At 67.2% G+C, this 56,033-nt stretch carries 53 protein-coding genes and 1 riboswitch (2 of these 54 cut by a window edge); of the genes, 27 read left to right on the forward strand and 26 right to left on the reverse strand.

What is annotated here, in order from left to right:
- On the forward strand, positions 1-1,151 hold the 3' portion of the coding sequence (locus tag J5T34_RS21170; RefSeq protein ID WP_208582846.1) for an alpha-D-ribose 1-methylphosphonate 5-triphosphate diphosphatase. The gene continues 64 nt to the left of window position 1, outside the view; 1,151 of the gene's 1,215 nt are visible here — the last part of the coding sequence; the start codon falls outside the window, past its left edge; it ends in the stop codon at positions 1,149-1,151.
- A gap of 36 nt (positions 1,152-1,187) precedes the next feature.
- Here the strand turns inward: J5T34_RS21170 and J5T34_RS21175 are convergent, their stop codons facing one another.
- The 4 genes from J5T34_RS21175 to J5T34_RS21190 all read right to left on the reverse strand — a co-directional run bounded on the left by J5T34_RS21175 (position 1,188) and on the right by J5T34_RS21190 (position 5,168).
- Entirely contained in the window at positions 1,188-2,189 is a 1,002-nt protein-coding gene (locus tag J5T34_RS21175; protein ID WP_208582855.1) for an acyl-CoA dehydrogenase, read from the reverse strand.
- 16 nt (positions 2,190-2,205) lie between these two features.
- Positions 2,206-3,363: an acyl-CoA dehydrogenase family protein gene (locus tag J5T34_RS21180; protein ID WP_208582865.1), complete on the reverse strand. Its 1,158-nt coding sequence runs from the start codon at positions 3,361-3,363 to the stop codon at positions 2,206-2,208.
- Positions 3,364-3,440: 77 nt separating this feature from the next.
- Positions 3,441-3,899, reverse strand: coding sequence for a MaoC family dehydratase (locus J5T34_RS21185; RefSeq protein WP_208582867.1), 459 nt, complete (start codon positions 3,897-3,899; stop codon positions 3,441-3,443).
- Between the two features lie 45 nt (positions 3,900-3,944).
- Positions 3,945-5,168, reverse strand: a complete 1,224-nt coding sequence (locus J5T34_RS21190; RefSeq protein WP_208582869.1) for a CaiB/BaiF CoA transferase family protein — start codon at positions 5,166-5,168, stop codon at positions 3,945-3,947.
- 282 nt (positions 5,169-5,450) lie between these two features.
- Between J5T34_RS21190 and J5T34_RS21195 the strand changes: the two genes are divergently transcribed.
- The 4 genes from J5T34_RS21195 (at position 5,451) to J5T34_RS21210 (ending at position 8,833) form a co-directional block, all read left to right on the forward strand.
- On the forward strand, positions 5,451-6,425 hold the full coding sequence (locus J5T34_RS21195) for a Bug family tripartite tricarboxylate transporter substrate binding protein (RefSeq protein WP_208583182.1): 975 nt from the start codon (positions 5,451-5,453) through the stop codon (positions 6,423-6,425).
- 58 nt (positions 6,426-6,483) lie between these two features.
- Positions 6,484-7,278 carry a crotonase/enoyl-CoA hydratase family protein gene (locus J5T34_RS21200; RefSeq protein ID WP_208582878.1) on the forward strand — a complete coding sequence of 265 codons (795 nt, stop codon included), beginning with the start codon at positions 6,484-6,486 and terminating at the stop codon, positions 7,276-7,278.
- Positions 7,279-7,345: 67 nt separating this feature from the next.
- Positions 7,346-8,269, forward strand: coding sequence for a LysR family transcriptional regulator (locus J5T34_RS21205; protein ID WP_208582879.1), 924 nt, complete (start codon positions 7,346-7,348; stop codon positions 8,267-8,269).
- Positions 8,270-8,341: 72 nt separating this feature from the next.
- Positions 8,342-8,833: a flavodoxin family protein gene (locus J5T34_RS21210; RefSeq protein ID WP_208582881.1), complete on the forward strand. Its 492-nt coding sequence runs from the start codon at positions 8,342-8,344 to the stop codon at positions 8,831-8,833.
- Positions 8,834-8,860: 27 nt separating this feature from the next.
- Here the strand turns inward: J5T34_RS21210 and J5T34_RS21215 are convergent, their stop codons facing one another.
- The 3 genes from J5T34_RS21215 to J5T34_RS21225 all read right to left on the reverse strand — a co-directional run bounded on the left by J5T34_RS21215 (position 8,861) and on the right by J5T34_RS21225 (position 11,686).
- Positions 8,861-10,231 carry a HipA domain-containing protein gene (locus J5T34_RS21215; RefSeq protein ID WP_208582882.1) on the reverse strand — a complete coding sequence of 457 codons (1,371 nt, stop codon included), beginning with the start codon at positions 10,229-10,231 and terminating at the stop codon, positions 8,861-8,863.
- A complete protein-coding gene (locus J5T34_RS21220; protein WP_208582883.1) occupies positions 10,228-10,542 on the reverse strand; it encodes a helix-turn-helix domain-containing protein in 315 nt (104 codons plus the stop codon). The genes J5T34_RS21215 and J5T34_RS21220 overlap by 4 nt, the downstream gene beginning before the upstream one ends.
- A gap of 250 nt (positions 10,543-10,792) precedes the next feature.
- The gene (locus J5T34_RS21225) at positions 10,793-11,686 is read right to left on the reverse strand and encodes a LysR family transcriptional regulator (RefSeq protein WP_208582884.1); all 894 of its coding nucleotides are present in this window, start codon (positions 11,684-11,686) and stop codon (positions 10,793-10,795) included.
- Between the two features lie 101 nt (positions 11,687-11,787).
- Here J5T34_RS21225 and J5T34_RS21230 point away from each other — a divergent pair, with 101 nt between their 5' ends.
- The 3 genes from J5T34_RS21230 to J5T34_RS21240 all read left to right on the forward strand — a co-directional run bounded on the left by J5T34_RS21230 (position 11,788) and on the right by J5T34_RS21240 (position 15,274).
- Positions 11,788-12,705, forward strand: a complete 918-nt coding sequence (locus J5T34_RS21230; RefSeq protein WP_208582885.1) for a dihydrodipicolinate synthase family protein — start codon at positions 11,788-11,790, stop codon at positions 12,703-12,705.
- Between the two features lie 127 nt (positions 12,706-12,832).
- The gene (locus J5T34_RS21235; RefSeq protein ID WP_208582886.1) at positions 12,833-13,792 is read left to right on the forward strand and encodes a Bug family tripartite tricarboxylate transporter substrate binding protein; all 960 of its coding nucleotides are present in this window, start codon (positions 12,833-12,835) and stop codon (positions 13,790-13,792) included.
- 51 nt (positions 13,793-13,843) lie between these two features.
- Positions 13,844-15,274 carry an aldehyde dehydrogenase family protein gene (locus tag J5T34_RS21240; RefSeq protein ID WP_208582887.1) on the forward strand — a complete coding sequence of 477 codons (1,431 nt, stop codon included), beginning with the start codon at positions 13,844-13,846 and terminating at the stop codon, positions 15,272-15,274.
- Between the two features lie 15 nt (positions 15,275-15,289).
- On the opposite strand, the gene J5T34_RS21245 is transcribed toward J5T34_RS21240, so the two are convergent.
- On the reverse strand, positions 15,290-16,096 hold the full coding sequence (locus J5T34_RS21245) for an IclR family transcriptional regulator (protein WP_208582888.1): 807 nt from the start codon (positions 16,094-16,096) through the stop codon (positions 15,290-15,292).
- 97 nt (positions 16,097-16,193) lie between these two features.
- Between J5T34_RS21245 and J5T34_RS21250 the strand changes: the two genes are divergently transcribed.
- From J5T34_RS21250 to J5T34_RS21265, 4 genes are read left to right on the forward strand one after another with little or no spacing between them, the layout of a single operon-like run.
- Entirely contained in the window at positions 16,194-17,195 is a 1,002-nt protein-coding gene (locus J5T34_RS21250; protein WP_208582889.1) for a Bug family tripartite tricarboxylate transporter substrate binding protein, read from the forward strand.
- Positions 17,196-17,203: 8 nt separating this feature from the next.
- Positions 17,204-18,760, forward strand: a complete 1,557-nt coding sequence (locus J5T34_RS21255) for a class I adenylate-forming enzyme family protein (protein WP_208582890.1) — start codon at positions 17,204-17,206, stop codon at positions 18,758-18,760.
- The gene (locus tag J5T34_RS21260; protein ID WP_208582891.1) at positions 18,757-19,542 is read left to right on the forward strand and encodes a citryl-CoA lyase; all 786 of its coding nucleotides are present in this window, start codon (positions 18,757-18,759) and stop codon (positions 19,540-19,542) included. Before J5T34_RS21255 ends, J5T34_RS21260 begins: the two co-directional genes overlap by 4 nt.
- A gap of 5 nt (positions 19,543-19,547) precedes the next feature.
- A complete protein-coding gene (locus J5T34_RS21265; RefSeq protein ID WP_208583183.1) occupies positions 19,548-20,357 on the forward strand; it encodes an SDR family NAD(P)-dependent oxidoreductase in 810 nt (269 codons plus the stop codon).
- A gap of 23 nt (positions 20,358-20,380) precedes the next feature.
- On the opposite strand, the gene J5T34_RS21270 is transcribed toward J5T34_RS21265, so the two are convergent.
- Together J5T34_RS21270 and J5T34_RS21275 are read right to left on the reverse strand one after the other, a co-directional pair.
- Positions 20,381-20,608, reverse strand: a complete 228-nt coding sequence (locus J5T34_RS21270; RefSeq protein WP_208582892.1) for an AbrB/MazE/SpoVT family DNA-binding domain-containing protein — start codon at positions 20,606-20,608, stop codon at positions 20,381-20,383.
- A gap of 53 nt (positions 20,609-20,661) precedes the next feature.
- The gene (locus J5T34_RS21275; protein WP_244259124.1) at positions 20,662-22,998 is read right to left on the reverse strand and encodes an ATP-dependent DNA helicase; all 2,337 of its coding nucleotides are present in this window, start codon (positions 22,996-22,998) and stop codon (positions 20,662-20,664) included.
- A 571-nt stretch (positions 22,999-23,569) separates the two neighbouring features.
- Between J5T34_RS21275 and J5T34_RS21280 the strand changes: the two genes are divergently transcribed.
- The 4 genes from J5T34_RS21280 to J5T34_RS21295 all read left to right on the forward strand — a co-directional run bounded on the left by J5T34_RS21280 (position 23,570) and on the right by J5T34_RS21295 (position 28,240).
- Positions 23,570-24,082, forward strand: coding sequence for a Csu type fimbrial protein (locus tag J5T34_RS21280; protein WP_208582893.1), 513 nt, complete (start codon positions 23,570-23,572; stop codon positions 24,080-24,082).
- Positions 24,082-24,870 (forward strand): fimbrial biogenesis chaperone, encoded by a 789-nt coding sequence (locus J5T34_RS21285; RefSeq protein WP_244259125.1) that lies wholly within the window; start codon positions 24,082-24,084, stop codon positions 24,868-24,870. Before J5T34_RS21280 ends, J5T34_RS21285 begins: the two co-directional genes overlap by 1 nt.
- Positions 24,871-24,935: 65 nt before the next feature.
- Entirely contained in the window at positions 24,936-27,281 is a 2,346-nt protein-coding gene (locus J5T34_RS21290; protein ID WP_208582894.1) for a fimbria/pilus outer membrane usher protein, read from the forward strand.
- Positions 27,278-28,240, forward strand: coding sequence for a Csu type fimbrial protein (locus tag J5T34_RS21295; RefSeq protein WP_208582895.1), 963 nt, complete (start codon positions 27,278-27,280; stop codon positions 28,238-28,240). Before J5T34_RS21290 ends, J5T34_RS21295 begins: the two co-directional genes overlap by 4 nt.
- Positions 28,241-28,323: 83 nt before the next feature.
- On the opposite strand, the gene J5T34_RS21300 is transcribed toward J5T34_RS21295, so the two are convergent.
- Together J5T34_RS21300 and J5T34_RS21305 are read right to left on the reverse strand one after the other, a co-directional pair.
- Positions 28,324-29,325 (reverse strand): Bug family tripartite tricarboxylate transporter substrate binding protein, encoded by a 1,002-nt coding sequence (locus J5T34_RS21300; protein ID WP_208582896.1) that lies wholly within the window; start codon positions 29,323-29,325, stop codon positions 28,324-28,326.
- A gap of 139 nt (positions 29,326-29,464) precedes the next feature.
- Positions 29,465-30,385, reverse strand: a complete 921-nt coding sequence (locus J5T34_RS21305) for a LysR substrate-binding domain-containing protein (protein ID WP_208582897.1) — start codon at positions 30,383-30,385, stop codon at positions 29,465-29,467.
- 189 nt (positions 30,386-30,574) lie between these two features.
- On the opposite strand from J5T34_RS21305, the gene gtdA reads away from it, so the two are divergent.
- From gtdA to J5T34_RS21330, 5 genes are all read left to right on the forward strand, one after another.
- Positions 30,575-31,621: a gentisate 1,2-dioxygenase gene (gene gtdA, locus J5T34_RS21310; RefSeq protein WP_208582898.1), complete on the forward strand. Its 1,047-nt coding sequence runs from the start codon at positions 30,575-30,577 to the stop codon at positions 31,619-31,621.
- A gap of 96 nt (positions 31,622-31,717) precedes the next feature.
- Positions 31,718-32,419, forward strand: a complete 702-nt coding sequence (locus J5T34_RS21315) for a fumarylacetoacetate hydrolase family protein (RefSeq protein ID WP_208582899.1) — start codon at positions 31,718-31,720, stop codon at positions 32,417-32,419.
- A 13-nt stretch (positions 32,420-32,432) separates the two neighbouring features.
- Positions 32,433-33,074 carry a maleylacetoacetate isomerase gene (gene maiA, locus J5T34_RS21320; RefSeq protein WP_208582900.1) on the forward strand — a complete coding sequence of 214 codons (642 nt, stop codon included), beginning with the start codon at positions 32,433-32,435 and terminating at the stop codon, positions 33,072-33,074.
- Between the two features lie 37 nt (positions 33,075-33,111).
- Positions 33,112-34,323, forward strand: coding sequence for a 3-hydroxybenzoate 6-monooxygenase (locus tag J5T34_RS21325; protein WP_208582901.1), 1,212 nt, complete (start codon positions 33,112-33,114; stop codon positions 34,321-34,323).
- A 111-nt stretch (positions 34,324-34,434) separates the two neighbouring features.
- The gene (locus tag J5T34_RS21330) at positions 34,435-35,781 is read left to right on the forward strand and encodes an MFS transporter (RefSeq protein WP_208582902.1); all 1,347 of its coding nucleotides are present in this window, start codon (positions 34,435-34,437) and stop codon (positions 35,779-35,781) included.
- Here J5T34_RS21330 and J5T34_RS21335 read toward each other — a convergent pair.
- Together J5T34_RS21335 and J5T34_RS21340 are read right to left on the reverse strand one after the other, a co-directional pair.
- On the reverse strand, positions 35,778-37,202 hold the full coding sequence (locus J5T34_RS21335; RefSeq protein ID WP_244259126.1) for an FAD-dependent oxidoreductase: 1,425 nt from the start codon (positions 37,200-37,202) through the stop codon (positions 35,778-35,780). The two genes, J5T34_RS21330 and J5T34_RS21335, sit on opposite strands and share 4 nt — an antisense overlap.
- Before the next feature lie 13 nt (positions 37,203-37,215).
- Entirely contained in the window at positions 37,216-38,190 is a 975-nt protein-coding gene (locus tag J5T34_RS21340; RefSeq protein WP_244259127.1) for a Bug family tripartite tricarboxylate transporter substrate binding protein, read from the reverse strand.
- Positions 38,191-38,319: 129 nt separating this feature from the next.
- Here J5T34_RS21340 and J5T34_RS21345 point away from each other — a divergent pair, with 129 nt between their 5' ends.
- On the forward strand, positions 38,320-39,204 hold the full coding sequence (locus J5T34_RS21345; protein WP_208582903.1) for a LysR family transcriptional regulator: 885 nt from the start codon (positions 38,320-38,322) through the stop codon (positions 39,202-39,204).
- A gap of 102 nt (positions 39,205-39,306) precedes the next feature.
- Here J5T34_RS21345 and J5T34_RS21350 read toward each other — a convergent pair whose 3' ends face one another.
- Together J5T34_RS21350 and J5T34_RS21355 are read right to left on the reverse strand one after the other, a co-directional pair.
- On the reverse strand, positions 39,307-39,720 hold the full coding sequence (locus J5T34_RS21350) for a VOC family protein (RefSeq protein ID WP_208582904.1): 414 nt from the start codon (positions 39,718-39,720) through the stop codon (positions 39,307-39,309).
- Positions 39,721-39,761: 41 nt separating this feature from the next.
- Entirely contained in the window at positions 39,762-40,130 is a 369-nt protein-coding gene (locus J5T34_RS21355; RefSeq protein WP_208582905.1) for a c-type cytochrome, read from the reverse strand.
- A 222-nt stretch (positions 40,131-40,352) separates the two neighbouring features.
- A riboswitch (FMN riboswitch) is annotated at positions 40,353-40,516 on the forward strand.
- A 74-nt stretch (positions 40,517-40,590) separates the two neighbouring features.
- On the opposite strand from J5T34_RS21355, the gene J5T34_RS21360 reads away from it, so the two are divergent.
- Positions 40,591-41,061, forward strand: a complete 471-nt coding sequence (locus J5T34_RS21360; protein ID WP_208582906.1) for a PaaI family thioesterase — start codon at positions 40,591-40,593, stop codon at positions 41,059-41,061.
- Between the two features lie 28 nt (positions 41,062-41,089).
- On the opposite strand, the gene J5T34_RS21365 is transcribed toward J5T34_RS21360, so the two are convergent.
- The 9 genes from J5T34_RS21365 to J5T34_RS21405 form a co-directional block, all read right to left on the reverse strand.
- On the reverse strand, positions 41,090-42,172 hold the full coding sequence (locus J5T34_RS21365) for a FecCD family ABC transporter permease (protein ID WP_208582907.1): 1,083 nt from the start codon (positions 42,170-42,172) through the stop codon (positions 41,090-41,092).
- Positions 42,169-43,443 carry an ABC transporter substrate-binding protein gene (locus tag J5T34_RS21370; RefSeq protein WP_347880682.1) on the reverse strand — a complete coding sequence of 425 codons (1,275 nt, stop codon included), beginning with the start codon at positions 43,441-43,443 and terminating at the stop codon, positions 42,169-42,171. Before J5T34_RS21370 ends, J5T34_RS21365 begins: the two co-directional genes overlap by 4 nt.
- Entirely contained in the window at positions 43,440-44,462 is a 1,023-nt protein-coding gene (locus J5T34_RS21375) for an ABC transporter ATP-binding protein (RefSeq protein WP_208582908.1), read from the reverse strand. The genes J5T34_RS21370 and J5T34_RS21375 overlap by 4 nt, the downstream gene beginning before the upstream one ends.
- Positions 44,459-46,552, reverse strand: a complete 2,094-nt coding sequence (locus J5T34_RS21380; RefSeq protein WP_208582909.1) for a TonB-dependent siderophore receptor — start codon at positions 46,550-46,552, stop codon at positions 44,459-44,461. Before J5T34_RS21380 ends, J5T34_RS21375 begins: the two co-directional genes overlap by 4 nt.
- Positions 46,553-46,719: 167 nt before the next feature.
- Positions 46,720-47,826 (reverse strand): porin, encoded by a 1,107-nt coding sequence (locus J5T34_RS21385; RefSeq protein ID WP_432207696.1) that lies wholly within the window; start codon positions 47,824-47,826, stop codon positions 46,720-46,722.
- A gap of 40 nt (positions 47,827-47,866) precedes the next feature.
- Complete coding sequence (locus J5T34_RS21390) at positions 47,867-48,391, reverse strand: gamma carbonic anhydrase family protein (protein WP_208582910.1); 525 nt, start codon at positions 48,389-48,391, stop codon at positions 47,867-47,869.
- A 47-nt stretch (positions 48,392-48,438) separates the two neighbouring features.
- The gene (locus tag J5T34_RS21395) at positions 48,439-49,383 is read right to left on the reverse strand and encodes a tripartite tricarboxylate transporter substrate binding protein (RefSeq protein ID WP_244259173.1); all 945 of its coding nucleotides are present in this window, start codon (positions 49,381-49,383) and stop codon (positions 48,439-48,441) included.
- Between the two features lie 184 nt (positions 49,384-49,567).
- Entirely contained in the window at positions 49,568-50,719 is a 1,152-nt protein-coding gene (locus J5T34_RS21400) for a CaiB/BaiF CoA transferase family protein (RefSeq protein WP_208582912.1), read from the reverse strand.
- Positions 50,720-50,742: 23 nt separating this feature from the next.
- Positions 50,743-51,756: a hydroxymethylglutaryl-CoA lyase gene (locus J5T34_RS21405; protein WP_208582913.1), complete on the reverse strand. Its 1,014-nt coding sequence runs from the start codon at positions 51,754-51,756 to the stop codon at positions 50,743-50,745.
- Positions 51,757-51,988: 232 nt separating this feature from the next.
- On the opposite strand from J5T34_RS21405, the gene J5T34_RS21410 reads away from it, so the two are divergent.
- On the forward strand, positions 51,989-52,330 hold the full coding sequence (locus tag J5T34_RS21410) for a helix-turn-helix domain-containing protein (RefSeq protein ID WP_208582914.1): 342 nt from the start codon (positions 51,989-51,991) through the stop codon (positions 52,328-52,330).
- Between the two features lie 65 nt (positions 52,331-52,395).
- Positions 52,396-53,133 carry an IclR family transcriptional regulator gene (locus J5T34_RS21415; protein ID WP_244259129.1) on the forward strand — a complete coding sequence of 246 codons (738 nt, stop codon included), beginning with the start codon at positions 52,396-52,398 and terminating at the stop codon, positions 53,131-53,133.
- On the opposite strand, the gene J5T34_RS21420 is transcribed toward J5T34_RS21415, so the two are convergent.
- Positions 53,130-54,044, reverse strand: a complete 915-nt coding sequence (locus J5T34_RS21420; protein WP_208582915.1) for an HpcH/HpaI aldolase/citrate lyase family protein — start codon at positions 54,042-54,044, stop codon at positions 53,130-53,132. The two genes, J5T34_RS21415 and J5T34_RS21420, sit on opposite strands and share 4 nt — an antisense overlap.
- Positions 54,045-54,260: 216 nt before the next feature.
- Here J5T34_RS21420 and J5T34_RS21425 point away from each other — a divergent pair, with 216 nt between their 5' ends.
- Together J5T34_RS21425 and J5T34_RS21430 are read left to right on the forward strand one after the other, a co-directional pair.
- Entirely contained in the window at positions 54,261-55,613 is a 1,353-nt protein-coding gene (locus J5T34_RS21425) for an MmgE/PrpD family protein (RefSeq protein ID WP_208582916.1), read from the forward strand.
- A gap of 20 nt (positions 55,614-55,633) precedes the next feature.
- On the forward strand, positions 55,634-56,033 hold the 5' portion of the coding sequence (locus J5T34_RS21430; protein ID WP_208583191.1) for a MaoC family dehydratase. It continues 92 nt past the right edge of the window; only the first 400 of its 492 coding nucleotides appear in the window; its start codon is at positions 55,634-55,636; its stop codon lies beyond the right edge, outside the window.

The raw sequence follows: 56,033 nt of genomic DNA on the forward strand, positions 1-56,033 counted from the left end.
CGCTGCTGATCGACGATGGCCGTATCGCCGCGATCGAACCCGACCCCGCCTCGGTACCGGCGCTTGCCAACGTGATGGCGCTGCCGGGCCACACGGTAATGCCCGGCCTGATCGACGTCCATTGCGACGCGATCGAAAAGGAAGTGGAACCGCGCGCCAGCGTGCTGTTCCCGATGGATTTCGCGGTCGCACAGGTCGACCGGCGCAATGCGGCGGCCGGCATCACCACGCCCTATCACGCACTGTCCTTCGCCAACAACCAGTTCGGCGTGCGCAACAACGACACGGCCGCCGCGCTGGTGCGCACCGTGGCGGCCTATCGCGACCACAGCCTGGTCGACAACCGCATCCACTGCCGCTATGAAGTGACCGATGCCGCCGCCGTGCCGGTGCTCGAAATGCTGATGCTGGAAGGTATCGTCGATCTGCTTTCGGTGATGGACCATTCGCCGGGACAGGGCCAGTTCAAGACCCTCGACGCCTACCTCGCCTACATGATGGGCAATCACGGCATGAGCCGCGAGGAAGCGGCCGATGCCGCGGCAAAGAAGGTCGAACAGCGCGAAGGGGCACACGAACGCGTCGGCCGGCTGCTCTCCAGGGCGCACGAACTCGGCGTTCCGACCGCCAGCCACGACGACGACTCGCCGCAGCGGATCGCGGCGATGCAGGCCTTGGGCGTGCGCATGAGCGAGTTTCCGATCAACCTCGAGACCGCGCAGGCCGCCGCCGAGCGCGCGCTGCCGACCATCCTCGGCGCCCCGAACGTGCTGCGCGGCCGCAGCCAGAGCGGTTCGATGCGCGCGATCGATGCGATCCAGGCGGGCGTCGGCCATATCCTCTGTTCGGACTACCAGCCCTCGACGCTGATCGCCGCTGCCTTTGCCGCGGCGCGCCTGGCCGAGCTGCCGCTGAACGAGGCGGCCGCCCTGGTCACCGCCAATCCGGCGGACGCCTGTCTGCTGCACGATCGCGGCCGGCTGGCGCCGGGACTGCGCGCGGACGTGATTGCGGTGGCCCATGTGGCAGGCCAACCGTTGGTCACGCATACCTGGGCGGCGGGCCGGCTGGTGTTTGCGGCGGGATATCGGGCCGTGCCGGACGCTGCGGGACGGCCGCAAACGCGAGAGAAGGTCTTCGAGGCGGCGTGAATCGCGGACGGCGCGCTGACGCGGGCGCTGCCCGTGTCAGCGCGCCGTGCAGTCCGTTACCGAGCGAATGAAGTCGACCACGGACGCCTGTCCTGACGCCAGGCAGGCGGCCCCGATCATCGGGTCCCAGAACGCTTCGGAGCCGTGGGCCATGCGCCATTGATGGAGCCGCCGCGTCAGCAACTGCAGGTCGTATTCCTCGGTAATGCCGATTGCGCCGTGCAGCGCGTGCGCGGTGGCGGCGATGGTGGCGGCGGCCTCGCTGGTCCTTGCCTTGGCGACGGCCGCGGCCATGCGGTCCGGCTGCTCGCCATCGCCGGCAAACGCGATCTGCGCGGCGATGCGGGCGGCGGCCGCCAGTTCGGCCATCACGCTGAGCTGGTGCTGCACGGCCTGGAACTTGCCGATCGGCCGGCCAAACTGCGATCGGTCATTGCAGAACTGCAGCGTGAGATCGAGCACGCGTCGTCCAGCGCCGGCGATCAACGCCGCATGCAATGCCGCGCCCCATGCCGCAACGTCGGCACCCGCCGACGGCACGGCCACCGGGATGGCGCTCGCCGGCCAGCGCAGCGTCGCGGCCTGATCGCGGTGGACGCCGGTCGCCGCCCGGTCTGCCTTGTCTGCGTCAAGCAGCAGCAGGTCGCCGTCGCGTGCCAGCAGCACGTGGTCGGCGATCGCGCCGTACGGGGTGACCGGGCAGACCACGCTGCCGTCGGTGTCGCGCAGTCCGGTCTGTGCCAGCGTGATCATCCCGGCGGGAACCGGCAAACCAGCACGGCAAAGCAACGCCCGCGCGGCGACCGACTGGGCCAGCGGCACCGGCAGCGGATACCGTCCCATGCCGATCAATACCGGCGCCAGCTCGGGCAGCGTCAGGCCGGCCCCGCCCTCCTCCTCCGGCACCAGCAGCTCCAGGAATCCGGCGTCGGCGATGGCGCCCCACAACGCCCGCGGACTGCCTCCGGCCTCGATCGCCCGCACCGCGCCAGGCGTGCAGGCATCCTGCAGAATCGCTTCGATCGCTTCGACGAACATGGTGTTCTCCTCGAACCTAGCGCAGGCCCAGGCTGCGCGCGATCATGCCGCGCAGGATTTCGCGCGTGCCGCCACGCAACGAGAACGTCGGCGAAATCTGGCTCAAATAGCTGACGGTGCGATACCACTCGGCATCGACAAGGTTGGCCGGATCGGCTGCGATGGCGGCTTCGAGCGCCGCCGGAATCTGCTGCTCCAGGGTCGTGCCGAGATCCTTGACCAATGCAGCCTCCGCCACTGGACTCTGACCGGCAGCGAGCCTCGCCGTCACGGCGATCGACATCTGCCGCAGCGTGGCCAGGTGCGAGCAGAAGCGACCCAACAGCGCCTGTTGCTCCGGCGTGGCGCCATCGCGGCGCAGGCGCGTGGCCCACAGGTCCAGCAGCACCACGCTCGAGTAGATCCGTTCCGGGCCGCTGCGCTCGAAGGCCAGCTCGGCATTGACCTGCTCCCAGCCGCTGCCTTCGTTGCCGATCAGCGCATCGTCGTCGAGCACCACGTTGTCGAACACGACCTCGGCAAAATGCGCATCGCCGGTCAGATCTTCGATCGGCCGCACGGTGACGCCGGGCAATGACAGGTCGACGATGAACTGCGACAGCCCCTTCTGCTTGTCCTCGGGCACGCCCGAGGTGCGCACCAGCGCGATCATGTACTGGCAGTGCGGCGCATTGGTGGTCCAGATCTTCTGGCCGTTCAGCGACCAGCCATTGGCGGTGCGCGTCGCACGACTGCGCACGCTGGCCAGGTCCGATCCCGAATTGGGCTCGCTCATGCCGATGCAGAAAAACGTCTCGCCACGGCAGATGGCCGGCAGATAACGGCGCTTCTGCGCCTCGGTGCCGTAGCGCAGGATCAGCGGACCGCTCTGGCGATCGGCGATCCAGTGGGCGGCGACCGGTGCGCCGGCGGCCAGCAATTCCTCCACCAGCACGAAGCGGCGGAACGGATCGAGCCCGGCGCCGCCGTATTCGGGCGGCAACGTGATACCGACCCAGCCGCGCGCGGCCAGCCGGCGGCTGAACGCCGCGTCGAAGCCCATCCACGAGCGTGCGCGGCGATCGGCCGGCGCGGCCGGCAGTTCCGCGGCGAGAAAGCGTTTCACTTCGGTGCGGAAGGCCTCCGCCTCGGGCGGCAGGCTGGCACGGACGAAGCTATCGAGAAGGCTGGACACTGCGGTCGGCTCCGATGCGTTCGATGTTCGATGGGTTCATGGTCGGCCCCGTGCTGCCGGTCTCAGTGGCTGGCGGCTCAGTAGCGCATCTGGATCAGCCAGGTCGCGACCATGGCGGGCCGCTCGGCACCCTCTACCTGCAGCTCGACCTGCCAGAAGCAGCGGACCTCGCCGGGCCGCACGTCCTCGACCCGCTGCAGCGCGAAGGTGCCGCGCAGACGCGAGCCGGCCGGCACCGCGCCGGTGAAGCGGATGCGGTCGAAGCCGTAGTTCAGCGACAGCTTGCGGTTGGCGAAGCGGTAGCACTGGCCGAACGCGGCGGTGACCATCGACAGCGTCAGCAGCCCGTGCGCGATGGTGCAACCGTAAAGCGATTCGGCGGCCGCGCGAACCGGGTCGACATGGATCCACTGCCGGTCGTGCGTCAGTTCGGCGAACGTATCGATGGTGCCCTGATCCAGCGTGACATAGCCGCTGACCGCGGCCGGAGCGCCGACCAACGCGCGCAGCTCGTCAAGGGAGGCGATGGTCTGCATGGTGCGTTCCGTTGCTTGGTCCCCGCGCAGGACAGCGAACTGCCTTCATATCACCCCCTTCGCGCGCAGCGCGTCCAGCCGCGCGTCGTCGAAGCCGAGCTTCTCGCGCAGCACCGCCTCGGTGTGCTCGCCCAGCATCGGTGCGGCGCCTTCGTACTGGATCGGCGTGGCCGACAGCCGGATCGGATTGGCAAGGCCCGGCGCCTGCACGCCGGCGCCGTGGGGCAGCGACAGCTGCATGCCGCGATGGCGCACCTGCTCGTCCTCGAAGACCTGCCGCATGTCGTAGATCGGCCCGCATGGCACGTTGGCCGCTTCCATGCGATCGACCCACTCGGTCATCGTGCGCGTCAGCATCGCTTCGGCGATCTGCGGAATCAGCGCCTCGCGGTTGCGGTTGCGCTGACCCGCGGAGGTGAAACGCGGGTCGGTGGCAAGCTCCGGGCGGCCGATCACCTCGCACAACGCGGCGTATTGCGCGTCGTTGCCGACCGCGACGATGACATCGCCCTCGCGGCAGCGGAACACCTGGTACGGCACCATGTTCGAATGGGCGTTGCCCATGCGCTGCGGGACCTTGCCCGACAGGAAGTAGTTGATCGCCTGGTACGAGTTGATGGTCACCACGCAGTCGAGCAGCGCCATGTCGATGTACTGCCCTTCGTCGCTGACATTGCGGTGCTCCAGCGCGGCCAGGATCGCCGTGGTTGCATACATGCCGGTCAACAGGTCGGTGATGGCAATGCCGGACTTGATCGGCCCGCCGCCTGGTTCATCGTCCGGCAGGCCGGTGATGCTCATCAACCCACCCATGCCCTGGAACACGAAGTCATAGCCCGGCAGCGCCGCATAGGGGCCGGACTGGCCGAAGCCGGTGATCGAGCAGTAGACCAGGCGCGGATTGAGCGCGCGCAGATCGTCGTAGCCCAGGCCGTAGCGCGCCAGCGTGCCGACCTTGTAGTTCTCGACTACCACATCGGCGTCGCGCGCCAGCTCACGGATGATCTGCTGGCCCTCGGACTTGGCAAGGTCCACGGTGATCGACTTCTTGCCGCGATTCGCGCTGAGAAAGTACGACGAGTCGGCGGTTTCCCGGCCGTCGGCGTCCTTCAGGAACGGCGGGCCCCAGGCACGGGTGTCGTCCCCCACGCGGGGACGTTCGACCTTGATGACCTCGGCACCCATGTCGGCGAGATTCTGCGTCGCCCAGGGTCCGGCCAGGATGCGGGTCAGGTCCAGAACCTTGATATGTGCCAGTGCGCCTTTCACCGGTGGTCTCCTGTGGCTGCGATTGGGGCCAAGCGTAATGAAGGCGTACGTGGTGCGTCCAATATCGATTCGCCATCGATCGATACACGGCGTTTATCGCGGTGTTTATCGCGGCGTTTATCGCGGCGTTTATTGGTATCCCGCCGACATCGGGCCGTGGGCGATAAGTTTTGTATATCGCCAAGCGCCGAATTCATATTGGACAGGCCGCCGAGCTGTCTCTTAGCCTTGCGCTCAAGCTTCGCAGCCATGACGAGGCGCCGACTGGAGAGAGACATGCTGATGACCCGTCCGGGCCGGCTGGTGGCCGCCGCCCTGTGCCTGACCGCGCTGTCGCTGAGCGTTGCCGCACCGGCGCGCACGGACTATCCGAACCGGCCGATCCGCCTGGTGGTGTCCTTTCCGCCCGGCAGCGGCACCGATTCCACCGCGCGTTACGTCGCGCGCAAGCTGGAGGAAAAGACCGGCCAGTCGGTCGTGGTCGAGAACCGGCCGGGCGGCAACAGCTTTATCGCGGTGCAGACGGTGACCCGCGCCGAGCCCGACGGCTACACGCTGCTGTTGGCCAGCAATTCACCGGTGGCGACCAATGTCGCGATGTTCCGGCAGCTGCCCTACGATCCGGTCGCAGAACTGGCGCCGATCGCCCGGCTCGGCGTTGGCGCGATGGCGCTGGTGGTCAATCCCGCCTCGCCGTTCCACACGGTCGCGGAACTGGTCGCCCATGCCCGCCAGCAGCCGGGCAAGCTCAATTACGGCGCAGGCAGCGCGTCCTATCAGATCGCGACAGAACTGTTCCTGACGCAGGGGCAAATCAAGGCGAACCATGTGCCCTACAAGGGAGCGGCCCCCGCGCTGACCGATGTCGCGGCGGGCCAGGTCGATTTCGCCTTCGCCGACTACGGTGCGGTGCTGCCGCTGCTGCAAGGCGGCAAGCTGCGGCTGCTGGCGGTAACCAGCGAAAAACGGCTGGCCACGCAACCGAATACGCCTACGCTGCAGGAGAGCGGGTTTCCCGGCTACTTCATGGTCAACTGGACCGCGGCCTTCGCGCCCGCGAAGACACCGCGCCCGGTTGTCGAGAAGCTGGAGAAGCTGCTGCTGGAGATCAATGCCGCGCCAGAGACGGCCGAGTTCTTCGCCCGCACCAACTGGGACGTCTTTACCGGCAACGCCGCAGAACTGCGGCGCTTCCAGCTGGCCGAGATACGCAAATGGTCGGATGCGGCGACGCGTGCCGGCATTCCGAAGCAATAAGCCCACCGACGACGACAGCGGGCGACCCCTTCCGACCACCATCCGAACGAGGACCACCATGAGCCAATTCCTGGACTACGCGCAACAGGGTCATATCGTGACCCTGACCTTGAATGAGCCCGCGCGGCGCAATCCGTTGACCGGCAACAGCGCGGTGGACGAACTCGTCGAAGCGGTCGATCGCATCGACGGCGACGACTCGGTGCGCGCGGTGATCCTGACCGGCGCCGGCACCGTGTTCTCGACCGGCGGCGATATCCGCGACATGGAGCGGCAGGCATCGGGCACGGTGCCCGGCATGGAGATCCGGCGCGACTACCGCCGCGGCATCCAGCGCCTGCCGCTGGCCTTGTTCAATCTCGAGGTGCCCGTGATCGCCGCGGTCAACGGGCCGGCGATGGGCGCGGGACTCGATCTCGCGTGCATGTGCGATCTGCGCATCGCCGCCGAGACCGCGCAGTTCGCCGAGAGCTTCGTGCGGCTGGGCATCATTCCGGGCGACGGTGGAGCCTGGCTGCTGCCGCGGGTCGTCGGCCTGTCGCGCGCCGCGGAAATGATCTTCACCGGCTTGCCGATCGACGCCGCAAAGGCGCTGGAATGGAACCTGGTGTCGCAGGTGGTTCCGGCCGATCAGCTGCTGCCGACCGCGATGCGGCTTGCCGAGGCCATCGCCGCCAATCCACCGCAAGCCGTGCGGCTCGCCAAACGGCTGCTGCGGGAGGGCATGCACACGCGGCTCGACACGCTGCTGGAGATGTCCGCCACGTTCCAGGCGATGTGCCACCAGACCGAGGAGCATCGGCACGCGGTCAAGGCCTTCCTCGAAAAACGGAAGCCGGCGTCCCGAAGCTGATCGGCGGGCGCCGCGCCGGCGGTGGGTAAGATGTGGGCTTCGCCACTGCCCGCGCGCCGCCCTGCCCATGGATTTCCGACGCATTCGGCATTTCGTCGTTCTTGCGGAAACGCTGAACTTTCGCCGCGCCGCCGAACGGCTGCATATCGCACAGCCTGCGCTGACCGTTTCGATCCAGAAACTGGAACAGGAGCTCGAAACGCAGTTGTTCGTGCGCGAGACGCGCGGTGTCACGCTGACGCCGAGCGGCCACGCGGCGCTCGCCGAGGCGCGGCGCATTCTCTTTCATGCGGGCCATTTTCGCGAGGCCGCCCATGCCGCGGCCAGCGGCATGGGCGGCACGCTGCGTATCGGTTTCGTCGGCTCGACCACGTATCACCTGCTGCCACAACTGGTGTCGCGCTTTCGCGCCGAATATCCCGCGGTCGAACTGACGCTGAAGGAGGCCACCTCGGCTTCGATCGTCAAGCAGCTCGAGGACGAGGCGCTGGACGTTGGCCTGGTCCGTATCCCGCTGCTGCAAGCCGGCAGAATCACGCTCGCCCCGCTGGAGCACGACCGCTTCGTCGTCGCGCTGCCGCGCCATCATCCGCTCGCCGGGCATCGCTCGCTGTCGCTGGCCGAACTGGCCGACGAACGCTTCGTGATGTACGCCCGCGAAGAAGCCTCGGGCCTGCACGCGGCTGCGATGACCGCGTGCCAGCTGGGCGGCTTCCAGCCCCGCATCGCGCAGATCGCGACGCAGATCCAGACCGTGATGGCGCTGGTCGAAAGCGGTCTCGGCATCGCGCTGGTGCCGTCGATCATGCATCGCTTCGCCAACGCGCGGCTGGCCTGCATCCCGATTGAAGACATGCCCGAGGCCGCCGCGATCGGCCTGGCGCTGGCCTATTGCGAGGAAACAGAGAGCCCGGCCGGACGGCATTTCCGGCAGGTCGCGCAATCCGTGTTCCCCGTCGAGGGATCGGCCGCGGCGCCGTCGGTACGCTGACCGGCTGCAGGCACGGCCCGCGCGAGTCAGCGTGCTACATTGCCCTCGTCATCCCACCGCCCACATGCACCGATGAAAACGCTGCTGATCGTCTACCACACGATGACCGGAGGCACGCAGCAGATGGCCGAAGCCGCGGCCCGCGCCGCGCAGACGCAGCCGGACATCGCGGTCCGGCTGCTGCGCGCCGCCGAGGCGCAGCCCGACGATGTCCTGAATGCCGACGGCTATCTGTTCGCCACGCCGGAAAATCTTGCCGCAATGGCCGGGCTGATGAAGGACTTCTTCGACCGCTGCTATTACCCGGTCCTCGACCGCATCAATGGCCGCCCGTATGCCGTGATGATCTGCGCGGGCAGCGACGGCCAGAACGCGCTGCGCCAGATCGACCGCATCGCCACCGGCTGGCGTCTGCGATCCGTCGCGCCGGGGCTGATCGTCTGCACGCATGCGCAGACGCCGGAGCGGATCCTGGCGCCCAAGCAGATTGGCGGGGAAGACCTCGCACGTTGCGCGGAACTTGGGGAAGGGTTGGCAAGCGGTCTGGCGCTGGGGGTGTTCTGAGGCAACGGATCTTGCGGCCCCGATCATTCAGAGCATGTCCGACTTGACTCGACGGACCTGTATTGCCATTTGCCCCATGCGGTCCGCCTGCGTCTGGACGAATCGGCAAATCCGCTTCACGAGATCGCGCTCCCTGCCAACATAGACATCCGATTCGGCCAGCCGGGGCGCAATGCTGCTTCCCGCGGCAGCCATTCGTTCCATTTCACGCTGCAACAGACTCCGGTTGACCCCGATACGGCTGCCGAAATCCGCCATCGCAAAGGGAGTCAACCCCTGCAATAGAAATTCGTCGCCATAAGCCATGGCCAGTTCCTGCTCGACGGCATCGCCATAGACACCCACGGAAACGAGGTCGTACAGCGGCGCGGGGTGGATGCCGTTTGCGCTGACAAAGAAAGAGATATTCTTCCCGTGCGCATCGCAGTTGCCAATCAGGATATTGAGCAGCGCCCAGCGCAGCATGAAAAGACGCGCGGTGGCGGGCACCAAAAAATAGGGGGTCAGTGCAAACAGCCGCTCGAAGCTTGCGCCATCTCTGATATGCATGACGTCCCTGGTGCTGCCGAAGTTGCGCTCGTATTTGTAGCCCACTGGCAAATCCAACGCCTGGCATCCGTCAATGACGTGCAATCGCTGCACACGCCGTACCGTTTCGTTGTCCGTCAGCAGCGACACAATGCGATCGAAACGCCGGATCAGCAGTATGGGCGCAGGAATCCGCCATATCTGGACCGGTGCAACGGGCAGGCCAATCTCCGCAGCCAGCGTCATGCAGTAGTGTTCGTTCGCCACGAGGCTTTCCCACTTCGCATTGATGGACTCCGGCTTCAGGATGTGGGTAGAGCTGAGGCGGCCCTCCGCCAACGCAATGCGGTCCCCTTCCAACAACACCTGCAACTTGTCCTGAAACCCTGCAACAGAAAGCCGGACTCTGCCATCCCAGACAGGAAAGGGCACATCGCGATTGCGATCTGCGATGCGCTGATTCAGCTCCTCCCGCGTTATCTCGCGTTTTTCCGGTATCGCTTCGGCCTGCTGCTGTGCCGGGTCCGAGGAAGCCTCATCCTCCGGCACAAAACTCAGCGCGCCAACCGGCTCCTTGCCTAGCAAGCGAATCAGCGCAAAGGTATTCGACTTCGCGATGTGATGATGCGCGGCGGCGACCTCGAGCGCCCGGCCCTCAGGCAATAGATTGGCGAGAAAGCGCGCCACAGTATCTGGATCGCTCGGCTCTCCGCGCAGCGGCAGGTGTGGGGAAAGCGGAAACCGATCGTCGCGGTGAAGCCAGGTCGGGTCGTACGCGAAGGAGTAACGGCCGGCGAGGCCATGGTGGGGTTCGTAAGTCAGGCGCCCCACGGTCGCCTGCTGCGAAACCACACGGAGCGAGTAGGTCATGCGATGCCCTTGTCAGTGGAATGCGCGGCGCGCTCGGCAAGTTGCTCCTCGACGAGCGAGGCGTCCCCCTTGGGCAGGACAAGCATCTTCAGGCCCAAGCCGTCCAGCACCTTCATCAGGCTGTCCAGACCAACAGACCTGCCGTTCTCCAAACGGGACAGCAGATCCTTCGACACCCCCAACAAATCGGCCGCATCGTCGATCCGCAGCTGTCCCCGGGCGCGCTGGCTGCGCACCAGCGCGCCGAGAGATTCCAGAGTTTCCACCACCGGACTCAAGGACTCGTCAGGCAGCGGCAGTTTTCTCACCATGTTTAACGTTCCGAGATCGTGAAACGACGCCGCCTGGGGGCGGCAGGAACTGTATAGTTCCGAAATATGCGGAATAATTGACCAATACCCACATGGTACTACATTATTCCGCAATTTCAATGAACAATCCGCCAGGCTGCACAGAATCCCGTATAGTTTCTGATTTTGCGGAATTATGTGGTGCTCGGTGTGAATCGCGACCATCGTTCCTCAAATGCCGGAACCAGGGGGCAGCGTCCTTGCCCCTTATTCACTGCGTCGATGACGTTCGCTCGAGCAATTGCCGCACCGTCGCCGCCACCCGATGCGGATTGCCCCGCCGCCAGACCAGATGCAGTTCGACATCCAGCCCGACCTGATCGTCGATCGGCCGAAAGCGCACCCCCGCATAGCCAAGCCGCCATGCCGACTGCGGCACCAGTGCGAGGCCCATGCCGGCATCGACGAGCGACAGGATCGAGTGCGTATGGCTGAGCGTCTGCACCGTGTCGGGCGCGACGCCTTCCGCGCGCAGCCGGCCGGCGACGATCTCGTACAGATAGCGCGACTCCGAGCGGCAGAACTCGATGAATGGCTGGCCTTCGAGCGCCGACAGCGGCAGCCGTTCGGCCTGCAGCAGCGGGTGCCCGGCCGGCGCGGCCAGGACGAACGGCTCGCGCAGCAGCGGCGCCGATTCGACGAAGCTGCGTGGCGCGAATGGGCGCACCAGGCCCAGCTCGATGCGGTCGGCAGCGATGGCCTCGAGCTGCGCGTCGGTCTGCATTTCGCGCAGCGACACGTGGACCTCCGGCAGGCTGGCCCGAATCGCGCCCAGCAATTGGGGCAGCAGCGCGAAGCTTGCCGCCGGAATGAACCCCATCGACACGCTGCCGGCATCGGCGCGCATCGCCCGGCGCGCGGCGAGCTTGGCCGCCTGGCTGCGGCGCAGGATGTCCTCGGCCTCACGCAGGAAGATCGCGCCCGCCGGCGTCAGCCGCACAGCGCCGCCCGAACGATCGAGCAATTGCACGCCCACTTCATGTTCGAGCAGCTGGATATGCCGCGTCAGCGGGGGCTGCGTCATGTTCAGCAGGGCGGCCGCGCGGCCGAAATGCAGTTCGGTCGCGACGGCCACGAAGCTGCGCAGATGGGATAGCTGGAACACGATTCAAATCTTGAATTGGGTAATCGCCAGTTTGGATTGGACGGCGGGACCGGGGGCTTTCTACAGTAGCGCCTCTCATGTCCATTCCATCAGGAGTTCAAGTGGCGACTTTCGAAGGTTCCGCGCTGCGCGAGGCGCTCAATGGCATTTCCGGAATCCTGGTCACGCCGTTCGACGCGAATGATACCGTCTCGCCGGGCCCGCTTTCGGCCGTGGTCGACCGGGCCGTCGACGCCGGCGTGCATGTGCTCGTCGCCAATGGCAATACCAGCGAGTTCTACGGCCTGCGTGAGCAGGAGGCGGTGCGCATGGTCCACGCCGCCGCCGAATGCGTGGCCGGCCGGGTGCCGCTGCTGGCCGGTGTCGGCCGCAGCGTGCACGAAGCCTGCGCGCTCGCCCGCGCCTCTCGCGAAGCCGGCGCCGATGCGCTGATGATCCATCAGCCGCCCGATCCCTTCGTCGCGCCGCGCGGCGTGGTCGCTTATGTGCAGAAGATCGCCGAGGCCGCCCAGGGCCTGCCGCTGGTGCTCTATCTGCGCAACGACAACATCGGCCTGGCTGCCATCGAAGCGCTGTGCCGGATTCCCGAGGTCGTCGGCGTCAAGTGGGCCTCTCCGACGCCGATGGTGCTGGCCGAAGCGATCCGCCGGACCGCGGATCGCGGTCTGGCCTGGGTCGGCGGACTGGCCGAAGTCTGGGCGCCGCCCTTCTATGCGGTCGGCGCACGCGGCTTTACCTCCGGCCTGATCAACGTGATGCCCGAGCGTTCGGTGGCGATCCACCGCGCGCTGGAGGACGGCGATCATGCGCTGGCGATGCGCCTGATCGGCGAGATGCTGCCCTTCGAGGACCTGCGCGCGCAGGAGAACAACGGCACCAACGTGACGGTCGTCAAGGCAGCGCTGCAGCTGATGGGCAACGACTGCGGCGCCGCACGGCCGCCCTCGGCGTGGCCGCTGGCCGACGCGCAGCAGCGTCGCCTGCACGAGCTGATGTCCGGCTGGGGGCTCGCGCGCTGATTCTGCGCTGATTCTGCGCGGCGTCTGCCCCGGTTCTGCGCTGATCCCATCGCGGGCGATCGCCCGCCTCGTACCCAAGGGGGACCCGCTCGTCCCCCACTACAAGAACTTTCATCGGAGACTAACGATGCCATTTCGTCGCACCCTGCTTGCCTTCTGCGCCTTCGCCTCGCTGACCGGCGGCGCCCTCGCGGAGACCTATCCCGCCCGTCCGATCACCATCGTGATCGGCTCCAGCCCCGGCAGCGCCACCGACGGCCTGGCCCGCGCGCTGGGCAATGAGGTGACCCGGCTGACGGGCCAGGCCGTGGTGATCGAGAACCGCGCCGGCGCCATGGGCGGCATTGCCGCCCAGACCGTGGCGCGCGCGAAGCCCGACGGCTACACGCTGTTCATGACGACCAACACCACGCAGGCCGCCAATCCGCACTTGCTGAAGAAGCTGCCCTACGATCCGATCAAGGATTTCACGCCGGTTTCGATGCTGACCAAGGGCTACCAGCTGCTGGTGGTCAATCAGAACGTCAAGGCCAACAGCGTCGCCGAACTGATCGCACTGGCGAAGAAGGAGCCGGGCAAGCTGACCTACGGATCGGGCAGCTCGTCGGCGCGCGTCGCGGCGGAGCTGCTCCAGCAAATGAGCGGCACCGAGATGACCCACGTTCCCTACAAGGCGAATCCGCCAGCCGTGGTGGACCTGGTCGCCGGCCAGACCGATCTGATGATCGTCGACCTGCCCGCCAGCCTGCCGCAGGTGCGCTCCGGCAAGCTGCGCGCGCTGGGCTTCAGCGGCCCCAAGCGCTCGGCCCTGGTGCCCAACGTGCCCACCATCGCCGACACGCTGCCGGGCTATGAAGCCGGCTACTGGAACGCGCTCTATGCCCCTGCCAACACGCCGCAGCCGGTGGTGCAGCGACTGACCGAGCTGGTCCATCGCGCGCTGGCCACGCCGAGCGTGCGGCAGGTCGTGGAGCAGAGCGGCCAGGAAATCGCGCTGTCGAGCCCCGAGGAACTCGGGCGCTTCCAGCTCGCAGAACTCGATCGCTGGGGCCGCATCATCCGCACCGCCGGCATCGAGAAGGAATAAGCCGTGCGCGGCGCCGCCCGGCGCCGCGCTCTCGCCAACAAGGAAGCCACCGTGAAATCGCACTACATCGCCGGCGAATGGGTCGCCGGCACCGGCAGCAGCGCCAACGTCAACCCGTCCGACCTGTCGGACATCGTCGACCACTACGCGCAGGGCGACGCCGCCCTCGTCGATCAGGCGGTGCAGGCTGCGCGGCATGCCTTCGGCAAGTGGTCGTTGTCGACGCCGCAGCAGCGCTTCGACGTGCTGGACTTTGTCGGCAACGAGCTGCTGCAGCGTCGTGCCGAACTCGGCGACCTGCTGGCGCGCGAGGAAGGCAAGACGTTGCCGGAAGCGATCGGCGAGGTCGCGCGTGCCGCGCAGATCTTCAAGTTCTTCGCCGGCGAGGCGCTGCGGACGGCTGGCGAGGTACTGCCCTCCGTACGCCCGGGCATCGGTGTGGAGATCACCCGCGAGCCCATCGGCGTGGTCGCGCTGATTGCGCCGTGGAACTTCCCGATCGCGATTCCCGCGTGGAAGATCGCGCCGGCGCTCGCCTACGGCAATTGCGTGGTGTTCAAGCCGGCGGAGCTGGTGCCGGGCTCGAGCTGGGCGCTTGCCGAGATCCTGAGCCGCTCCGGTCTGCCGGCCGGCGCCTTCAACCTCGTGATGGGCCGCGGCCGCGATGTCGGTCAGCGCATGGTCGAACATCCGCAGGTCGATGCGATCAGCTTCACGGGTTCGGTGGCAACCGGCCGCAGCATCGCCGCGCAGGCCTGCCAGCGCATGGCGAAGTTCCAGCTGGAAATGGGCGGCAAGAACCCGCTGGTGGTCACCGACGACGCCGATCTCGAGCTCGCGGTCGAGGTCGCGCTCCAGGGCTCGTTCTATTCGACCGGCCAGCGTTGCACCGCATCGAGCCGCATCATCGTCACGCAGGGCATCCATGACCGCTTCGTCGCCCGGCTCGCCGAGCGCACCGCGGCCCTGGTGGTCGGCGACGCCCGCGACGCGCAAACGCAGATCGGCCCGGTGGTCGACGCGCGCCAGCTCGAGCAGGACGAGCGCTATATCGCCATCGGCAAGGAAGAAGGCGCGCGGCTGGTGTGCGGCGGCGAGCGGCTGTCGCTCGGCAAGGACGGCTTCTACCTGAGCCCGGCGCTGTTCGTCGACTGCAGCAACGACATGCGGATCGCGCGCGAGGAAATCTTCGGGCCGGTGGCAGCGGTGATCGCAGCACGCGACTACGACGAGGCACTGGCGCTCGCCAACGACACCGAGTTCGGCCTGTCCGCCGGCATCTGCACCACCTCGCTGAAGCTGGCCACGCATTTCAAGCGCCACGCACAGGCGGGCATGGTGATGGTCAACGCGCCGACTGCCGGCGTGGATTTCCACGTGCCGTTCGGCGGCCGCAAGGGATCGAGCCATGGCCCGCGCGAACAGGGTCGCTACGCGCAGGAGTTTTATACGACGGTGAAGACCGCGTATACGGCGGCTTGATGCGCTGATTGCCGCCTACAGCCCCTTCGGCAACAACGTCCCCACCGCCTCCCGCATCAGCCGTGCGATCAGCTGCTGGCGATCGCGTGGCATTCGCGCCAGCGTGCTGGCGACGCTGATGCCGGCCACCGGTTCGCCATCGCGGTTGTGCACCGCCATGCCGACTGCGAGCGCGCCCCGGGTGGCGTGGTTGCCGATCACCGACCATCCGCGTTCGCGTGTGGCACGGATCAGGATGCGCATCCGGTCCGGTGTCATGCCGCCGTATGCGGCAAGCGTGTCGGCATTGCCGGCGATGATCTCGCCGACCGCCTCGTCGGGCAACGCCGACAGCAGCGCCAGTCCCGCCGCCCCGACGCCCAGCGGCTGGCGCGTGCCGACCTGGATCACCAGCACCTGCACCGGATGCGTGCCCACATGGCGCGCGATGCAGCGCGACAGCGACCCGTCGCGGACGATCGCGAACGCCGCATCGCCGCACGCGCCGCTGATGCGCGCCAGCACCGGTCGCAGCTTCTCGGCCAGCTCCGTCGAACCGTCACGCTGCGGCATCGCCGCGAGCCGCGGTCCGCTGACATAGCGAAAACGCCCACGCTGAGCGACATAGCCGCACTCGATCAGCGTGGTCAGCAGCCGATAGACGGTCGGGCGTTCCAGCCCCGACGCCCTGCATAAATCCACCACGCGTAATCCGTCCTTGCCGCCCGCGAGAATCGCGTCGAGCAGCGTCAAGCCGCGCCGCAAGGCGCGTGTGCCCTCTTCCGGGGCGATGTCTGGAACGTCCGGCTGCCGGACGTTTCGGTTCGCAAGGCGAGCGCTCATCGGGAAGAATTTCCGTGCCGGGATGCAAGGCCGCAGTATGCCCCAACACCACCAGAGGGCCGCCCCGGCGAGGCTATCGACCCAGGAGACGACCATCATGAACGTACGGAACGCGCCGCGCCGGCGGCTGTTCGGCTGTGCCCTTGCGCTTTCGCTTGCCGCGCTGGCAGGCGGGATTTCCCCTTCCCTCCATGCCCAGCAGCCCTGGCCAGCCAAGCCGGTGCGACTGGTGGTCGGCTATGCCGCCGGCGGCGCGACCGATGTGCTTGCGCGCCTGGTCGCGCTCAAGGTCGGCGAAGAGCTCGGCAAGCCCGTCGTCGTCGAGAATCGCGCCGGCGCCAATAGCAATGTGGGCGCCGAGGTGGTGGCCAAGGCGGAGCCCGACGGCTACACGCTCTACGTCTACACCATCGCCAACACGATCAACGCCTCGCTGTACGACAAGCTCGGCTACGACCCCGCGAAGGACTTCGAGCCGGTCGGCATGATCGCCAAGATTCCGAACGTGCTGGTGGTCAACCCCAGCCTGCCGGTCAAGAGCGTGGCGGACTATCTGCGTTTCGCCAGGGAATCGCCGTCCGGCATCACCTTCGCCTCCTCCGGCAGCGGCTCTTCGATCCATCTGTCCGGCGAGATCTTCCGCATGCGCAGCGGCATCAATATGCTGCACGTCCCCTATCGCGGCAGCGCGCCGGCCGTCACGGATCTGCTCGGCGGGCAGGTGCAATCGATGTTCGACAACACGCCGTCTGCGATGCCGCACGTGAGGGCCGGCCGCTTGCGCGCCATCGCCGTCACGAGCCCCCAGCGCCTGCCATTGCTGCCCGATGTGCCTACCGTGGCCGAGTCCGGCTACCCCGGCTTCGACGTGCAATCGTGGTTCGCGATCGCGGCCCCGGCCGGCACGCCCCGGCCCGTGGTCGACCGGCTCAACGCCGCGCTGAACAAGGCACTGGCGGCGCCGGACGTGCGGCAGCGGATGCAGGACCTGGCCGCCAATCCGCAACCGGGCACGCCGGAGCAGATGCGTACCTTCATGATGTCCGAGATCAAGCGCTGGCACGACGTCGTCAAGCAATCCGGCGCCCGTGTGAACTGAGGAGTCCCATGTTTCCGATCGATCTGTTCTGGCGGGCCGCGGACCGCTGGCCCGACAACATCGCCATCGACGCGCCGGATGGCTGCCTGACGTATCGCGAGCTGGCGGCGCGGGTCGCCGCGGCGGCCGCGGCCCTGCTGGCGCTCGACGCCGCGCCGCAGAGCCGCGTCGGCATCTGCGCCGGCAATTCCACCGCGCATCTCGTTGCGCTGCTGGCGGTGCTGGCCAGCGGCAAGGTGTGGGTACCGCTGAATCCGAAAAGCACGCGGCCGGAATTGCGCCGCATCGTCGATGCGACCGAGCCGAGCATTCTGGTGCTTGACAGTGGATGCACCGCGCTGCTCGATGGCGCGCCCGGCGTTCGTATCTTCACGGACGTCGCGGACGATGGCAGCGACGCGTTGCCAGCGATGATCGCGCGCCATGCCGGTGCGCCGCGGCCGCGTCTCGCTCTCAGTCTCGAACTCGATCGCGATGCGACCCAGGCCATCAAGTTCACCGGCGGTACCACCGGCGCGCCGAAGGGCGTGATGCAGCCCTACCGCGCCTGGATGGCAAATATCGTCAACCAGATCCATGCCTGGGGCTTCGACGCCGACGATCGCTATGTGATGGCCGCCCCGATCACGCATGGCACCTCGACCTATGTGCTGCCGATCCTCGCGCAAGGCGGCTGCCACGTGATCCTCGAAGGCAGCGGCGCGGAGGCGGTCCGCGCGGCGTTTCGCGACCGGCGCGGCACGGTGTCCTTCATGCCGCCGACGCTGATCTACATGCTGATGGCGCTGCCCGGCACCTCGCGCGACGACTATCCCGCGCTGCGCCGCCTGATCTACGGCGGCGCGCCAATGCCGGTCGAGAAGATTCGCCAGGCTCGCGCGTTCTTCGGACCGGTGGTCGGCACCACCTACGGACAGACCGAGGCGCCGCAATTGCTGACGGTGCTGCGTCCCGAGGACTTCGAGGACGAACGCAATCTGGCTTCGGTTGGACGCACCACCTGGTTCAGCGACGTCGCCATCATGGCGCCCGACGGCACGCTGTTGCCGCCCGGGCAGATCGGCGAGGTTGTTGCCCGCGGCGATCTGGTGATGACGGGGTACTGGCGACGCCCCGATCTGACCGCCGCGACGATCGTCGACGGCTGGCTGCATACCGGCGATCGTGGGCTGATCGACGAGCGCGGTTATCTGTATCTGAAGGACCGGCTGCGCGAGGTCGTCATCACCGGCGGCTTCAACGTCTACCCGATCGACGTCGAAAACGCGCTCGGTCAGCATCCCTCGGTTCACGAGTCCGCGGTATTCGGCGTTCCCGACGACAAATGGGGGGAGGCCGTGCATGCCGCCGTGCAGTTGCGCGAAGGCGCCGCCATCCCGTCCGAGGCGGAGCTGATTGCCTTCGTGCGCGAGCGGCTGGGGCCGGTGGCCACGCCCAAGCGCATCCATTTCCACGACAACCTGCCGCGCTCCAGCGTCGGCAAGGTGCTGAAAAGCGCCGTACGCGACTGGGCGCTGGCCAACGTCACGAACAACGCTTCCGCACACACAGGAGACCAGCCATGACCACCACCACCAAGCCCGTTACCCGTCTTTGCACGCATACGCTGACGAGCCTGCACTACCGCGACGCCGATCTGGTCAATGACCTGATGGGCAAGAAGACCTTCACCGAGGTCATGCTGATGCAGATCCTGGGCCGCACGCCGCGACCCGTCGATATGCGAATCACAGATGCCGTGCTGATCGTGCTGATGGAACACGGCCTGACGCCGAGCGCCATTGCGACGCGGTTGATCTACATGAGCGCGCCGGAGAACCTGCAGGGAGCCGTTTCCGCTGGGCTGCTGGCGGTCGGCAGCTCCTTCGTCGGCACCATGGAGAACTGTTCGCAGCTGCTCGATCGGCTGCTTGCCGCCGACAATCCCGAGGCCGAAGCGCGGGCCATCGCTCACCACTACAAGGAAACGAAGAGTCCGGTGCCGGGCTTTGGCCACCATCTGCACAAGCCGGTGGATCCCCGCGCGTACAAGCTGCTCGAATTGGCCGAGGCGGAGCCGGAATTGAGTGGAGAGCGGATTCGTGCGCTGAAACAGCTGTCCGCCGCCGTCGACGCGGTCGCTGGCCGGCAGATCACCATCAACGCCACCGGCGCGGTAGCGGCGCTGCTTGGCGAGATCGGCGTGCCCACTGCCGCCATGCGCGGCTTCGCGGTGATCTCCCGTGCGGCCGGGCTGGTCGCGCATATCGTCGAGGAACAGCAAAGTCCTTCCGGCCGCTACATCTGGGACACCGTCGAGCACGCGATTCCCTATGTCGGCAACGCGCCGAAGGGAGAGGCATCGTGACAGGCATGCCCGCCCTTCCCCTGAGCCTCGCCGACAGGACCGTGTTCGTCGCCGGCGCCGGGTCCGCCGGTCCGGGCTGGAGCATCGGCCGGGCTGCCAGCCTGACCTACGCACGCCTTGGAGCTCGCGTATGCGTGGTCGATCGCGATGCATCGTCCGCCGAGGAGACCACGGCGCTGATCCGCGCGGAGGGCGGCACCGCCGAAACGTTCATCGGCGATGTCGCCGTCGAAGCCGAGGTCGAGCGCCTGTTCGCCGAGGCCCGTGCCCGCTTCGGACCCATCGACGTGCTGCACCACAACGTCGGCATCGGCAAGCCCGGCGGCCCGCTCGACACCGCGGTCGCAGACTTCGATCAGGCGCACAACGTCAACGTCCGCAGCCTGCTGCTGGCGTCGCAACAGGTATTGCCGGAGATGGTCGCGCGCGGGCGCGGCGCCATCGTGACCATTTCGTCGGTCGCTGGACTGCGCTATCTCGGCTATCCGCACCTGTCGTACTGCGTGACCAAGGCGGCGGTCATCCAGTTCACCCGCATGCTGGCGCAGCAATACGCGGCGCATGGCATCCGCGCCAACACGGTGGTTCCCGGACTCATCGATACGCCGCGGATCGCGCATACGGTCGCGAAGATGTTTTCCGACAACGATCTCGACGAGGCGCGCGCAGCACGGGCAAGACAGGTGCCGATGCAGCGGATGGGAACGGCATGGGATGTGGCTTACGCCTGCGCGTTCCTGGCGTCGGATGCGGCGGCGTATGTCACGGGGACGGAGGTCGTTGTAGACGGAGGATTGACCGGGAAATATGTTTAGGTCTGCATTAACCGTCGATTCGCTTACCTTGTGTCCTGGTCGCGAACGAACCTGAAGTCGGCCGGCAATCTTCCGCGGAACGTTCGCACGCGCTCCAACAACGCATCAGTGTCCCCACTACGGCGCCTTGCCGAACTCTCTGGATTATCGACGACGATTTCGACGTGATCACCTTCGCGTAATTGCAGCAACTCCACGATGCTGCCTGGAAGGCGTATCGCCAGACTATGTCCCCACTTCTCGATACGCATCGGCTTTCCCCTGAATAAGGAACGAACATATTCGCTAATACAAAGGTCCACAGCTACGCTTCTACGCGCCACCAGGACGGCAACAATTCCCGCACCGACCGCTGCGCAAAGCGGTCGTCGATCAGATAGACCACGCCGCGGTCCTCGTTGGTCCGGATGACTCGCCCGGCGGCCTGCACGACCTTGCGCAGGCCCGGATACAGGTAGGCATAGGCATAACCGTCGCCGAAGGTGTCCTGCAGCCTGCTGCGCAGCTGTTCATTGACCGGATTGAACTGCGGCAATCCGAGCGTGGCGACGAAGGCGCCGATCAGTCGGTCGCCGGGCAAATCGACGCCCTCGGCGAAGGGTCCGCCCAATACGGCAAAGCCCACGCCGCGCCCGCCCGGCCGGAAGGCGGCGAGGAAATCGGCCTGCGCCGCCTCGCTCATGCCGCGCGCCTGCGACCAGCTCGGGATATCGGCATGCCGCTGCGTGAACAGCGCCAGCGCATCGCCCAGGTAGTCGTGGCTGCTGAAGAAGGCGAGATAGTTGCCCGGACTCTCCCGATATTGCGCGGCGATCAGTTCGACGATATCGGGCAGCGAACGCTGCCGATGCGCGAAGCGGGTCGAGATATGCGACGCGACGCGGACGCGCAGCTGCTCGGGCTGGAATGGCGACGGCACCTCGTGCCAGACCCATCGCTCGGGCAAGCCCAGCATATCGGCGTAGTAAGAGGCCGGCGCCAGCGTGGCGGAGAACAGGGAGACGGAATGCGCCGCCGCCAACCGCGGCCGCAGAAAATGCGCCGGCACCAGATTGCGTACGCCGAGCCGGACATTGCCGTGCGCACTGCGGGCCGGCATCCGCGTCATGTCGAAAACGGAATGCGGGCCGATCTGCTCGGCCAGCCGACAGAATTGCAGCACATCGAAATAGAAGCGCTGCAGCGCCGGATCCTGTTCGGTGGGCCGCTCCGTGAACCGCTCCAGCAAGGTGGCGCACAGCCCCTCGAAGGCATCGAGCAGCTGCGGCGGAACCTTGGCTTCAGCCTGATAGTCGCCGAGCAGCGCCTTCGCCGCGGCATTCCACTGACGGCCGACGCGATCGAACGCGCGGCGCAGATCCGCCGGCGCCTGCCGCCGCAGCGCGCGGAATTCGGCCTGATCGAGCGCGGCGCTGTACATGTCGCGTGCGCGCTCCGGCAATTGATGGGCTTCGTCGACCAGCACGCTGACGCGCCAGCCATCATGCAAGGCGAATGCATGGAGCAGCGCCGTGCGGTCGAAGTAGTAGTTGTAGTCGGCCACCACCACGTCGCTCCAGCGCGCCATTTCCTGGCTCAGGTAGTACGGGCAGATATCGTTGGCGAGCGCGATCTCGCGGATCTCGGCTCGACCGAGCATCGACCGCTCCGCCGCCTGCGCACGCGCCGCGGGCAACCGGTCATGGAAGCCCCGCGCCAGCGGACACGCTTCGCCGTGACAGGTGCGGCCAGGATATTCGCAGGCCTTGTCGCGCGCCACCATCTCGAGCACGCGTAGCGGCATCGCTTCATGCTGGGCACCCAACGCGCGCGTGGCTTCCAGCGCCAGGGCCCTGCCGGTGGAGCGAGCCGACAACACGAACAGCTTGTCGATCTTCTGCTTCGGCATCGCCTTCAACGCGGGAAAGATCGTGGCGATGGTCTTGCCGATGCCGGTGGGCGCCTGCGCAAGCAGGCAGCGGCCGGAGAGATTGGCGCGATAGACGGATTCGGCCAGTTCGCGTTGGCCGGCGCGAAACGCCGCATGCGGAAACGCCAGCGCGTCGAGCGACAGATTGCGCTGCGTGCGATGTGCCAGCTCCTGCTCGGCCCAGCCTATGAAGGCACGACATTGCGCCTCGAAGCATTCGCGCAGCGCCGCCGCCGTGAAACGCTGCGCCTCCGCACGCTCGCGCCCGCTGACGATATCGAAATAGACCACCGCGATCTCGATGTCGTCGAGGCCATCGCGCTGGCACATCAGCCAGCCGTAGACCTTGGCCTGGGCCCAGTGCAGATGTCGATGATGGTCCGGCACTTCGGCGGCGTCGCCACGCACCGTCTTGATTTCCTCGAGCCGCCGCAGGGCCGCATCGTAGCCATCGGCACGTCCGCGCACACGCAGCGGCCCGAAGTCTGCGCTCAGCGAGATTTCGGTCCGGTAGCCGGAAGGACGGCGCGAGGTGACGGTGGCGTGTCCAGCCATGCCTTCGAGCGCGGTGGGCGAAGGCGTAAACCGCAGATCCAGATCGCCGGCGCGGGCGGTGAATTCGCACAGGGTGCGTACCGCGACGATGTAGCGCGGTTCCCCTTCGATATCGGCGGCCGACGCGCCCTGCGGCGGTTCGGCGGAGCGAGCGGATGAAGAGGCGGGGAAGGACATCGGGACGGCGGGCAGGCAAGGCATTCTGCGTTCGCGCGGAATAACTGTATAAATATACAGTTATCCGAGGCCGGTGTCGATGCGCAATGCCTGGATCCATGCCGCAAGTTCCCCCTCAAGGTTTTGACGCGGCTGCCGTTTACATGCCGGTACTCCTGCGCCTGCCTCATGCCATTCTGCCGTTCGTCGCTTCTTTCCCTTGTCCCGGCGCTTGCCGTCGTCGCTGTCCCAATCTTTCACGCCGGCAGCAACGCCCATGCCGCGACACGCACGCGCATGGATGTACGCCTCGCCATCACGGATGCCTGCCTCGTGCAGAGCTTGCCGGAATCGCCCCCCCGGGTTTCATGCGCGCTGAACGCGGCCTACCGTGTCGTCGCATCGCAGCCCTGGCTTCGGATGCCGTCCGACCCTGCGGAATCCCCCCGCCTGATCCAACCCTCCGCCGACAAGTCATTGGTTGAAATACAGTTTTAAACGCGACGCAGTGCGGTAACAAAACATTGCAGTGCGAAACATCTCCATTCTTGTGCGTTAGCCTTGGCTTAACACCAATAAGGAGATGGATGTCATGCGACTCTCCCTGTTGCGTCCACAGCAAAAATACGGACGTCTTGCCGCGGCCGCGATCGCGGCGCTCTTCCCCGTGTGGCTTGGTGCCGCCACCAAGACCACGACATTTCAGGTGCGTCTGACCCTGGCCAACGATTGCGCGATTTCGGCCACGGATCTGGATTTCGGCTCGCAGGGCGTGCTCGCGACCAATATCGACCAGAGCACGACGGTCAGCGTCACCTGTACGACCGGCGCACCCTACAACGTCGGGATGGACGCGGGTACCGCGGCGGGATCGACCATCGCCAATCGCCTGCTGGCGGGCCCGGCCGCCTCGACCGTCGCCTATCAGCTGTATCGCGATGCCGCGCGCACGCAGATATGGGGCAACACGCCCGGCACCGATACGGTTGCCGGCACCGGCAACGGCGCGGCGCAGACATTGACGGTCTATGGTCGCGTACCGCCGCAGTCCACGCCGGCGGCCGGGGCGTACACCTCCACCATTACCGCGACGATCAATTTCTGATGGGAATGCCACCCGCGACGCGGGTGCGGCGCTCCCGGCTGCCGGTCGCCCTCGGCCGTGCCGCCCTGCTGGCGTTTGCGCTCTTCGCAGGCGCAGGCCATGCCGCATCCCTGCAGATTTCGCCGATCCGCATCGACATGCCATCCGCTCCCGGCGCAGGGGCACTGAACCTGCGCAATCAGGGCGACATGCCGATCCACGCCCAGGTACGGGTGTTTCGCTGGACGCAGTCAGGACGCGATGACGTCCTCGAACCGACCGACACCGTCGTGGCCAGCCCGCCCATCGTTCGCATCGCGCCGGGCGATGAGCAGCTGGTGCGCGTGGTCCATCCGCACGCGGCCAATCCGGGGGAAACGGCCTATCGCCTGCTGATCGACGAGCTGCCGCAAGGCGAGAACGGGCCTGCAGCGGGCGTGCGCGTCCAGCTGCGCTACTCGGTGCCGGTCTTCGTCGGGACACCGGATACGGCAGCCGTGCCGCCGCTGCGCTTCGCGCTGCTGAAGGACGGCGCCGAATGGCGCCTTGTCGCCCGCAATGACGGCAATCGCCACGCGCAGATCAGCAACGTCACGCTGATTGGTGGCGGCGGTGCGAAGTTCGCGGTCACCGCGGGACTGCTTGGCTATGCGCTCGCGAAATCCGGCCGCCAATGGTCCCTGCCGACCGATCGTGGGATAGCACCGTCGGTGGGCTGGCGCCTGGAAGCCACGGTCAACGGTGCGCGCATTTCCGCTCCGCTCGACGTGGCGGCAGCCGGCCATGCCGTCGGCACCGATGCCAGGTAAGGGACGGCCTGGCAGTGGCACGCCGTGTCCGGGGACAGGAACGCCCGCGCGTTGGCAGTGGACGGTTGCCTCTGCCGTGGCCGCTGCTGTGGTGCCTGTCGTTGTCGCTGCAAGCCGCCTCGGCGTCGGCACAGTCTCCGTCTGCCGCGCAGCCGGACCCGCCGCACGACGCCGGGTTCGCGGACGCCCAGCACGTGGCGCTCGACGTGATCCTCAACGAGGCACCGCTCGGCATGGTCGCTCGCTTCCGATGGAGTAGCGGCCGGCTGTCCGGCATCGTGCAGGAACTGCGGGAGATCGGCATCCGTACCGACGACCTGACGCCCGCGGCGGACGGCTATATCGCGCTCGACGGCATTGGCGGCCTGTCCTACCGATATCTGGAAGCGGCTCAGCAGATCCGGCTGACCGTGGACGATGCGCGTCGCCTGCCCAACGTCGTCGACACCATGCCGCGGCGGCCCGCCACGGTCACGCCCGGCACGGGCATGCTGCTCAACTACGATGCCTATGCGCAGCCGGGGACCGCCGCGACGCTCGGGCTCTACAGCGAACAGCGCTTCTTTTTCCCGCAAGGGGTCGTCAGCAATACCGGCTTCGCCACGTTCTACCGCGACGATCACCGCTATATCCGGCTCGACTCGAGCTACGCCCGCCCGGACCCTTCCGGGCTGACCACGCTGCAACTGGGCGACGCCATCACCGGCGCACTGTCGTGGAGCCGTTCGGTCAGGCTCGGCGGCGTGCAGTACCGCCGCAATTTCGCGCTGCGGCCCGACATGGTGACCTACCCCGTGCCGCAGCTGGGCGCGACGGCCGCCGTTCCAAGCGCTGTCGACCTGTACGTCAACAATGTCAGGCAATACAGCGGCCAGGTACCGAGCGGCCCGTTCATCCTCAGCGGCGCGCCCGCGCTGACGGGCGCGGGACAGGCGACGATCGTGGTGCGCGACATGCTCGGCCGCGACGTCGCCACCTCGCTGCCGCTGTATGTCGACACTCGCATGATGGCACCCGGCTTGCTGGACTACTCGGTCGAAGCCGGCTTCCTGCGCGAGCAATACGGCCTGCGCTCGTTCCAGTACGGCAGCCAGCCGGCAGGCAGCGGCTCGCTGCGATACGGCCTCAGCGCCGAGCTGACGCTCGAAGGTCATGTGGAAGCGATGCCCGGCAGCTACGTGGCCGGTGCAGGCGTCCTGTGGCGGCTCGGTGGAGCCGGCGTACTGAACGCGGCGGCAGCAGGCAGCGTCGGACGAGGCAACGGTTCGTCGTTCTCGCTGGGCTATCAGTGGCGCACGCGTGCACTGACGCTCGATCTGCAAGGCAGCCGAACCGCGGGTCGCTTCACCGATCTGGCGGCGCGCGCCGGGGCACCGTTTCCCCGTGCGCTGTATCGCGCCACGTTCGCCATGCCGGTGGCCCGCAACGGCAACGTGGCACTGAACTATGTCCATCTGGACGACGGACTGATCGGTCGCTCGCGCATCGGCTCGATCGCCTTCACGACGCAACTTGCCCGGGACTATTCGCTGAGCGTGAGCGCCTATCGCGATTTCGCCGAGCCGCGCATGCGCGGTCTGCTGCTGACACTGACGGCCGTGCTCGGGCCTTCGACCTCGGCATCGTTGTCGGCGGGCAGCGACGGCGGCAGGGAAGCGCTCTATGCCAGTGCCAGCCGTACCCCGGACTTCGATGGCGGACTGGGTTGGCAAGTCCAGGGCAGCAGAAACGCCGGCCTGTCTCGCGGACTGGCACAGCTGAACTACCGCGGCCGGTATGGCGAGGTGCTCGGCGGCGTGCAGTCCATCGACGGAGAAACCCGCATGGCGGTCAATGCCACCGGGTCGCTGGTGGTGATGGACGGCGCCGTGCTGGCCGCACGCCGCGTCACCGACGGCTTCGCCCTCGTGTCCACTGGCGGCCATGCCGGCGTACCGGTACTGGTCGAAAACCGCAGGATCGGCACCACGGACCGAAATGGCCATTTCCTGGTCCCCAACCTGATGCCGTATCAGTCGAATCGCGTCGGCATCGATGCGCTGTCCTTGCCCGCCAACACACGGCTGAGCACCCCCACGTTGAACATCGCGCCGGCCTGGCAAGCCGGCGCCATGGCGCGCTTCGACATTACGCCGATCCGTGCCGGGCAGGTGATCCTGACCGACGGCGCGGACGCGCCGCTGCGGGCGGGCACCGTCGTACGCATGCTGCGAAACGACGATCCGAACACCGTGCTGGCCTCCACGATCGTCGGCCACGACGGACTGGTGTATTTCGACAATTGGTCGGAGCGCAACCTCATCGAGGCCGACACGCCCGCCGGGACATGCCGCACCGAGGTCGGTTATCGCCCGTCTGCTTCGCCGATCCCCATGATGGGCCGCGCCCCTTGCGCGCCGACAAGGCAATGAACACCCACCGCATCGCTCGGCTGACACCGGTCGCGCTGCTGCTCGCGCTGGGGGGCACGGCACAGGGCCAAACCTGCACCGCCACCGGTTCCAATATCGCCTTCGGCAACGTCAGCCCGGTATCCGGCGCGGCGTCCACGGCCAACGGCAGCATCTCGATCCAGTGCACGGGCTTTGCGCTCGGCCGCGCGCGCGTTTGCATGGGAATCGGCACCGGGACCGGCGGCACGACGCTGCTGCCGCGCACACTGACCGGCGGCACCGGAACGCTGAACTACAACCTCTATACCAACAGCGCCTACACCACGGTGTGGGGCCCGCGCGGGGGCAGCGGAACGAGTTACGTGCAGCTCGACATTCCGATGACGCTCGGCACCGGGCAAGCAACGGTCACCGTGTACGGCCAGGTGCCCGCCAACCAGAGCACGGTACGGGCAGGAGCCTATCAGTCGGCGTTTACCGCGGCCTTCACCGAAATGAACTATGCCGAATACGTGCTGATCGCGCCGAACTGCGCGACGCTGACCAGCCCCGTGGCCCGGTTTCCTTTCACGGTGACGGCAAACGTCATCAGCGACTGCGTCATCACGGCAACCAACGTCGATTTCGGCACCCGCGGCGTGCTCGCTGCCGCGGCCACGGCGACCGGCACCATTACCGCGCGATGCACCAATGGCAGCCCCTACACGCTGGCGATCAACGCCGGCACCTCGGCCGGCGCCTCCGTCGCGAACCGCCGGATGCAACGCAGTGGCGGCACCGAACAGATCGGCTATCAGCTCTACCAGAACGCGGGGTACTCGATCCCCTGGGGCGATGGCACCACGGGATCGAGCGTCATGTCGGCCACGGGTACCGGCGCCACGCAAAGCTACACGGTGTATGGCCGCGTGCCGGCCCAGCGGACTCCCGTCGCCGGCACCTACGTCGATACGGTAACCGTCACGGTGACGTACTGAAGTACTGACGTACTGACGTACCGACGTACCGACGTACCGATGTACCGATGTACCGATGTGACGGCGGACGGGCCGCGGGGGGCTCAATCCACGGTGATATTCGCGCTGCGCGCCACCTTGCCGAACTTCTCGTATTCCGACTGCGTCAGCGATTGCAGCTCAGCGGCGCTCGACGACTTCGGATTGAAGCCGGCCTGCACCAGCTTGTCGCGCACCGGCGCACTGCCGAGCGCCTCGACAAAGGCGGCATTGAGCTTCTGCACGACGTCGGCCGGCATGCCGGCGGGACCGTACACGCCGAACCACGGCTCGACCGAATAGCCGGCCAGACCCGCCTCCGCCAGCGTCGGCACATTGGGCAATGCCGGCGAGCGGGTGCTGCCGGCCACCGCCAGCGCGCGCAGCTTGCCGGCCTGGATATGCGGCAGCGACGCGGGCAGATTGTCGAACATCACCGGGATATGGCCGCCGAGCATGTCGTTGATCGCCGGGCTGCTGCCCTTGTACGGTACGTGGGTCAGATTGGTGCCGGTCATCTGCGCAAACATCGCACCGGCCAGATGCATCGAGGTGCCGGTGCCCGCGGTCGCATAGGTCAGACCCGGATTGCGCTTGGCCCAGGCCACCAGTTCGGCGACGTTCTTGACCGGCAGCTGATTGCCGACCTCCAGCACGATGGTCGATGTACCCAGCAGGCTCACCGCGGTGAAATCGCGGCGCGGATCGAACGGCATCGCCTTGTAGATATGCGGGTTCAGCGCATTGGTCGAAATCGCGCCGAAGCCGATCGTATAGCCGTCCGGCGCGGCCTTCGCCACGGCCTCCATGCCGATATTGCCGCCGGCGCCGGGGCGGTTCTCGATCACGACGGGCTGACCGAGCTTCTCTGCCACGCGTTGGCCGACGGTGCGCGCCACCAGATCGGTAGTGCCGCCTGCGGCGTAGGGCACGATGAAGCGGATCGGCTTGGTGGGATAGTCGGCCGCGCGGGCTGGCGTCGGCAGACCCAGCGTTGCGGTGACCAGACCAGCCAGCGCAATGGCGAGAACGGCGCGGCGGGGAAGATGGCGGACGCGAGGCGTCATGGGGCAGTCTCCTTTTGTGTGGTGATTGATGGTGATTGGCAGTTGTTGTTGTCGTGCACATGCAATGCCGGCGGAAACCGGCCGGCGCCATCTTATCCAATCCGCACGGCGCGCGTTCGGCGCTCCCTGCAAACCGGCGTCATACGCTGCCGCCCCCGGCCGCTTCCCGCAAGGCATCGAGCGCGGCCACCACGGCGCCGCGACGGAAACTGTCCTCGCGCCAATACATCGACACCGAGCCGAAGCCCGACAGCCGCAGCGGCACGATGCGCAGCGCACCGAGATCCTCGAGCCGGCGCGCGGTGCGGTGCGAGGCGACGCCGATCATGTTCGTGTGGTTCAGCAGCGTCAGATTGAGGATCGTCGAATTGGATTCGACGCAGCGCGCAGGCAAGGGACGCCCCGCGGCGGCCAGCGCGGATTCGAGCGCATTGCGGATCGGCGTGCCGCGCGGCCAGATCACCCATTGAAACGATTCGAGCGCGGCCCAGTCGAGCGCCGCCATCGACAGCAGCGGATGCTTGGGGCGCGCGACGAAGTGGATCGGCTCCATGTACAGCGCCTCGGTACGCAAGCGCGCATCCTGCAATTCCGGCGCGGAGCGGCCGACGACGATATCGAGCTCGCCGCGCGCCAGCCGGCTCATCAGCTCGTCCATCGTGCTTTCGACGAGGCGGATCTGCGCGCCGGGCATCGCCTTGAGCAGCCGGACCACCGCCAGCGGCACCGTATCGGCGGCCGAAGCGCCCGAGGTCCCGATCACCACCAGGCCGCTGCCGCCATCGCGCAGCGCCTGCAGATCGTCGCGCGCGCTATCGAGCTGCGCTTCGATGCGGCGCGCATGTTCGATCAGCGATTCGCCATACGGCGTCGGCCGCAGCCCGCGCGCGTGGCGCTCGAACAGCGGCAGGCCGATGTCCTCCTCCAGCTCGCGCAGCCATTTCGACAGGCCGGGCTGCGTGGTATTCAGCGCCGCCGCGGTCTGGCTCATATTGCCGGTCTCGGCCAGGCTCAACAGCATCTGCAAGTTGCGAAGCCGTAGCCGGTGCGTCCAATCCATCAGGGAAAACCCTCCCAGCCATATCCATATGCGTATGGATCAGATCAATTATTCATTTTCCGAAATATACCTGCGCGGCTAGAGTCTCATCAAACGAAAACGCGGACAGGCTTCCCTCTCCCCCAGCCCCTCTCCCGCAAGCGGGAGAGGGGAGCCGATCCGCCGGTGCTTTCTCGATTGGAGACCTCGATGTCGAACAGCAAGCGGGATATCGCCCGCGCGGCCTATTACGAGCAGATCGGGCGCAGCCATATGACGCCGCTGTGGGAATCGCTGCACGCGCTGGTGCCGCCGCAGCCCCAGCCCAAGGCGCAGCCGGCGATCTGGAAATACGAGCAGATCCGCCCGCTGGTGATGCAGGCCGGCTCGGTAATCAGCGCCGAGGAAGCGGTACGCCGCGTGCTGGTGCTGGAAAATCCCGGGCTGCGCGGCAAATCGAGCATTACCTCGACGCTGTACGCAGGCCTGCAACTGATCCTGCCCGGCGAGATCGCGCCGAGCCACCGGCACACGCAGTCCGCGCTGCGCTTTATCGTCGAGGGCCAGGGCGCGTGGACCGCGGTCGACGGCGAACGCACGACCATGCATCCCGGCGATTTCATCATCACGCCGTCGTGGACCTGGCATGACCACGGCAATCCACTGGAGGCCGACGGCGGCGAGCCGGTGGTCTGGCTCGACGGACTCGATATTCCGCTGTTGCAGCAGCTCGATGCCGGATTCGCAGAGAGCTACCCCGAAGCCGTGCAGCCGGTCACGCGCCCCGAGGGCAACAGCTTCGCCCGCTATGGCAACAACATGGTGCCGGTGCGTCATCAGCCCACGGGCGGCACTTCGCCGATCTTCAGCTATCCGTATGCGAGAACGCGCGAGGCGCTCGACCAGCTTTATCGCCATGGCGACCTCGACGCGTGGGACGGCGTCAAGCTGCGCTACGTCAATCCCGCTACCGGCGGCTGGCCCATGCCTACCATGGCCACCTTCATGCAATTCCTGCCGGCCGGCTTCCAGGGCCGCACCTATCGCAGCACCGATGCGACGGTCTACAGCGTCGTAGAAGGCCGCGGTACCGCGCGCATCGGCGAGATGCAATTCCAGTTCGAGCCGCGCGACATCTTCGTCGCGCCATCGTGGCAGCCGGTGCAGCTGGCCTGCGTCGACGACGCGGTGCTGTTCAGCTATTCCGATCGCCCGGTGCTCAGTGCGTTGAATCTGCTGCGCGAAGAACGGCTCTGACAGCTTGCCGAAGGGGCAGCGGTGCGCGCCTGACGCATGGCCGCCCTCCCCGCCGCGCCCCCATTCCTGAACGATACGATCCCGCAAGGACTACCCATGCCTTATGTTTTCGATCCCGCGCCGACCGTCGCCATTCCGGTTGCCGGCAGCAGCGACGACCGCTTCCCCGTTCGCCGCGTCTACTGCGTCGGCCGCAACTACGCCGCGCATGCCCGTGAAATGGGCTTCGATCCGGACCGCGAGCCGCCGTTCTTCTTCTGCAAGCCTGCCGACGCGGTGATTCCGGTCGCCTATGGCGAAACGCTGTCGCTGCCCTACCCGTCGCAGACGCAGAACTATCACTACGAGGCCGAACTGGTCGCCGCGATCGGCCGGGCCGGCAGCGATATTCCGGTCGAACACGCGCTCGATCATGTCTGGGGCTATGCCGTCGGCCTCGACATGACCCGCCGCGATCTGCAGATGAAGATGCGCGAGATGGGCCGCCCCTGGGAGATCGGCAAGGCGTTCGATGCCTCGGCACCGGTCGGCCCGCTGCATCGCGCCAGCGATGTCGGCCATCCCGAGCAGGCCGAGTTGTGGCTGACCGTCGATGGCGAAACGCGCCAGCGCAGCAATGTCTCGCATCTGATCTGGTCGGTCGCGGAAACGGTGGCCTACCTGTCGCAGTACTTCCGTCTGGAACCGGGCGATCTGATCTTTACCGGCACGCCCGAGGGCGTCGGCGCGGTGAAGCCAGGACAGCAGATGGTGACCGGCGTGCAGGGGCTGGGCGAGCTGTCGGTGCGCATCGTCTGAGCGGAAGCCGATCATGCAGCTGCACAGCTTCTTCAACAGCTCGACCTCCTACCGTGTGCGCATCGCGCTCGCGTTGAAAGGACTGTCCTACGACTACGTGCCGGTCAATATCCGGAACGGCGCGCATCGCGACGCGCAGTATGTCGAGCGGATCAACCCCTCCGCCAGCGTGCCGGCGCTGGTCGATGGCGAACTGCATCTGGGGCAATCGCTGGCGATCGTCGATTACCTCGATGCGCGGCATCCGGAACCGCGGCTGATTCCCGCCGACATCGAGGCGCGGGCCCGCGTGCTGGAGCTGTCGTATGCGATCGCCTGCGATATCCATCCGGTCAACAATCTGCGCGTGCTGCGCTATCTGCAGGACACGCTCGGCGTCTCGCCGGAGCAGAAGGATGCGTGGTACCGGCACTGGGTCGACGAGGGCCTGGCCATGGTGGAGCGCCTGCTGACGAGGCGCCCCGCCGGCCCGTGGTGCTTCGGCGCGCAGCCCACGCTGGCCGATTGCTGCCTCGTGCCGCAGATCGCCAACGCACAGCGGATGGGCTGCGATACCGAGCGCTTTCCGTTGACGATGGCGGTCTACCGCCATGCGGCCGCGCATCCGGCCTTCCGTGCCGCCGAACCGCGCCAGCAACCGGATTACCAGCGCTGAGCGCACCGCAGCCCGGAGAGCGGGTCAGGAGACATCGATGAACACAACACAACAGGACCGCAAGGTCATCGTGGTCGGCGGCGGCATCGGCGGCCTGGCCGCGGCGCTGGCTCTCGCGCGTCAGGGCATCCGCGTCGATTTGCTGGAACAGGCCGAGCAGATCGGCGAGATCGGCGCGGGCATCCAGCTCGCGGCCAACGCCTTTGCCGCGCTCGACGCGCTGGGCGTCGGCGAGGCGGCACGCAACCGCTCGGTATTCACCGACCACCTGATGCTGATGGACGCCGTCGACGCCAGCGAGGTCGCGGTGGTCGACGTCGGCGCACGCTATCGCGAGCGCTTCGGCAACCCGTATGCCGTGATCCATCGTGCCGACATCCATCTGTCGATTCTCGAAGCGGTACAGGATCATCCGCTGATCCGCTTCCGTACCGCGAAGCGGGTCGAGGGCCTCGAGCAGGATGACAACGGCGTCACCGTGATCGACCAGCGCGGCGAACGGCACCGCGCCGACGCGGTGATCGGCTGCGACGGCGTCAAATCGGCGGTCCGCCAGGTGCTGCTGGGCGACGAGCCGCGCGTGACCGGCCATGTGGTCTACCGCGCGGTGGTCGAACTGGAAGACATGCCGCAGGACCTGCGGATCAATGCGCCCGTGGTCTGGGCCGGCCCGCACTGCCACCTGGTCCACTACCCGCTGCGCGGCGGCCAGCAATACAACCTGGTGGTGACCTTCCACAGCCGCGAGCAGGAGGTCTGGGGCGTTCGCGAGGGCAGCAAGGAGGAAGTGCTGTCGTACTTCGAGGGCATTCATCCGCGTCCGCATCAGATGCTGGATCGCCCGACCTCATGGAAACGGTGGGCGACCGCCGATCGCGATCCGGTCGAGCGCTGGAGCTTCGGCCGCGCCACGCTGCTGGGCGACGCCGCGCACCCGATGACGCAATACCTTGCGCAGGGCGCCTGCCAGGCGCTGGAAGACGCGGTGACGCTGGGCGCCGCGGTCGAGCACTGCGACGGCGACTTCGCGGCCGCGTTCGCGCTGTACGACAAGGTCCGGATTCCACGCACCGCGCGCGTGCTCTATTCCGCCCGGGAAATGGGCCGGATCTACCACGCCAAGGGCGTCGAACGGCTGGTGCGCAATTCGCTGTGGGTCGGCCGCACGCAGGAGCAGTTCTATGACGCGCTGGCATGGCTGCATGGCTGGCGGGCAGCGGACTGCCTGAACGCGCCGGGCCAACGCTAGGGCCAGACGCCAGCCCAGCAGCAACATTCGTCGGATCGTTTGCCCCGCCGCCTCCGCAAGGAGACGGCGGCGCCCGCGCACATCCGCTCAGACCAGAACCAGGAGACAACCATGCCGCGCCCCGCCGCCATCGACGTCACGCGCTTCATCGACGAAGCGCCGTTATCGCCGTTCCAGATCCTGATCGTCGTGCTGTGTTTTCTTGTCGTCGCCATCGACGGCTTCGACACCGCGGCGATCGGCTTTATTGCACCGGCCATCCGCGCCGAGTGGGATTTGAGTCCCGCACAACTGGGACCGCTCTTCGGCGCAGGGCTGGCCGGCCTGATGGGCGGCGCCTTTCTGTTCGGCCCGCTGTCGGACCGCTACGGCCGCAAGACCGTGCTGGTATTCAGCGTGCTGTTCTTCGGCATGGCGAGCCTGGTGTCGGCGTGGTCGAACTCGCTGTGGGAACTGATCGCGCTGCGCTTCATCACGGGCCTGGGCCTCGGCGGTGCGATGCCCAATGCGATCACGCTGACCTCGGAATATTGCCCCGACAAACGGCGCTCGTTCCTGGTGACCACGATGTTCTGCGGCTTCACGATCGGGTCGGCGCTAGGTGGAATGGCCTCCGCGGGCCTGATCGAGTCGTATGGCTGGCGCTCGGTGCTGGTGGTCGGCGGCGTGCTGCCGCTGCTGCTGGTGCCGGTACTGCTGGCGCTGCTGCCGGAATCGGTCCGCTATCTGGTGACGATGGGCAAGCAGCTCGACCGCGTCGCCGCCACGCTGCGGCGTATCGCCCCTAACGCCGATTTGCGCGACGCCAGCTTCATGGTGCCGCCGCGCACGCGCGCTGGCTCGCCGGTCTGGCATCTGTTCCGCCCGGATCTGCTGCGCGGCACGCTGCTGCTGTGGTTTGCCTTCTTCATGAGCCTGCTGGTGATCTATCTGCTGTCGAGCTGGCTGCCCACCGTGCTGCGCAGCACCGGCATCTCGCTCAAGCATGCCGCGCTCGTGACCGCGATGTTCCAGGTCGGCGGCACCGTGGGCGCCATCGTGCTCGGCTGGCTGATGGGCCGGCGCAACCCCCACTATGTGCTCGCCGCCAGCTACACGCTGGCCGGCCTGTTCACCGCCATCATCGGCAACGTGACGGCAAGCCCAATGCTGGCCGCCGTCGCCGTGTTCTGGGCCGGCTTCTGCGTATCGGGCTCGCAAGTCGGCGCCAACGCGCTGTCGGCGGCCTACTACCCCACCGATTGCCGCGCGACCGGTGTCAGCTGGGCCAACGGCGTCGGACGCATCGGCTCGGTGGTCGGCTCCGTCGGCGGCGGCGCGATGCTGTCGCTGGGGCTCGGCATGCCGGCGCTGTTCGTGCTGGTCGGCATTCCGGCGGTGCTGGCCGGTCTGACGATGCTGGTGCTGGGCCGCGGGCATGGGGCCAGCCAACCCGCCGTGCCGGCGGTGCAAAGCTAAGGGCGCTGCCCTCTGCCTTCGCCCAGAAAGGCCCCCTGCCCGACCAGCAACGCCTGCAGTTCGTCGACATCGATATCGTGCGGCGATCTGCCATCGCGCACGGCCAGCGCGGCGGCGGTGCCCGCCGCCTGGCCCATCACGAAACAGGCGCCGGACACGCGCGCGGCCGACTGCCCGTCGTGCGTCATCGCCGCGCACCGGCCCGCCACCAGCAGATTGTCGACGCCCCCCGCGGTCGCGCGCCGCGGCAACAGCATCCGGTACGGCAGCTGGCTGTAGCCCCGCGAATCCGGAATCGGCGGCCAGACCCATTGCACGTCGCCGGCCACATGCTTCTCCAGCGGCCAGCCGTTGACGCCGATCGAATCGGGGAAATCCGCGCAGCCGAGCACGTCCTCCGCGGTCAGCATGATCTCGCCGATCAAGCGGCGCGTCTCCCGAATGCCCAGCTGCGGGGCGACATCGAGGGCATAGGCGTTTTCGAAGCCCGGCACTTTGGCGCGCAGGAAGCGCAGATATTCGACGATCTGCCGGCGGCCCTCGATCTCCCCTTCGCTCAGCGATTGCGCATCGGTGCCGTCGGTCGCCGAGCCATCGAGCTTGCGCAGTTGCGTCACGTTGACGCGCCACTCGTAAGGATGCTTCTGCGGGCGGACCACCGCGCCACGCCGCGGAAAGCGGAATTCTCCGGCGGCCTCGGCCTGATCCATCAGCGCCGGAATGGTTTTCCAGGCCTCCCCCGCGCGTTCCGCGTCGACGTTGCCGACGCGGAACATCAGCGTGGGGTACAACATATGGCCTTCGGCGTCGCCCTTTTCGGTCGGCACACCGGCCCAGTGCGCGATATCGGCGTCGCCCGAGCCATCGATGAAGCAGCGCGCGCGCACGGCCACGCGTCCGGACTTGGTCTCGAGCAGCAGCGCGTCGAGGCTACCATCCGCATGGCGCGCGACACCGGCGGCCAGCGCATGGAACAGCAGATGGACGCCATGGTCTGCCAGCAGCGCGTCCGCGGCGCACTTGAACGCCGACATGTCGTAGGCCTGCGCGTAGATCTTGCCGAGTACCAGATGGGGGTCGTTCAGGCCATCGAGCTGGCGCATGCGCATCAGCAGATCGTCGGCGACCCCGTGTACGACCTGGCGAATTTCGCCAAACACATTGGCATGCAAGCCGCAGAAGTTGGTCACGCCCGCGGCGGTGCCCATGCCGCCGAGAAAGCCGTAGCGCTCGACCAGCAGTACGTGCGCCCCGTTGCAGGCTGCCGCAGCCGCAGCGCTGATACCGGCGGGGCCGCCGCCCAGCACGACCACGTCGAAGGGGCCGAGCACGGGCACTTCACGCCCCGCCTCGATCAGCGTGTCGCCGCGGGAAAGCGCAGAAAGCCCAGAGAGTCCGGACAGTCCGGAGAGTCCTTCCATCGTTGTCGCCATGCTAGTCCAGCCGAATCCTGTGTTTTTCGATGACCGGCTTCCAGCGCGCGACGTCGTCCGCCATCACGCGGCGAAAGGCGTCGGGCGTGTTGCCGACCGGGTCCATATATTGGAGGCGCAGTTTTTCGCGCAACGCCGGCTCGGCCAGCACCGCGACGATCTCGTCGTGCAGCCGCTTGACGATCGGCCCCGGCGTGCCGGCCGGCACCACGTAGCCGATCCAGGCGTCGGCCTGCACATCGGCGACGCCGGCCTCCGCGAGCGTGGGCAGGTCCGGCAGCGATGGCGAACGCTTCGCGCCGGCCACCGCCAGCGCCTTGATGCGCCCGCTCTTCACATGCGGCAGCACCGTGGCCGCCGGCAGGATCGCCATATCGACGTCGCCGGCGATCACCGCGGTGACCGCTGCGCCGGAGCCGGGGTACGGCACGTGGACCGGATCGGCCTGGCTGCGTGCGGCCAGCGCCGCCATCGCCAGATGCGAGATCGTGCCCGCACCCATCGACGAATAGCTCAAAGCCTTCGGCTGCTTCTTCAGCAGCGCCAGCAGTTCGGCGGCATTGCCTGCCGGCACGCGGCTGGCCACCACCAGCACCGCCGGCTGGCTGGTCGCGATGGTCACCGGCTGCAGATCGCGCGCCGGGTCATACGGCAGCTTGCTGTACAGCAGCGAATTGACCGCCAGCGGGCCGGCAATGCTGACGCCGATCACCTGCCCATCGGGCCTGGCCTTGGCGATGGCATCGGTACCGAGATTGCCGGCCGCGCCGGCCTTGTTCTCCACCACCATCGGCTGGCCCAGGCGCGCGGTCAGCCGCTCCCCGATCAGCCGCGCGGTGATGTCCGGGGTCGAACCGGCGGCGAACGGCACGATCACGCGCACCGGTCCGCTCGGCCAGTCCTGCCCATGGGAAATCGTCGATACCGCGGCGAGCGCGGTGCAAGCGAGCCATCTCCCCAGCTTGCCTGTTTGCATGCCATGTCTCCAAGGATGTCTTTTATGGATGGCGGCGCGCTGTCCGGTGGCGCCTTGCGGCAAGATTAGGGCAATGGCACTATGTCGTCCATGCAATGGCGCCCATAGTCCCAAGCGGGATTCTTAATAATGGATACGAAACTGCTGGCCGTGTTCGACGAGGTCTACAAGACCCGAAGCGTGTCGCGTGCCGGCGAACACCTGGGCCTGCCGCAAACTTCGGTCAGTCTGGCGCTAGGCCGGCTGCGCAAGCAGTTCGGCGATCCGCTGTTCGTCAGGACCGCCGAGGGCATGTTGCCGACCCCGCATGCGGAGACGCTGATCCAGCCGTTCCGCCAGGCGTTGGCGATTCTGCGGACCGCCACGCAGCAGCAGGTGGTGTTCGACCCGCCGCGTTCGGAGCGCACGTTCCGCATCAGCATGACCGACATCAGCCATCTGCAGTTTCTGCCGGGGCTGATGAACCGTCTCAATACGCTGGCGCCGGCGATTCGCGTGGAGGTCATGCGGATCTCCACGGACACGGCAAAGCAGCTGGAGACCGGCGAGTCCGATCTGGCGGTCGGCTTCATGCCCGAGCTGGAGGCTGGCTTCTATCAGCAACGCCTGTTCAACCAGGGCTTTGCCTGCGTGGTGCGACAGGACCATCCGCGTGTGGGCAGGCGCATGACGGTCTCGCTGTTCAAGCGCGAGAAGCACGTCGCCATCACGGCCGCCGGTACCGGGCATGATCTGCTGGAGCGCGAGCTGGAACGGCGCAGGGTCACGCGCAACGTCGCGCTGTCGCTGCCGACACTGCCCGGCCTGGGCAATCTGCTGGCCAACACCGACCTGATCGCCACCGTGCCGGAGCGCGTGGCGCAGATGCTGATGGGCATCGCCAACGTCAAGGCGCTGGCTCCGCCCTTCCCGCTACCGACGTTTTCGATCAAGCAGCACTGGCACGAGCGCTATCACCAGGACCCGGCCAATCGCTGGCTGCGTTCGGTGATTGCGGACCTGTTTCTGGACTAGGGCGCCAACCACCCACCCCTATTGCCCGCCATCGCTGACCGCCTTCACCTCGGCGTCCGCGATGTGCCGCTGCTGCGGAAAAAAACCGCGGCAAGCGGAGCGTCAGCCGGCAGCCGCAGGCAGATCGCCGCGATGGACGACCTGAACCTTGTTGCCGTCCGGATCGCGCAGATAGGCGCCGAAATACCCGTCGCCGTAGTGCGGACGCGGCCCCGGCGGGCCTTCGTCGGTGCCACCAGCGGCCATGGCCGCCGCATAGGCCTGCTCGACCGCCTCCGGCGACGGTGCCAGGAACGACACCATGCTGCCGTTGCCGGCGGTAGCCGGTTGGCCGTTGAAGGGATGGTAGGCGTAGAAGCGAGGCAGCGCCTCACCCGGCCGGACCCAACACAGCGCGGCGGGACCGCCGTCCGGCACGACGGGACGCTGGCGCAAACCCAACGGGGCCAGCAGGGCATCGTAGAACCGGCCAGCGCGGGACAGATCGGCAACGCCGACGGTGACATGGCTGAACATCGTGGGACTCTCCTTTGGTAGCAATCGGCACGACAGCGAGACTATTGGAACCGCCTTAGGTACGCCAGCAAATCGTCGATCTGTTGCGCGCTGCCGATTCCCCAGAAGCGCATCCTGTTGCCGGGCACCACCTGTTCCGGCGCACGCAGGAACGCGGCCAGCGTCTGGTCGGACCAGACGATGCCGGAAGCACGCATCGCGCTCGAGTACGGGTAGTCATCGACCGCGCCCGCCTTGCGGCCGACGATGCCATTCAACTGCGGACCGAAGCCGCTGCGCGCCGCCGGTCCGACCTTGTGGCAGGACGCGCATCGGCGGTCGAACGCCGCCTTGCCGGCGCGTGGGTCGCCGGCGGCGTGCGCGGATGCCCCGAAACAAAAAGCCAGCACCGCGAGGGTCGTTTTGATCATGCCGTGATGCGAATGGAATGGCGTGGCCGCGGCGCGGCGCGAAGGTTTGCATTCTAGCGTTGTCGCCGATGGGCGGTTTCGAACCCACCCTACTGCTACGAGCCGGTGTTCGCGGTGTTTGGAAAGTTTTGGCGGTTAATTGCGTTTCATCCAAGACCATGCTGGCCTTCCGTTCGCCGACGCCGTTGTATGATTTCCCCGCCGCGATTGGCACCAACGCGGCAGCGTTCTCAGGGCAGGGTGAAAGTCCCTACCGGCGGTGATGGCGTCGACAGGCGCACTAGCCCGCGAGCGCCCGGCAGTCGTTGGCCATGCCAATGCCGGGGTCAGCAGATTCGGTCCCAATCCGAAGCCGACGGTGATAGTCCGGATGAAAGAGAGCGCGAGCGCCTCTGCCCTTCAGCGTGAGGGCAAGCCTCGTGCGCCCTGATTCTGGCCAACTCCACCGCAAGGGAACACCATGAATCAGCCCACCTCCCCGCTTCAATGCGCTTCCACCGCCGCGAACCGTGCGCACGCAGACCCGCCGCAGGGCTATCGGCCGCTATTTCGTACCAGCCCATTCCTCGATGCGACAGGGCCCTACTTCTACAAGGAGCAGGCACAGGGATTCACGATCGGCCTGCGAGTCGCGGAGAAGCACACCAATGCCTCCGGCACTGTCCATGGGGGGTTGATCGCCACGTTGGCCGATGTCTCGCTCGGCTATGTCACCGCGACATCGCAGCAGCCGCCATTACGGATGACGACAGCCAATCTGAGCATCGACTATGTCGGCGCCGCCCGGCCCGGCGACTGGATCGAGTCCCATGTCGATATCGTCAAGACCGGCTCCCGCCTCGCCTTTGCCAAGGCATTGATCAGCGTCGATGGCCGGCCGGTCGCCAGTACCAGCGCCGTCTTTCTGGTGGTGGGCAATTCAGGCGAATAGCCTGGACGGCACCGGACCCTCCCACAGGTCAGTCGGCGCGATGCAGGGCCTTGGTCCGGTACAGCATGTACAGCGCCACCGGCGCGCCGACGAGGCCAATCACGGCATTCAGGTGGAACACATGCCGGCTCCACGGCAGATGCACCACCAGATCGGCGGCCAGGCCCAGCACCGCGCCGACCAGCGCCGCACCGGGAAGCAGCACGCGATGGTCGGCGCAGCGCCACAGCGCGCGCGCCAGCTGTGCCGATACCAGTCCGAGGAACGCCACCGGCCCGCAGAAGGCCGTCACCAGTCCGGTCAGCCATGCCGTCGCCAGCAAGGCCGCACGCTTGACCCGTGCCACCGGAATGCCCATCGATTCCGCATAGCGTTCGCCGAGCAGCAGGCCATTGAGCGGCTTGACCAGCAGCAGGCTGCCGAGCAGCCCGATCGCCACGCCCGGCACCAGGATCTCGAGCTGTCGCCGCGTGGCACCGGCAAAACTGGCATCGTCCCAGGCCTTGAACGCGCGGGCCTGCGTTTCGTCGATGAAGTGCATCGACGCGCTGATCAGCCCCACCGCGAGGTAACCGAGCATCAGGCCCGTGATCAGCAGCGTCACCGTGCCGACCCGCCGCGACAGCACCGCCAGCAGGGCCAGCACGGCGGTGGAGCCAGCGATCGATGCCAGCGCCATGCCAAGATCCCCGACCAGCCCATAACGCAGCAGGAACGCATTGCCGGCGACGCCGGCGATGGTCACCAGCAGCGCCGTACCGAGGCGCGCGCCATGCACGATGCCAAGCACGAAGGGGTCGGCCAGCGGATTGCGGAACAGCGTCTGCAACAGCAGCCCAGACACGCCGAGCGCGGCGCCGCTGATCATCGCGTTGACCGCCCGCGGCAAGCGGAAGCCGAGCACGATATCGCGCCACACCGCCGCTTCCACCGTCTGCCCGGTCAGCGACTGCAGCACCGCGGAGAACGGCACGGCGACCGCGCCAAGCGTCAGCTCGGCAATCAGCAGCAGCAGTGCGGCCAGCATCAGGCCCGCGAAGATCAGCGCGGCGCGCGGGCTCGATCCGCGTGGTGTTGCCGCCGCGGCGGGAGCGTGGATCAGGGTCGTCACGGTAGTTTCCGCAGGAATTGAGGGGTCGGGCGAGGGGCAGGCGTGTCGGCCCCGGTGGGCTCGATAACGCCGGCGGCTTCGCCGGCCAGTTCGGGATGCAGCGCGGCGATGGCTTCGGCCAGCTGGATATGCGGCCGCGTCATGCTGTGGTCCTGGTACGGATACGCCCACGCTCCGGTATACCCGCGGTCCCACGCATGGACATTGCCCGTGCGCGCCGCGGCAAAACGCCCATGCAGCGGGTTGGCAGCGATCCACGCCTCGATACTGGCCTGCCCGCCCATCGTGCCGAGCCATGCCGGCGCGCTGGCCCCCATCGCATAGACGCGCTCGAACGGCAGATAGACCAGGCTGCCGGTGCCGCCGCCGTCCAGCACATAGCGTCCGCCGGCGTCCGCGATCAGCCGGGCACGCTGGTTGTGCTCGCCGAAGGTCTCGAAGCGATGGCGGCCCGCAGCAAAACCGGACATCACCATGGGGCGGCGCGTCGCGCCCGCGGCAATCGCCGACAGTCTGCCGTATGCGGCTTCGATCGAGGCAAAGCGATCGTTGGCACGCTGCTCGCGATTCGTCAGCAGTGCCAGCAGCTTGAGCCATTCGGCGCGGCCGAGCGGATGCGGCTCGTGATGGTCGGCCTGCGGAATCGCCCGCACGCCCAGTTCCCACAGTCGCGGATGCATATTGCCCTGCGGATAGGCCGAATAGAAGCTGAGGTAGACGTCCGCCTGCACCGACATCGCCTGCTCGATCGAGGCATGGCCATAGCCCCACATATCGTGGACCAGGCCCTGCTCGATCCGTGCGCGCACCGACGGCACCGTCACGCTGCGCACGTTCTCGGCGCCATACAGACGGTCCACCAGCCCGAGCTCGTCCAGCGCACCCAGCATCGCCGCATTGCCGGTGACCAGTCGCTGGATCGGCACCAGGATCACCGGTACGTCGGCAGGATGCGGCGGCACCGGCGTGCCACATTGGACCAGCAGATATTCGAGCCGCTCGCCGGTCGCCACGCTCGGCGTAAAGCGGACGCGCTTGTAGTGCGGGCCGTATTCGACCTGCAGCTGGGACGAATGCGAGAAGGCGGTCTTCTGCGGAAAGTAATCGACCCCCGGTCGATAGTCCGCGACGCAGGCCGCATCGAGGTTGACGCCCGGACCGCCGGGTCCGACGGCCAGCTCCGGCCATGCGGCTCGCGCAGGCGCGTCGAGGCGCGTGCAGCCGCATAGCAGGCCGGCAGCGAGCGCCATAGCGGCCCAACGTCGGCTCACCGCACCGCCTCCGCGGCAGAGGCAGGTCCGGTCCGCGCCGACGCCACGCGCAGCGCCTCCACCAGCGCGCCCAGCGTGGCATAGCGCGTGACTTCATCGCCGTCGCCGTCGCCCGCCACCGTGTAGCCAGAAGGATCGGCATGCACCGTCAGCGTCGCCGAGGCGTCGCGCACATACCCTGCCCGCTCGAGCGCCCGCGCGGCCCAGCTGACGCGCAGTCCCACGCCTTCGAGCCGGACCGCGCGCGTGCCGGCCCGTCCCACCCGCAACTCCGCGCGCTCGAGATCGAAGTCCAGCCCATCGGCGGCGAAGCTCGCACCCAGCGTGCCGGCGATCGCGAGGTCCTCTGGCGCGCCCACATGCAGCTGCCGCTTGCCATCGATCAGCCACAGCTCGTCCGCATAGCGCAACGCCAGTTCGAGGTCATGCGTGGACAGCAGCACCGCCAGGCCGCGCTCGCGTGCCAGATCCAGCAGCAGTTGCATGGTGCCGACGCGACGCGGCAGATCGAGAAACGCCGTCGCTTCGTCGAGCACCAGCAGGCGCGGCTGTTGTGCCAGGGCGCGCGCAATCATGATCTTCTGCCGCTCGCCATCGGACATCTCGGCGACGAGCCGATCCGCCAGCGGCAGTGCACCGGCACTGACCAGCGCCTGATGCACGATGCGATGGTCGTCCGGGCTCAGGCGGCCCGCCCAGCCCAGATAGGGATAACGCCCCATGCTGGCAAGCTCGTAGCCGCGCATCAGCGTGCCGTCGACCCGCTCGGTCAACACGACCGCAAGGCGCCGCGCGCGCTGCGCCGACGGCATCGCGTGGATCGGCTCGCCGTCCAGATGCACCTGTCCTGCAACCGGTGCCTGCATTGCGCACAGCGTGCGGATCAGCGTCGATTTGCCCGCGCCGTTCGCGCCCAGCAGGCAGACGAAACGCCCGCTCGGGATGGCCAGATCGAGCGGACCGAGCAGCGGCCGTCCGCCGTGGCCGGCGAACAGGCCCGTGGTGGCCAGCACCGTCACAGCGTCGCTCCGAAGCTGGCGAACACCGTGCGCGGCGCGCCAGGATAGGTCGGCACGAACGCGCCGCCCGAGTCGTAGTAGCGGCGATCGCCGAGGTGCTGCACGGTCAGCTGCAGCTTGTAGCGCCGCGCCTTGCCGAAGCGATAGGCGATATTGGCATCCCACCGCGTGTACGACGGCAAGGCAAAGGTGTTCTCGGTATTGGCCTGCCGTTCGCCCACATAGGTCGCGCCGATGCCGACGCTCAGGCCCGATGCGACGCCGGCAAAGTCATAGGTGGTCCAGATGCTCGCGGTGCGGCGCGGCGCATTGGCCAGCAGCTTGCCGACCAGCGCCGGATTGCTGTCCGCGGCGATCTCGGCCTTGTATTGCGTATAGCTCGCCAGCACCCGCCAGCGCGGCGTGATGCTGAACGGTACGTCGATTTCCCAGCCGCGGCTGCGCTGCTCGCCGACCTGGATCACATAGTTGAAGTCCTCCGGGTCCGATACCACGCCGTTGCTGCGGCGGATATCGAACAGCGCGACGGTCGGCTCGAGCCGGCCGTCCAGCAGGCTGAACTTCGCGCCGACTTCGGTCTGCTTGCCACGCGACGGCGCGGGCAACGTGCCAGCCCGCAGCATGCCGCCGGAGGGCTCCGTCAGGAAGGACCGCGCCCAGCTGGCGTAGAACGACACCGCCTCGACCGGCGTCCACGTCAGGCCCGCGCGCGGCGACAGCGCATCGTCATGCCGGACCAGCGTGTCCGCTGCCTGCAGGTACTGCGCCCGCGCGCTGGAGCGCGAACGATCGTAGCGCAGCCCAAGCAGCAGGCGCCAATGCGGGCCGAACTGCAGCTCGTCCTGCGCATACAGGCCGAGATTGCGGCCGGTGTAACGAGAAGCATCGTACGGCAGCAGCGGCCCGGCAGTGGCGCCATGCACGGGGTGGTAGAGATCGATCGGCAGATTGACCGGAAAGCCGCCCGGCCCCACGTTGGCCTGAGCGCTGAAGTCCCATTCGTCCCAGTTGTAATCGGCGCCGATCAGCACGCGATGGCCGATGCCGGCGGTCTGAAAGCGGCGCGAGGCTTCGGCCATCAGCGTGGTATCGGTCTGCCGATCGATATTGCGTTGCTTGCGGCGGTTGACCTGCGGGTCCGGGCCATCGGCGCCGCTGATCGGCGGGAATCCATACGGGTACCAGACCGCATCGGTGCGCGCGTACGAGCGTTGGGCGCCGGCGCGCAGTTCCCAGCCGTTGTCGAAGCGATGATCGAGCACGAGCGAGCCCAGCGCGCTGTCGTTGTCCAGCCGCGCGTCCCGCTCGCCATAGTTGTAATGGATCGGCACGCCAAGAAACAGCGGGCTGTTGCCGAAGCCGCGGTCGAATGCCGAGCGCCGACGGCCGAACTCGAACTCCGCGGTCAGCCGCGTCTGCGGCGCGAGCTTCCATTGCAGTACCGGCGATACGAACGCGGTTTCGGCATCGACGAAATCGCGGAAGCTGCGGTTGTCCTGCCAGGAACCGGTGATCCGGTAGCTCAGCGTATCGCTGATCGGTCCGGTGCTGTCCACCGTCACGCGGCGAAAATCATGGCTGCCGCCAGTGAGCTCGACACTGTGCCGCGGCTTGTCCAACGGCTTTTTGGTAACCAGATTGACCACGCCGCCCGGCTCGAAACGGCCATAGAGCGCGGACGCCGGGCCCTTCAGCACTTCGATCTGCTCGATATTGACCATCTCGTCGACCGGCGCGAAGACACTGCGGCGAAAGCCGTTCTTCAGATTGGCCGAGGTGGCGAAGCCGCGCAGCCGGAAGCGGTCGTTGCTGCCGCCCCAGCCGACTTGCGGTGTCACACCCGGCACGGTGCGAATCGCCTCGCCCAGCGTGAACACGCCACGGTCTTCGATCAGCTCGCGCGTCACGGTCTGGATGGAGAACGGCGTTTCCTTCAGCGCGGTATCGCTCTTGTTGGCAGTGGGCGCCACCACCGCGCGATAGGCCCGCTCGCGCGTGCCGGTGACGGTCACTGCTTCGAGTTCGGCGACCGTCCCGGCCTCCCCTTCCTGCGCCGCGCAGATGCCTGGCGCCGTGGCCAGCAACGCCACGGCAGCGCGCCGGTGCCATCGGATCGTATTGGGTCGTGGTTGCTGAGCGGCAGGCAAGATGTCGTCCTGATTTCGATCGGACGATAATGATATTGCATTATCATTAAAAATCAAATCACCCGGTTGCGGCGCCATTCTGGACGGCACGCCGTCCCGCCCCACTCTGCTCAGAACACGTGCCGGACTCCGAGCACCACACCGGTCTGATCCACACCGGCGCCGCCGCTGGGGCCGGCATTGGCCGCGCTGAGCGCCGATGCGCCGCGGTTGTCCATGAAGGACGCATTCGCGTAGAGCTCCGTCCGCTTCGACAGGTTGTACACGGCGGACACGGCGTAGCTGATCGCATCGTCGAGCGAATCGCGACGATCGGTCCGGTAGATGCCGCCGCGCAGCGCCAACGCCGGCGTCAACTGGTACCCCGCGCCAACCCAGTACAGATGCGCGCGCAGCGACGGCGTCGCGATGGTCCCCTGCAGAAAGCGATAGCCCGCCATCACGGAGAACGGCCCCGACGACCACAGCATGCCGGCGGCATAGCGGCGTTCGATACTGCCTTGCGTGGCCGCCGCGGCGCCACGGCGCTGATCGTAGGCAAGCACGGCGTTCAGCTTGCCGATCGTATAGCTTGCACCTGCGCCCATTTCCTGGCCGATCCGGAACGAGCCAGGTATCTCCGCTCCATTGGCAATCGTCGCATCGTAGCCGCTGCTGTAAAGGCCCGTCACGGTCAGGTCGCCAAACTTGCCGGTGTATTTGATCGCGTTGTCTGCGCGGCCGGCGAAGTGCGGGTCCTGCGGCAACACGCCATAGCTCGCGTAGCGGGTCGGATCGAACGGCACGAACAGGTCGTACAGCGTGTTGTTCTGCCGGCCCAGCGTGATCGCGCCCCAGCGGCCCTGCAGGCCGACATAGGCCTGGCGGCCGAACAGCCGTCCGCCCTGCCCCGACGTTCCGCTATCGCTGTTGTAGCCGCTTTCGAGCACGAATACCGCGCTCAGTCCGCCGCCGAGATCTTCCTTGCCGCGCAGCCCCCAGCGCGAGCCGGCGAGATTGCCGCTGGACATGCGCAGCACGCCGCCGTCCGGGCCCGCGTGGCTGATGTATTCGATGCCGGTATCGAGCAGGCCATAGAGCACGACGTTGGCAACTTGCTGGGCATGGGCGACGTGGCAGGCCAGCATGGCGGGAATGAGGGCCGTCGCCAGCATGGCTGCGGACTTGCGATGGCAAACGGCGGCAACGCTCCGCCCTGCCTTGACAGGCATGTTCATGTCTCCTCCTTGTTTTGATTGTTCGGGCGGGAGCGCCCGTTCAGGCCAGCTTCTTCAGTTGGTTCTTGTAGTCCGCGCCGCGCCTGACGTAGTCGGCGGCATTGGCGCGCAGATTGCGCACCTCCTCGTCGCTCAGTTCGCGCACCGCCTTCGCCGGGGAGCCGAGGATCAGCGACCGCGGCGGGAAGGACTTGCCTTCGGTGACCAGCGCCCCGGCCGCGACCAGCGATTCGCTGCCGATCGTCGCGTTGTTCAGGATCACCGCCTGGATGCCGATCAGTGCGCCATCGCCGACGGTACAACCGTGCAGCATCGCCTGATGCCCGATGGTGACGTCGGTGCCGATCCGCAGCGGGCAGCCCGGATCGGTATGCAGCACCGCGCCCTCCTGCACGTTGGCGCGATCGCCGATTGCGATGGGTTCGTTGTCGGCGCGGATCACCGCGCCGGGCCATACGGTGACCTGCTCACCGAGGTGCGCGTTGCCGATCACGGTGGCCTGATCCGCAACGAAGGCGGTGTCGGAAATGGACGGCGTCAGTTCGCCGAGCTGGTAAAGAGCCATGTTCAGTGATGCGTGCGTTGGTGGAGAGAAGAAACGCCGGCGTGCGGCTATTCGATCGACACGTTGGCCTTCTTGACCAGCGTGGCATAGCGCGCGGCTTCGCTGGCGAAGAACTTCGCGGCCTCCGCCGGCGTGGTCGGCTTCGTGGCCGTCGCCTGCTTCCTCAGCGCCTCGACGACTTCGGGGCTGGTGAAGGCCCTGGCGAAGGCGTCGTGCAGGCGTTGCACTTCGGCGGGCGGCATGTTGGCCGGGCCGATCAGCGCGAACCAGCCCTCGACGTCGTAAGCGGGCAGACCCTGTTCGGCGATGGTCGGGATATCGGGTGCGGCGGGGGAACGCGTGGTGCCGCACAGGCCGATGGCCCGCAGCGTGCCGGCCTTCAGATGCGGCAGCACCGCATTGAGCGCGACCACGCCCATCTGTACCTGTCCCGACAGCAGATCGGTGACCATCGGCCCGGTGCCCTTGTACGGAATATGGCGCGCCTTGACACCGGCCTCCTCCAGGAACATCTGGCCCGCCAGATGAATCACCGTGCCATTGCCGGAGGACGCGTAGTTGTATTCGTCGGGCTTGGCCTTCAGCATCCCGACCAGTTCCTTGACGTTGCGCGCGGGCACCTTGGGGTTGACCACCAGCACCAGCGAGGTCGCGCCCAGCACGCTGATCGGCGTGATGTCCTTGATCGCATCGAACGGCATCGACTTGAACACGCTGGGATTGATGACATGGTTGTTCGACACGAGACCCAGCGTGGTGCCGTCCGGGGCCGCCTTGACGACGGCTGCCGCGCCGGTAATACCGCCGGCGCCCGGCATGTTCTCGATCACGACAGGCTGGCCCAGAGCCCTGCCCAGCGCTGGCGCGGCGGCGCGCGCGATCGAATCGACCCCGGAGCCGGCGCTGATCGGCAGGATCAATCGGATCGGCTTGCCGGACGACGATTGCGCCTGCGCGGCCCGATCGGGATACAGCGCCGGCACGCCCAGCATGCCGAGCGTGATGGCCGCCGCGGCCAGTTTGACGGCGTTGCGGCGCAGGAGGAGCGAAGGCGCGTTGGAGCGCGAGCGGGGGGAATGCATGATGTTGTCTCCAGATGGATATGGGTCGGCCGCTGTGCCGCGGCCTGATCGGCATTGCCGGACGCGCTTCGCATGTCCGGCCGCCTCGGTGATGTCAACGCGCGGCCTTGCCCAGCCGCGCCAGGATTTCGTCGTTGTGTTCGCCGGGCTTCGGCAAGGGACTGCGCACCCCCGGCCGGCGGCCGCCCATCAGCAGCGGCAGCAGCACGGCCGGCGCCGTCGAGCCGTCCTCGGCCTGCATCGGCACCAGTCCCCCGCTCTGCTTCAGGTGCACGTCGTCGAGCAGCTGGTCCGGGCGTACGATCGGCGCGTACGGAATGCCTGCCGCCTCGAGTTTCGGCGCCAGTTCGGCGACGCGGCGATGGCACAGGATGCCGCCGAGTTGCTCCAGCAGTTGCGGGCGCACCGCGACGCGCGAGGCATTGCTGGCGTACTCGGGCACGTCGAGCAGATCGGGCCGCTCCAGCACCTTGCACAGCGTGACGAACTGCTTGTCGCTGACCGCGCCGATGAACAGCTGCTCGTCGTCGGCGAGCGTGAAGACGTCATAGACGCTCCAGGCCGATACGCGCGAGGGCATCGGCGGCGGCGCCTCGCCCGTCATCGCGTACTGCTGCATATGCTGCGAGGCCAGGAACACGCAGTTTTCGAACAGCGCGCTCTGGATCTCCTGGCCGCGTCCGGTGAAATCGCGCTCGTGCAGCGCGGCCAGCACGCCGATCGCGCCGAACATGCCGCCCATGATGTCGTTGACCGAGGTACCGGCGCGCAGGGGCCGCCCCTTCGGTCCCGTCATGTACGACAGTCCGCCCATCATCTGCACCACCTCGTCGAGCGCCAGCCGATTCTCGTACGGCCCCGGCAGGAAGCCCTTGTGCGAGACATAGATCAGCCGCGGACAGGACTTCGACAGCGTGTCGTAGTCGAGCCCGAGCTTGCGCATCAGGCCGGGCCGGAAGTTCTCCAGCAGCACGTCGCACTGCCCTGCGAGTTCCGCCGCGGTGGCGCGGCCCTCGTCTGTGGTGATGTCCAGCACCACGCTCTTCTTGTTGCGGTTGAAGGCGCGGAAAAAGCCGATGCCGAGACCCGGCAGATTGCGCGTCTTGTCGCCACCGGGCGGTTCGACCTTGATGACCTCGGCGCCGAGATCGGCCAGGATCATGCCGCAGGTCGGGCCCATGACCATATGGGTGAACTCGACCACGCGGATGCCGGCAAGCGGCAGGGATTCGTCGGTTTGCATCATGATATGACCCAATCGAGGGGCGATCAGGCTTGGAGAGTCGAGGAAGCGGCCGTGCCACAGCGGCCCGGCACGGCGATATCGGCATCGTCGGGAGCGCCGACGCCCGGAAATGTCTTTGGCAAGCCGGCACGCCACAGCGTGCCGTGCAGCGTTTCGCCGACCAGCCAGCCCGCCACACGTTCGCGCAGGCGCAGCAGCGCGCCGATATCGAGGCCGGTGTCGATCCCCATGCTGCCCAGCATGTACGCCAGGTCTTCGGACGCGACATTGCCGCTCGCGCCGGGCGCATGCGGGCAGCCGCCGATGCCGCCGAGGCAGGCATCGAAACGGTTCACGCCTGCCTGCATCGCGGCGTAGACGTTTGCCAGACCGAGTCCGCGGGTGTCGTGGAAATGGCCGCACCACAGCCGGTCGCCGGCGATCGCGACGGCGCGCTCGAACAGCGCGGCGACCTGAGCGGGATCGGCATAGCCCACCGTATCGGCGAGGCTGACACGGTCCGCGCCGGCATCGAGCAGCGCCTGCATCAGGCGCAATACTTCGTCGGCATCGACCTGACCCTGGATCGTGCAGCCGAACGCCGTGCCGACGCCGCCTTCGATCAATGTGCGCGCGCCCGCCGCGTCGCGGGCCGCGCGCATGCGGGCCACTTCCGCCACCACTTCGTCGGGGGTCTTGCGCAAGTTCGCCAGGCTGTGCGCGTGGCTGGCCGACAGCGGCACCAGCATCAAGTCCGCCCCGTTGGCGAGGGCCAGTTCCGCACCGCGCAGGTTCGGCACCAGCACCGAGCAGAACAGGCCCGGCAGCGTCCTGGCGAAGGCCAGCAGCTCGGCCGTATCGGCCAGTTGCGGCAGCAGCCGCGCCGGCACGAATGAGCCGATCTCGATTTCACGCTGGCCGGCTTCGTACGCGGCGCGAATCCACTCGCGCTTGTGCTCGGTCTGCACGATGGTCTGCACACTCTGCAGCCCATCGCGCAGACCGACCTCGCGGATCACGGCATGGTTGGGCAGGGAAGAAATTTGGCTGGCTTTCATGGCTCTTGCGGGGATCCGGGCCGGGAGATCGGCGATCTCGTGCGGCCGGGTGGCAGCAATTTAAGCCATTCCCGAAACGCGCTACAGCGATGATTCGAGCGCGATATCGTTCCAGTTCGGAATTTCCAACCGGCGCCCCACTCCTGTCCAGCAGCCTCTTCATTTCCAGGTGGGAATGATGGAATGGAAAAGATAGTTTTCATTCTGTCCGCGACTCGATACTATTGCTTCCATGCCACGCAGAGCTCGCACGATCGCCACCCTTCCCGGCCCAGTGTCCCGATCCCTGGAGGTCCTCGGCCACAACCTGCGCATCGCGCGTAAGCGACGGAAGGAAACCATGGCAGCCTTCGCCGAGCGGATGCAGGTTTCGGTACCGACACTGCGGAAGATGGAGAACGGGGACCCGACCGTATCGATCGCCGTGTATGGGACAGCACTATGGCTAGTGGGACGAGTCAATTGGCTTCCCCAAATTGCAGATCCAGCGGTCGACGACATCGCGTTGGAGCTCGAGTTATCACGAATTCCAGGCGTTGGCGCTTCGTCCAAAGCGCGCTGGAATAGCCGGTAACTCCGAATGAATAGCGGGGCGATGCCTCGAAGACAAGGCCCGACGCCACCTAGGGAGGACTCTCAATGGATGCAGGCATGGTCAAGTCGGCGAACCGGGTGTTCGACCTGCTCGAGTTGTTCGAGCGGGAGCGGCGGCCGTTGCGGGTCAGCGAAATCGTCGAGAAGCTGGGCATCCCGCAATCGAGCGTGTCGATGCTGGTGCGCACGCTGGTGGCGCGCGGCTATATGGAATTCGACGCGCAGGCGCGCACGTTCTGCCCCTCTGTCCGCGTGTCCTTCCTCTGCGACTGGACCACGCGCAAGCACGGGGCCAGTGCCACCGTGCATGACGCCATGCGGCGGCTGTCCGAAGAGACGGGCGAAACCGTGCTGCTTGGCCGCCAGAGCGGCATCATGCTGCAGTACCTGTCGGTCATCGAATCCCCGCATGCGCTGCGGCTCACCGCGGTATCCGGCGGCATGCGCCCGATGCATCTGACCGCGATCGGCATCATGTTGATGAGCCGCATGAGCGACGACGAGGTCGGCCGCCTGCTGCGCCGCTATAACGCCGAGCGCAAGGCCGGATGGCCGCCGGCACGGCTGACCGACACCCTGCGTGCGGTACGGCAGGCGCGCGAGCAGGGCTACTACGAGTCCGCCAATCTCGCCACGCCGGGCGCCGGCGTGTTGGCGACATTGCTGGCGACGCCAATTCGCGGGCAATGGCTGGGCATCGGCACCGGCGGACCGGTGGCCCGGCTGCATGAGCGCCGCAAGCAATTGCTGCCCGCGGTGCTCGCAGTCGCCCGCAACTGCTAGGCGGCTGCCGCGCCGCCACGTCGCTGCTCCGCAGTAGCGATGGCCCGGCGACGGCCGATGACCCGCAGCGCCTGCTCCAGGTGCAGGCGCTCGACCATCCGGCCGTCGAGATTGATCACGCCCGCATTGGCATGCTCGTCGGCCGCGAATGCGGCAGCGATCCGCTCGGCCTCGGCGACCTGCTCGGTGGACGGCGCGAATGCCGCGTTGGCGGCATCGATCTGGGAAGGATGGATCAGCGTCTTGCCGTCGAAAGCCATCCGCACCGACTGCGTCAGTTCAACGGCAAAACCTGCCTGATCGCCGAAGTCGTTCCAGACGCCATCGAGGATATCGACGCCGTGCCGTTTCGCGGTCAGCATCGCCTGCATCAGCCACGGCAGCAGGTACCGACGCTCTTCTCCGGGGAAAACGCCCGTCTCCTTGGCCAGGTCGTTGGTGCCGATCACCAGGCAGTCGAGTCGGGGCACCGCGGCGCGGCCTGCGACGACGATCGCATCGAGCGCGTGAATCGCCTGAGCCGTCTCCACCATCGCCCATAGCCGCGCCGGCTTTCGCCATGTCAGCGCGGCACAGGCCCGCGCAAATCGCAGCACATCGCCGTCGCCGCTGACCTTGGGCAACAGCACCGCATCGACGCCGGCGCGGGCGGCGAGCATCAGATCCTGCTCGAACTCGGCGGTGCCGAGCGCATTGACCCGCAGCACGACCTCATGATGCGGAAATGGCTGCGTGGACAGCGCCTCGCCAAGTCGTGCACGTGCGGCATCCTTCATCGCAGGCGACACCGCGTCCTCGAGGTCGAAGACGATCACGTCGCACGGCAGGTTTCTGGCCTTGTCTATCGCGCGGGCATTGGCGGCGGGAACGTAGAGCACCGAGCGGCGCAGGCGGAGGTTGTCGTCGGTCATGGTTTTCATAGTCAAGGGTTGGCTTGCCGAACGCGCGGCATGTCACCGCGCGACATCGAGTCTGACGGCCCGATTGGCGTACCGTCATCACGTATGTGATGGATCGCGGCCGAATCCATCCATCACATATGTGATGCCGGCCGACGGCGCACTGATCGATACTGCCTCCACCCCAATAACCGTCGCCCGACAAACCGGGCGCATGAACAGGTGGAAATGGAACGATCCGATCAGGCGGCACCCGGCTTTACCGGCGCGATGGCGCAGTGGCTCAGTACGGTCGACGATGCGACGATCGGGCCCGCGGCCTTCGTCTGGGCCCGTCATACCCTGCTGGATTGGCTGGCGGTGGCGATCGCCGCCAACGACGAAGCGCTGGTCAGGATGCTTGCTGCCGAATATGGCGGCGGTGCGGCGGCGCCCTGCTCCGTGCTGGGCGGCACCCGCGCAGAAGTTGCCGACGCCGCGCTGATCAATGGCGCCGCCGGCCACGCGCTCGATTTCGACGATGTCGCTTCCGCGATGCGCGGTCACCCGACCGTGCCCGTCGCGCCCGCCGCGCTGGCGGTTGCCGAACGGCATCGCGCCAGCGGGGCCGACCTGTTGCGCGCGCTGGTGATCGGCCATGAGGTCGAGGCCCGCATCGGCGAGCGGTTGGGCGACGCACAATACCGCTTCGGCCTGCATCCCACCGGCACCACGGGCGCCATCGGTGCCGCCGCGGCCTGTGCGCGATTGATGGGGCTCGACGCCGACCGTACCGCGCACGCGCTTGGTCTGGCGGCGACGCAGGCCGCCGGTCTGAAATGCATGTTCGGCACGATGGCAAAGCCGCTGCACGCCGGCAAGGCGGCGATGAATGGCGTGATGGCGGCGCGCCTGGCGGCGCGCGGCTTCACCGCCAACACCGCGGCACTGGAATCCCCGCAGGGATTTGCCGCCACGCAGGCTCCCGATGGCGAGCCCTTGCCTGCCGACTTCGAACGGCGCGACACCATGGCGATCGAAAGGACGCTGTTCAAGTACCACGCGTCCTGCTACCTGACCCACTCCACGCTCGAGGCCGTGGCGCAGGCTCGCCGCAAGCATGGGATCGGCCTGGACGATATGGAAACGATGGCCATCCTCGTGTCCGGCCCGCATCGCGGCGTCTGCGATATCGCCCGGCCCCGCACCGGGCTCGAGATCAAGTTCGCGATCCAGCATCTTGCAGCGATGGCGCTGGACGGCGTGTCCACCGCCTCGCTGGGCAACTACACCGACGAGCAGGCCAGCGATCCGCGACTGGTTCGGGCGCGGGAACGCATCACGCTGCGCACCGATCAGGGCGGCGACCGCAACGCCGCGGTCGTCGAGATTCGCACTCGCGACGACCGGACCTTGCGCGAGAGCGCCAACGTCGCCGTGCCGGCGAGCGATCTGGAGCGCCAGTGGCAGCAACTGCTTGCCAAGGCGGAGGCCATCGTCACGCCGGTGCTGGACAGCGAGCGCTTCGGCCGCCTGGTCGACGCGGTGCAATCGCTGGACCGTCTCCCCTCCGTTGACCCCCTGTTCGAGGCAATCCGATGACGTCGCAAGACTCCGCTTCCATGGACCCGACCGTGGCACGGCTGAAGACAGAAGCCACGCTGCGCGCGCGCGGCAACCGCTACGAAGACTTCGAGCCCGGCCGTGCCTTCACCCATCACTGGGGACGCACCGTCAGCGAGGCCGACAACACGCTGTTTTCGGTGCTGACGCTGCACTACAACCCGCAATACACCAATGTCGCCGTGGCCGAAGCCGCGGGCCATCCGCGTATCCCGGTCAATCCGCTGCTGGTGTTCAACACCGTGTTTGGGCTGTCCGTCGAAGACCTGTCGGAAGGCGGCGGCCCGTTCCTCGGGGTCGACGCGCTGAGCTACCTGCAGCCGGTGTACCCCGGCGACACGCTGTACGCCAGCTCCGAAGTGGTCGCGCGCCGGCTGGCCAGCAATCGGCCCGGCTACG

It is taken from the genome of Cupriavidus gilardii (assembly GCF_017598945.1).
GTDB lineage: Bacteria > Pseudomonadota > Gammaproteobacteria > Burkholderiales > Burkholderiaceae > Cupriavidus > Cupriavidus gilardii_E.

What these genes read in the sequence shown, in the direction of transcription:
- J5T34_RS21175 (WP_208582855.1), bottom strand. Translation starts at nt 2,189, where the DNA reads ATGTTCGTCGAAGCGATCGAAGCGATTCTGCAGGATGCCTGCACGCCT.
- J5T34_RS21185 (WP_208582867.1), bottom strand. Translation starts at nt 3,899, where the DNA reads ATGCAGACCATCGCCTCCCTTGACGAGCTGCGCGCGTTGGTCGGCGCT.
- J5T34_RS21195 (WP_208583182.1), top strand. Translation starts at nt 5,451, where the DNA reads ATGACCCGTCCGGGCCGGCTGGTGGCCGCCGCCCTGTGCCTGACCGCG.
- J5T34_RS21200 (WP_208582878.1), top strand. Translation starts at nt 6,484, where the DNA reads ATGAGCCAATTCCTGGACTACGCGCAACAGGGTCATATCGTGACCCTG.
- J5T34_RS21205 (WP_208582879.1), top strand. Translation starts at nt 7,346, where the DNA reads ATGGATTTCCGACGCATTCGGCATTTCGTCGTTCTTGCGGAAACGCTG.
- J5T34_RS21210 (WP_208582881.1), top strand. Translation starts at nt 8,342, where the DNA reads ATGAAAACGCTGCTGATCGTCTACCACACGATGACCGGAGGCACGCAG.
- J5T34_RS21215 (WP_208582882.1), bottom strand. Translation starts at nt 10,231, where the DNA reads ATGACCTACTCGCTCCGTGTGGTTTCGCAGCAGGCGACCGTGGGGCGC.
- J5T34_RS21220 (WP_208582883.1), bottom strand. Translation starts at nt 10,542, where the DNA reads ATGGTGAGAAAACTGCCGCTGCCTGACGAGTCCTTGAGTCCGGTGGTG.
- J5T34_RS21235 (WP_208582886.1), top strand. Translation starts at nt 12,833, where the DNA reads ATGCCATTTCGTCGCACCCTGCTTGCCTTCTGCGCCTTCGCCTCGCTG.
- J5T34_RS21245 (WP_208582888.1), bottom strand. Translation starts at nt 16,096, where the DNA reads ATGAGCGCTCGCCTTGCGAACCGAAACGTCCGGCAGCCGGACGTTCCA.
- J5T34_RS21250 (WP_208582889.1), top strand. Translation starts at nt 16,194, where the DNA reads ATGAACGTACGGAACGCGCCGCGCCGGCGGCTGTTCGGCTGTGCCCTT.
- J5T34_RS21255 (WP_208582890.1), top strand. Translation starts at nt 17,204, where the DNA reads ATGTTTCCGATCGATCTGTTCTGGCGGGCCGCGGACCGCTGGCCCGAC.
- J5T34_RS21260 (WP_208582891.1), top strand. Translation starts at nt 18,757, where the DNA reads ATGACCACCACCACCAAGCCCGTTACCCGTCTTTGCACGCATACGCTG.
- J5T34_RS21265 (WP_208583183.1), top strand. Translation starts at nt 19,548, where the DNA reads ATGCCCGCCCTTCCCCTGAGCCTCGCCGACAGGACCGTGTTCGTCGCC.
- J5T34_RS21270 (WP_208582892.1), bottom strand. Translation starts at nt 20,608, where the DNA reads ATGCGTATCGAGAAGTGGGGACATAGTCTGGCGATACGCCTTCCAGGC.
- J5T34_RS21275 (WP_244259124.1), bottom strand. Translation starts at nt 22,998, where the DNA reads ATGTCCTTCCCCGCCTCTTCATCCGCTCGCTCCGCCGAACCGCCGCAG.
- J5T34_RS21280 (WP_208582893.1), top strand. Translation starts at nt 23,570, where the DNA reads ATGCGACTCTCCCTGTTGCGTCCACAGCAAAAATACGGACGTCTTGCC.
- J5T34_RS21285 (WP_244259125.1), top strand. Translation starts at nt 24,082, where the DNA reads ATGGGAATGCCACCCGCGACGCGGGTGCGGCGCTCCCGGCTGCCGGTC.
- J5T34_RS21295 (WP_208582895.1), top strand. Translation starts at nt 27,278, where the DNA reads ATGAACACCCACCGCATCGCTCGGCTGACACCGGTCGCGCTGCTGCTC.
- J5T34_RS21300 (WP_208582896.1), bottom strand. Translation starts at nt 29,325, where the DNA reads ATGACGCCTCGCGTCCGCCATCTTCCCCGCCGCGCCGTTCTCGCCATT.
- J5T34_RS21305 (WP_208582897.1), bottom strand. Translation starts at nt 30,385, where the DNA reads ATGGATTGGACGCACCGGCTACGGCTTCGCAACTTGCAGATGCTGTTG.
- gtdA (WP_208582898.1), top strand. Translation starts at nt 30,575, where the DNA reads ATGTCGAACAGCAAGCGGGATATCGCCCGCGCGGCCTATTACGAGCAG.
- J5T34_RS21315 (WP_208582899.1), top strand. Translation starts at nt 31,718, where the DNA reads ATGCCTTATGTTTTCGATCCCGCGCCGACCGTCGCCATTCCGGTTGCC.
- maiA (WP_208582900.1), top strand. Translation starts at nt 32,433, where the DNA reads ATGCAGCTGCACAGCTTCTTCAACAGCTCGACCTCCTACCGTGTGCGC.
- J5T34_RS21325 (WP_208582901.1), top strand. Translation starts at nt 33,112, where the DNA reads ATGAACACAACACAACAGGACCGCAAGGTCATCGTGGTCGGCGGCGGC.
- J5T34_RS21330 (WP_208582902.1), top strand. Translation starts at nt 34,435, where the DNA reads ATGCCGCGCCCCGCCGCCATCGACGTCACGCGCTTCATCGACGAAGCG.
- J5T34_RS21335 (WP_244259126.1), bottom strand. Translation starts at nt 37,202, where the DNA reads ATGGAAGGACTCTCCGGACTGTCCGGACTCTCTGGGCTTTCTGCGCTT.
- J5T34_RS21340 (WP_244259127.1), bottom strand. Translation starts at nt 38,190, where the DNA reads ATGCAAACAGGCAAGCTGGGGAGATGGCTCGCTTGCACCGCGCTCGCC.
- J5T34_RS21345 (WP_208582903.1), top strand. Translation starts at nt 38,320, where the DNA reads ATGGATACGAAACTGCTGGCCGTGTTCGACGAGGTCTACAAGACCCGA.
- J5T34_RS21350 (WP_208582904.1), bottom strand. Translation starts at nt 39,720, where the DNA reads ATGTTCAGCCATGTCACCGTCGGCGTTGCCGATCTGTCCCGCGCTGGC.
- J5T34_RS21355 (WP_208582905.1), bottom strand. Translation starts at nt 40,130, where the DNA reads ATGATCAAAACGACCCTCGCGGTGCTGGCTTTTTGTTTCGGGGCATCC.
- J5T34_RS21360 (WP_208582906.1), top strand. Translation starts at nt 40,591, where the DNA reads ATGAATCAGCCCACCTCCCCGCTTCAATGCGCTTCCACCGCCGCGAAC.
- J5T34_RS21385 (WP_432207696.1), bottom strand. Translation starts at nt 47,826, where the DNA reads ATGAACATGCCTGTCAAGGCAGGGCGGAGCGTTGCCGCCGTTTGCCAT.
- J5T34_RS21390 (WP_208582910.1), bottom strand. Translation starts at nt 48,391, where the DNA reads ATGGCTCTTTACCAGCTCGGCGAACTGACGCCGTCCATTTCCGACACC.
- J5T34_RS21395 (WP_244259173.1), bottom strand. Translation starts at nt 49,383, where the DNA reads ATGCTGGGCGTGCCGGCGCTGTATCCCGATCGGGCCGCGCAGGCGCAA.
- J5T34_RS21400 (WP_208582912.1), bottom strand. Translation starts at nt 50,719, where the DNA reads ATGATGCAAACCGACGAATCCCTGCCGCTTGCCGGCATCCGCGTGGTC.
- J5T34_RS21405 (WP_208582913.1), bottom strand. Translation starts at nt 51,756, where the DNA reads ATGAAAGCCAGCCAAATTTCTTCCCTGCCCAACCATGCCGTGATCCGC.
- J5T34_RS21410 (WP_208582914.1), top strand. Translation starts at nt 51,989, where the DNA reads ATGCCACGCAGAGCTCGCACGATCGCCACCCTTCCCGGCCCAGTGTCC.
- J5T34_RS21415 (WP_244259129.1), top strand. Translation starts at nt 52,396, where the DNA reads ATGGATGCAGGCATGGTCAAGTCGGCGAACCGGGTGTTCGACCTGCTC.
- J5T34_RS21420 (WP_208582915.1), bottom strand. Translation starts at nt 54,044, where the DNA reads ATGACCGACGACAACCTCCGCCTGCGCCGCTCGGTGCTCTACGTTCCC.
- J5T34_RS21425 (WP_208582916.1), top strand. Translation starts at nt 54,261, where the DNA reads ATGGAACGATCCGATCAGGCGGCACCCGGCTTTACCGGCGCGATGGCG.